The sequence below is a fragment of the Psychromonas sp. SP041 genome, assembly GCF_000470315.2.
Taxonomy (GTDB): domain Bacteria; phylum Pseudomonadota; class Gammaproteobacteria; order Enterobacterales; family Psychromonadaceae; genus Psychromonas.
The window spans coordinates 1-57671 of record NZ_CBRF02000002.1; the positions used below are offsets into that span (position 1 = coordinate 1).

Here is a 57671-nt window from a genome sequence, read left to right on the forward strand (position 1 = left end):
AGAGAATTACCTAAGTTGGTTTCGTTTTATGGCACAAAATAAAGAGCATTCTGAACAGGTATGGGTTGAATGCGCACTTTAAAATTAACAGAATAAATACAAACAACACTTAAGTACAACAGAGCCTTATTTATACAGTGTAGTGCGTTTGCCATCTTTCCGCCGTAAATATTACATTTTGTTGTCTTTTTACATGACTTATATTTCATTTTTATTTTAAATTGTTGATTAAAATGATAATTGCATTAGTCTAAGTCTATTATTAATCATTAGATATTTGCCATCTTTCCGTTGGAAAGGTGACATTTTGTTATCTAATAAGATGTTATGTTTTAATATTATATCCCCCTTATTTTTATAAAAAATTATTACTATCCAACGTAGTTTATCTAATAAATAGGAATCTAAATTTAGCTAAAAACATTTGTCATATTTGTCAAATTATCTATTTTAGAGGTGGTTCTGAAATGATAATGCTGTACTATATAAGCTATTAAAGTATTTGAGCAATACGTTTTTTATGAAGCAAGGAATTTCGATGATTAAAAAATTTGGATTTAAAAATTTTTCTTCTTTTAAAGAAGGAGCTGAAATAAGCTTTGAGTATGATGGTAATACCCCTGTATCAGTTTCTAACGGTGAACTTTTGGGTACTGTCCTTGGCATCAAGGGCAGTAATGGTTCGGGTAAAACAAACGTACTTAAAGCGCTATCATTTCTATTTTATTTTGTAAATAAACGAATGACAACTAAGCAGGAGAATAAAAAAGGTGATGCTGATGAAGTTAGTTTACCAATAGACTCATTTTTCTTCTCAAAAGCTCCATCTGAATTTTACCTTGAATTCATTAGTAATGGTGTTCTTTACTATTATGAGCTTGATGTAAATAAGCATGGAATTATTAGAGAATTATTCATTCGAAATAAAAACGAAGATAACAGTAAAGACGTCATCTTTCTGGAAAGAAAATACAATCAGATAACTCATTCGCTGTCTGAATATAATGAACTGAAAAATATTAAACTAAAAGAAGATCAATCACTTATTAGTTTAACATCTGATTATAACTTCCATAGCGCGATTCAAGACTTAAAGAATATTTCTAATATGTTCAATCTATTTATATCAAATGTCGGATCGAATGGCATGAGAGTAAATAGTGATAGTGATCTAACTAATAGTAAGGCTACTTTTTATAAGTCTAATTCTGATGCTTTAGATTTTATAAAATCAGTAATTGTGTCTGGAGATGATGGAATTAAAAGGATTGAAATACTAACTTCTAAAGATAGCACTGGTAAAGATATTGATTACCCTGTTTTTATTCATGAGTTTAATGGTCAAGAGCATCCTTTATTATATGCTGATGAATCAATGGGAACGAAAGTATTATTTAATAATTTATCTAAGTATTGGTTTGCTTTAAAACTTGGTGGTATTTTAATTTTTGATGAATTTGATATCCATTTACATTCAATGATACTTCCTGAAATCATTGAATTATTCGTGAACCCTAAAACTAACCCGAAAAGGACTCAATTAATTATTACTGCACATAATACGGAGGTTATTGACTCTCTAGGACGTTATAGAACAATTTTAGTTAATAAGGATCAAAATGAAAGCTATTGTTACCGCTTAGATTCCATATCTATGTTGAGGAATGATCGACCTATTTCACCTTTATATCAAAAAGGGAAAATAGGTGGAGTTCCAAAATCTGTTAGTGGTCTTGTATCTCGTGTAACAAAAGAATTAAGTGAGGATACAGATGTCGAAGAAAAACTTTAGCAACAATAAGCTCTCCAATAGTTTTGTTGATTCTTTGCCTGAGACAATAATTGAAGTTTCAAAAATTGAAACAAAATGTAAGTTTAACCTTTCATATTTTGATAGTAATCAGCTCGTGGCTCAAGATTTTTCTGATTGGAGTTATAATACAGGTTGCTCATCTTTAACTAATCTTTTACATAAATTCAAAGAGTATACTGAGCAATCTTTAAATTATTGGAAGAACCAAAGAACAGGAGGGGGAGGGCTAAAAGTTCTGGAATATTATGGGGACTTCCCTAATAATTCAGACTTCAAACATCCTAAACATGTTCCTGCTGATGCACATTGGGCTAGATTCAGGTTAGGTAACAAAGTCCGTTTAGTAGGTTTTGTGATTTCTAAATCATCAATAAAAAACCTTTCTGATGATGCACAAAAAAAATATGATCATAATACGTTTTATGTTGTTTTCCTAGACCGAGATCATAAGTTTTATAAAACAGAAGCTCCATAGTATTTTTTTAGTAACGGTCGCTGTATAGATAAATTTCCATTCAAAATTCTTTCATAGTTTGATTGTCCTAACAAGAAGATCTGGACACCCATCTATTTGAATAATTGCCATCGTTAAACTATCTTTTATAAATGCGTATTTTTGCATTTAGGAGGTAGTTTATTATGACTCAATCTCGCCAATCACAAGTATCATTATCTGATACACCTTATTACCACTGTGTTTCGCGTTGTGTTCGCCGCGCTTATTTATGTGGTGAAGATAAGTACACCGAGAAATCCTTTGAACATCGCCGTCAGTGGGTTGTTGAGCGAATGCATTACCTCGCTTCTCTTTTTAATATTGATATCTGCGCTTACGCTATCATGTCCAACCATTATCATCTCGTATTGCACATAGATGAGCAACATAATGAAAACCTAACGCATGAAGAAGTTTGTGAGCGTTGGTGTCAGCTCTATTCAACACCTGTATTAGTTGAGCGTTGGCAATCCGAGCAAACCACCTCAGAAGCAGAAAATAAAGCCGCATTAACTATTATTAATGGGTGGAGAGGGCGATTAGCTGATATCTCATGGTTTATGCGCTGTTTAAATGAATTCATTGCGCGGAAAGCGAATAAAGAAGATGAATGTTCAGGTCGTTTCTGGGAGGGAAGATTCAAGTCACAAGCATTACTAGACGAAGATGCGTTATTAACCTGTATGGCCTATGTCGACCTAAATCCAATTCGCGCCAAAATGGCAACTAGCGTTGAAACATCAGAATATACATCAGCTTATGAGCGCCTATTACCTTGCAAAAAAGCTGGTGTTGCTCAGCAACAAGAAAAGCCACTAGAATACGCTTTTACTAAAAAACTTTTATTTGGTTTCGTAGGTGACGAAAATGAACAATCAACTCAAGGTATTCCATTTTCATTATTAGATTATATTGAGTTAGTGGATTGGAGTGGTCGTATCATTAGAGAAGATAAACGGGGGGCTATTTCAAGCCAACGACCTAGGTTATTATCAACATTAGGCTTAGAAAATGATGTTTGGTTATCACTGGCGAGTAGTTTTGGAAAAGATTATCACGGTGCAGTGGGCTCTTTAGAAGCATTAGCAGCTTATGCCGGTAATACAGGCAAGCGTTGGATAGCTAGTAAAAATGAATTACGGCTGCATTAACTAGTCTATTTTTCTATTGAATACATAATAAAGACACCAATTAGCGGCCGCTAAAATCAGTCATATCTGAAAAAGCTATTATTTACTTCAATTTCAATTAATTGTAATTTTTTATTATTAACCAGCAACGTTATTTGTAAACTTTAAATTAATGGATGTCCAAGTTTACAATCTGGCTTACAAAAGTACGGGACACCCAAATATTATAAACATTAATTAGACAGGACGAGCGAAGACGAGTTAATACCTAAACTATTATTGGGCTGACAATAGTTGAAGTTATTAATATCAAGCCGTATTGATTAATGTTCTATTGATATTTTTTAAAATATTGGATGTCCCATACTTTCCACCACTGAAAAATTCGATGTCGACATGAGTAGCTTTGAGTTTTGTCGTTCTTTCAATAGTGAAGCAGTAGACTCTATTTCAATATTAAAATCAATTTTTGGGTTAGGTAATAAGCGAGCGCTTGAAGCTATTACGGTTGATATGTTAGAAAAAAGTGCTTTATTATATAAATGTAATTATTGAATTCGGGTAGTCAGTTAAGCTCCAGTCTAATAACTTTCTCAACTGGATGCATAACGGCTGTCATCGTTTTTTCTAAAATAAAAAGCAGTAAAAAAAACGCCTGAATCTAAGGTTTATTGTGAAAACTATTATTTGTAGGTGATAAATATTTATAAAGGTAATCAGCTATTTTACTATGGGCTTCGGTCATATAATGCCAATGATCAAACCAGAACCATTGACCTATTTTAGGATATTTACCTGTTTCTATCCACGGTGTTGTGATATTTTCAAACTTTTTAGAAATTTCATTTATAGCTAAGTTTGCATCAAATAAATCAATCGTTATTGTTTGATACTTTTGATTGAGTTCATGAATTGCTAAATTAATTAGTTGGTTATATTCTTTAAATGTACTTTGTGCGGTTTCATTTTTGTTCTGATAATAATTAAAACTCTGATAATTTTTATCCGTATAACCTGGGAATACTAAGGTCGTATTTAGATTCCAAAGAAGTATGTGTTTTACGCCTTTAGAGAATAGTTGTTTTAATCCCTCTATTACGTTTTCCATCACTTGTATTGCAGATATGTTGATATCTGGATCATGTAAGTCGTTGTAGCCAATCTCAACTACGACTAATGTATTGTCCATATTTGTTGCTGGTGTATATTGTTCGGTTTGCCATAACAACCCAGACCAATCTCTCGCATTACTTCGATAGTTCCCTTTACCTGATGTAGCTCCGCCCCAAGCTCTAACATCAAGAGTTGTTAAATCCATTTTTTTGGCTAAATATTCAGCCCACACTTTGCCATTGGAGTAGCGTTGAAAGCCATGTCCATTTTCAAAGCCGTTGTCAGACATGCTATCCCCAAATACTACAAGGTGATGAATATCTAAGTCTAATTGTGTACGAATAGAGTCATTATTTAACAATGTTATCGTTTCTTTTTTAATTTTCAGGGGTCGCACCAAGAGTCAGCAACATACATAAAAAGCATAATGAGCTGACTCGCGGATTGTTTTATTATTATTTTTTAGTTCTGTCATGTTCATATTAAATTTAAATAAATGATTAAAGTGCCTTGGCAACTTTATCAGCTATTTCTGGTGTTAACCATGTACGCCAAATATCTGGTCTTGCAGTTAAAAAATATTCCATCGCAGTTTTACCATCAGCCTGATTTTCTTCTACCCAAGCTAATAATTTGTTCATTTGGGCATTAGTAAAACTACGCTTATTCATGTATTTCACAATTTGAGGTTCGCGAACTGCAAAAGGTTCAGTAATCACTGTATAAACTATTGTTGGTGGATGCATGGTTACTTTAGGTGATTCACAATCGATATTGGTTGTGCAGTTGGCATATTCATCTTCATCTACACCTGTGCCAAAATCGACTTTGACCATATCATATTTACCTAGGACTGCTGTCGGTGCCCAGTAGTAGCCAAACCAAGGTTTATGTTGGAAGTTTGCTTTAGCAAGCGAGGCTGAAAGTGCAACGCCTGAACCTGGATCAATTAAATCAAAATCTGCTTTATCTAGTTCGAGTGCAGTGAATAAATTAGCTGAGGCAGTTTGACAGCTCCAGCTAGAAGGGCAGCTATAAAAAGCAGATTTATCAGGATCTTCTGGATGTGTGAAGAGTTTTGCATGTTTAATAACTCCTTGAATAGTCGATAGTTCAGGGTATTCATCTACCATATATTTAGGCACCCAAAAACCTTCTTCTCCACCATCACTTAGTGATTTACCGCCATAACGTATCCGCTTATCATTGATACCTTTTTCGAGTATTTCTTTAAATGCATTAGTCCATATTTCTGGCGCGATATCGGGGTCGCCTCTTTCGTACATTGAGGTCAATGTTATTGTGTTATCTCCTGGGATTAGTTCTGTTTCACAACCAAACCCTTTTTCTAAAATAAAACTATCAATATTGGCTATCAAGGTTGCAGATGCCCAACTCATTTCTGCAATGGTGACTTTTCCACATGTTTGTTCTGCGAATACAGAAGGGCTAATAAAAAACAATAGTGCTAATAATCTAATTTTCATTTTGTTTTTATTCCAGTTGTTTAATTTATGTTCAATTAATATAACACATAGAAATACTTATAATTCATATTCTTAGCGAATACATGGATTCTAGGTGATTATGAAAATGGATTTATAAACAATAATCATTTTTATTCGCTGAGAATTAAACAATTTATGATTTAGTAAAAATAATTGCGGGGGGAGACCTTCCTTTTACCTTTTTTAATTCTTTAGCTATGTTTGCTATGAATGAACAATATTAGATAAGGCTGGGCATCCAAACCTTTAATCAATATTTAAAAAGTAGTCTGCTTTTAAAGGAAAATAGGGTCAAGTTTTGTTTTTTGCCTTTTAAAAATACGACATCAAAATCCCAATAAAAACGATGCTCGATGTGGCTACAACTTTCCCACCGTAAAGCTTTCCCAAGCGATAAATGACTTTCAGCAACAGCAAACAGGACGTTTGCTGTAAGTTCATTCAGCACATGGATGTGCTGAATGAGCTGGTGCGTTAAGAAAGGCAATTAGCGTTTGGATAAGAAAGTGATCCGGTGGCCAGTTTCTTTGCATCCTTTCTTTTCTGGTAAAAGAAAGGATGTCGCCGACAGGGTGAAATCTCAGTTGATAAGAGCCTAATTGCCCAAATGAGCGCAGACGAACTAAAAAAATAAAAGAAAAAGTACAGGATATCCAAACCTTTTAGCTAATATTTAAATACGCTCTAAAAGGCAATTATGTAGGATTATTTATAGATATCATATAGTCGCAATTGCAACTAACTGTATCAGTTCAGACTATATTTTATCTGGGTTACCAACTTTACTTTGTTTCTTCTTTTTTAACTTCAGTTTCAGCTTCTTCAGTTTTAGTTGTTTCAGGATCTTCTGATTTCACTTCAGTGTCAGTTGCTTCAGCTTCTGCCGATTTAACTTCAGTGTCAGTTGCTTCAGCTTCTTCAGATTTCACTTCAGTGTCAGTTGTTTCAACGTCTTCAGAGTTAACTTCAGTGTCAGTTGCTTCAGCTTCTTCCGGGTTAACTTCAGTGTCAGTTGCTTCAACTTCCTCCGGTTTAATTTCAGTTTCAGCTATTTCAATTTCTTCATCTGTATCATCTGATTGTTTTAATAATGGAAATTGAGTGGTTGCTGTCTCGCCTAATAGTGACTGTGATTGATCTGCCATGTGATTGTAAAGAGCTTGGTAGCTATTCGCCACTTGTCCCATTAGTTCTGCGCTACTATTAAAGTGCTCATTGACTTGTGTTTTGTATGTTTCCAATTCTATTTTGTTTTTATCAAGCTCTTCTTGTTGTTTAGAAGCTTTGCTTTTACCAAGTGTTAAATGATAAATAAGAAAGCCAATAAGGCCACCGGCAATAAGCGCTAAGAGTAAAGGTATCAATTCATTTGATTCGTTCATATTTATTTCCCTATATTAATATTGTTGTGAATGATAAGTATCAAGACTATTTAATGATCAAAGTTATTCTGTAATGGGTTAATAGTTGTTTAATTATACTATAAATAGTTTTCAAATCAGGTGTTCAAAAGAGAAAGTGTGCAGCACCTAATAACTTAATTGTGATATTTTTAGTTCTATCTTTTTATCATGTCGTTATTGCATGCCAATAAATATTTGCTATCCACACTTAAAAAGTACCATTCATCCATGAACATTGCTCTATTTAGTCATTACCTATAGCTAACTCAGCTTCGATTTGCTCAACGTAATTTTTTGTTGAAAACAGTGGAAGCGGTCGACTTAAACCGAAGAATGCATTGATATGTTTAATAGCGGGTAACTTTCCACTTTCTTTCAATACTGCCGTGGTTGTTGTCTTAAGTTCAGCTAAATCGATACGATGCTCCATGGCAAATGTTTCAACTGGTTTATATGTGGTTTTTTCTGAGAAAATATTTGCGAAGTCACTGTATCCCATTGTTTTGTATCCTTAAACTTTAATGTTGTTGTTGTGGCGTTTATTATCGTCAATAAGCATTACTTACAGAAGTAAGAAGACTAAATCGCCTGAAAGAGGAAGTATGTGACATCCATAATTTTTTGACTACTTATATTTTTAGTTTTACCTTTTACGATGTATTTTCTAAGAAAAAATATGAGGCTGTTATAAGAGGCAGATTCAACCTTGAAGTACATAACTGCTAAGCAGCTAACGCTACCATATACTCAGCCATATAATTGACGTGTAGTACTTTCAGGTTTCCCTTTTAATCAGCCATTTCTGAGACTGCTAATTACTGCTGTATTTCACGTTGTGTTTGAAGGTGTTATATATGCAGTGTAATACCAAAAGAATTAATAAGGTGATCATTCTTGCTGGTTAAAGTCACCCCTAACTGCGTTGTGAGTTTTGAAGTGAGAACAACTATCTCCTACAACTCACGCCTTATTAGTGTTAATTTTTCCTGCGCAATCTCTAATCACTTATTTAATTCCATTGGTATAAATAAATATAAGTTTACCCAAAGTAAAGAGGCAGTTTTACTGCCTCTTTTTTGTGCCCACTTTATCCTATTGATAAAAAAGCTTTTAAGCGACTTTGTCTTTATTTTTACTGTTATCGTTAATCACTTTTTCTTGTTTTTGGTGAGTTAAAGATTTATCAACTTGATTGATTGAAATCTTTTTAGGTTTCATGGTTTCTGGGATCTCTTTAACCAAGTTAATATTTAACAAACCATTAGAGAGAGCTGCGCCTGTTACTTCAACATAATCTGCCAAATTGAATTTACGTTCGAAGGATTGGTGAGGGATCCCTTGGTGTAAATATTTGTGCTCTTCTTGCGTATTCTGTTTATTGCCTGAAATAGTTAATACGCCTTTTTCAACTTGAATATTTAACTCGTCTTGTGAAAAACCTGCTACAGCAAGTGATATCGTATACTCATTTTCACCCAGTATTTCGATATTATAAGGTGGGTAACCTGATGCTTTTGTGTCTGTGCTTAACGCGTGATCAATCAATGAGGCTAATCGATCAAAGCCAACACTATTACGGTAAAGGGGAGTTAAATCAATTGTATTCATCATAAGTCTCCTTGGAGTAAATAAAATAAAACAATAAGCGATGAGTCATTATCAGTGTGTCATCGCATCACACTATTATATTTAGGGGGGCTAAAAATAGTTTTCAAGAGTTAGTGTAAAATTTTTTTGTTTTTTTATGAAGTCTATAGAGAGATTATTCATCTCATTAGTTTGTTTAAAAGTATTCTTTTTTATCTGCATAAGCTTGTTTAAGGTGTTCAATTAAACGCTTCAACTTTTCAGGTAAATGTTTAGTGAAAGGGTAGATGGCATACACGCCGAGTTGTCTCGGTGTATAATCAGTTAACATACTGATTAACTTCCCTTTTTGTAGATCTTCATAAACACAACAACGAGGTACATAGACAATACCAAAACCTGCTAAGGCTGCTTTACGTAATGCCTGTGCATTATTGGTGGCTAAACTGCCGCTGATGCGAACCGTTTCCTCTATTCCACCTTTAGTGAATCGCCAGTCAAAAGATCCCTGCGCCTGATAAGTATAAGCAAGACAATTATGTGTTTTGAGCGCTTCAATGGTAGTGACATCACCATATTTATCTCTATAGCTTGGTGAGCAACATACCACCCAGTTAGATTGAATTAATGGTTTTGCTATTAAACTAGAGTCTTCCAATATTCCTGTTCGTACAGCTAAATCGAGACCTTCTTCAACGAGGTTAACGAAGTTGTTTTCAAGGCGCATATCGACACTGATATTTGGGTATTGTTGACAAAAATCAGCAATGGCCTCGGCGAGTAATAGTTCGCCAGAGATAGTCGGCACGGATAATTTGATGTGTCCGCTTAAACCTTGGCTAAAGGCTGAGACAGACGCAATCGCATCGCTGACTTGGCCTTCTATATTTTTAGCATGAACATAAAGGCTTTCACCTGCTTCGGTCAAGCTGAGACGACGCGTAGTACGATGGATAAGTTGTACGCCAAGAGACTGCTCTAGTTTAGTAATTCTTTTACTGAGTGCTGGCGTTGATAAATCAGCTTGCAGTGCGGCTTTACTGAAAGAACCAGTATCCGCAACATAAGCAAATAAAGTGAGATCTGCAGAATTCAATTTTATTACGCCGTTTTAGGAAAGAGTCTATTATTTTATGTCGTATTTATTAGAAATCAATCAAAGACTATAGTAAGTCATAAGATCGCACTCACAGATAATTAAAAGATAAGGAATATTACAGTGAAGCTAATGAGATTAAAGGATTGTCATAACTTTCAAGATTTTCGTACCTTGGCTAAAAAGCGTTTACCTGGTCCTATTTTTAATTATATTGATGGTGGAGCTGATGACGAAACCACTTACAGACGTAACACCACGGCTTTTGAAACCTGTGATTTAATACCGAGTGTATTAACAGGTGTGAAAGATGTAGATTTATCGGTCACCGTGATGGGTCAAAAACTAGCTATGCCAGTTTATTGTTCACCAACTGCATTACAACGTTTATTTCATCATCAAGGTGAAAGGGCGGTTGCCGCTGCTGCTGAAAAGTATGGCACCATGTTTGGCGTATCATCTTTGGGTACGGTAAGCATGGAAGAGATTGCGAAACAAACCAATACTCCTCAGGTTTATCAATTTTACTTTCATAAAGACCGTGAATTAAACAAAGTGATGATGGAGCGCGCAAAAGCGGCTGGCGTGCAAGTGATGATGTTAACGGTTGACTCAATTACGGGGGGGAATCGTGAGCGTGACCTACGTACGGGCTTTTCAATTCCATTTCGTTTAAACCTAAGTGGTCTGTTGCAATTTGTGCTTAAACCGATGTGGGGCATTAATTATGTTACCCACGAACCTTTTAGTTTACCGCAGCTCGAAGAGCATGTGGACATGGGGAAAGGCGCGACATCAATCGGCGATTACTTTACGAATATGTTGGATCCCTCAATGAACTGGGATGATGTGGCGGAGATGGTTAAATTTTGGGATGGCCAATTTTGTTTAAAAGGCATTATGAGCCGAGAAGACGCGAGAAAAGCCGTTGAAATTGGTTGTACGGGTATCATTATCTCTAATCATGGTGGACGTCAATTAGACGGTTCACGCAGTTCTTTTGATCAATTAGCTGAAATAGTGGCAGAAGTCGGTGACGAAATAGATGTTATTTTTGATAGTGGCATACAGCGTGGTACGCATGTATTAAAAGCATTATCGTTAGGTGCAAAAGCGGTAGGTATTGGCCGGATGTATTTGTATCCGCTTGCTGCAGCAGGTCAACCGGGTGTAGAAAGGGCATTGGGTTTAATGCGTGCCGAGTTGGAGCGTGATATGAAGTTGATGGGTAAAACGTCTATCGATCAGTTATCGAGTGATAATTTACGTTTTCGACCTTAATGAAATTAGCATTAAGACTTCATCTAGGCTGAAAAGCTTAAAAGTATTTAAAACTAAAAAAGCCAGTGTATTGAGGTGTCCCAATACATTGGATTTTTATGTGGTAACGTTGTTCACTCATTTAAAAAGCGTTTCGATTTGATAGGTAATTTTCTGCAAAGGCTGTAATTGAATTATGGTCATATGGCTTTAGACCTCCAACTACTACCGATTTAATGCCACGTCCAATAACATTATTGCCGTCATAAATATCAAAGTGCAAAAACTCATTAGCACGTTTTGCTTCTACTTCAAGTTTACTTTCTGCTAGCTCAACATGTAATGGATTAGTTAGTGTTAAGTTATCAAATTCAAAGTTCATGCTGTTGTACATTACTAATGGGCGAGCTGGATTGAACATCACTTGATGTTTCTTCATTAATGGCATTAACAATGTAGGAAAATTTTGACCAGAAAAAACGACATAGTTTTTAATCAACGATTCAATCAATTGAGGATCGTGACTGGTATTGCCTGATTGTGTTATTTCTAAAACACTTTTACCTTGTTCGTTAGTAATAACAATATTACCGCCTGTTGCTACAGGAAAGTTTAATGGCACATTATCACCAACCATATTAGTAAAGGTGAAGCTCATTGATTCACTAACACCATATTCTTTTAATGCTAGCGCAAATAACAGATCGCCAGGAACACAAAATCGTTTTGAATTAGGATCGTGAATAGGGTTAAAATCTTGGCATTCTTTTTTAGCAAAAGTACTTGCTTGTTGTGCACTAATTGTAATGTTGCTGCCTTGCTGGGTGTAGTATGAATCTAATAACATTTCAGCTCTCTAATATAAAAACGTATAGGGGGGGAATAAATTGTGCCAGATATAAGGTTAACCTCTCATTTTATAAAAAAATATTGCATTTTGGAATAGCAAAAGTGCAAATAATATGCAAATTAAAGCTGAAACCCCTATTTTAGAGCGTTGCGGACTGTATTAATTTAGTGGTAGATGACCCGTTTTAACTAATATGGCCGTTTATTCTTCTACAAAAGGGGCATGTTGACTCATGTGAGGGCTGCGTATCCAAGTATGTTTGGGGGTGGGCTCCAAATTCATCTTTAAAAGTACCTGAAATCACTAATATCTATTCCCCTGCAAAATGTCTGTGAGGCTGAAAATGCTCACCTGCTGGCCATTTCACTAAGGCGGTATGTTGTGTTTCAACGCTATGTAAAGGCATTACTTGTAAGCTACCAATACCCGGTAACCATTCTGTTGTCGTTGTATTAATTCGAATACTTTTTAAATCAGTAGGCATAAACTGATTTAGTTTAACGAAGATAAGACAACCTAGCTCACTAAAAGGTTTATGCTGGCTATTAGGTGGATTACGTAAATAACTGCCTGCAGGGTAGTCTCCATCTTGATCTGAAAATATCCCTTCTAATACAAAAATCTCTTCGCCTTGTGGGTGAGGATGCTTCCTAAAATAGGAGTTCGCTGCATATTCAACAATACTGGTAATATGTACTTGATCTTCTGATCTCGCTAATGGTTTACGTCGAACACCTGCCATTGGGCTATTGACCCAAGGTTGCTGTTGCGTATCAATGACCACTTTTTTATTAAAATAGAGGTTAATATTTTTCATTAGCGTTTACCTTTTATCAATGATTACTCGGCCTTTAGCTCATTAGTATTCAGCTCGTTAGTCTCCAAGACTTACCATTGAACATTTGCTCTTTAGCTCAGCATACTCAAGTACATTTTATTTAAGCTTCGTAAGCAATTGGATCTGTCATGCCATTTTTTTCGAAGGCTTGCAAACGTTCTACACAACTTCCACATTGGCCACAGGCTTGCTCACGACCGTTATAACAGGTCCATGTTTTAGCATAATCTAAACCCATTCTAATGCCGTCTTTTAAAATACCTATTTTATCTGTTTGTAGATAAGGGGCATGGATTTCAGTTTTTTCATAGTTAGCAACAGCTGCAACATCATTCATTTTTTCAAGAAAAACCGGGCGACAATCAGGGTAAATATCATGGTCGCCAGAATGTGCACCGTAATAAACTTGTTCTGCTTTTAATGAAACGGCATAACCAATCGCTAATGATAATAAAATCATATTACGATTTGGTACCACAGTATTAAGCATATTAGTTTCTTCGTAATCACCTTGTGCCACTTCTATTGAGCTATCTGTTAATGATGAGCCGCCAATGATTTGATTGATTGAGGTAATATCAATCACTTTATGATGAACGCCTAGTTCTTTACATACCTGTTCTGCAACTTGGACTTCTTTAACATGGCGTTGCCCATAATCAAAAGTTAACGCATAAGGTGTTAAGCCTTCTTCAATGGCTTTGTGTAAAACAGTGTATGAGTCCATCCCACCAGAATATATAACCACTACTTTTTTGCTCATGACACTGTATTTCCTATTGTATTGCTTGATAGCGAAGTGATCTCTCGATGTTTATAAAGCCCAGTCTAATAGCTATTTAATAGTACTATTTACGTTGCTGACTTTACATCTTGCGATATCACGGGTATAAAAACAGCCCACTAAAAGAGTGAGCAAGATCAAATAAGGCATTTTACGTCAATGACACAAAACTATAAAGTAAATGAACTGTTTCAAACCATTCAAGGCGAAGGTTTTTATACCGGTGTGCCTGCAATTTTTGTTCGTTTACAAGGGTGTGACGTTGGTTGTGCTTGGTGTGACACTAAGCATACGTGGGAAATTGATCCTGCTAAAAAGTCTGATTTAATTTTATTAACAGATAAAAGCAATGAATCTGATCGTTGGGCTGATAGTTCAGCGAAAGACATTGTTGATGAAATAAAACGCTTAGGTTACAGCGCAAAGTTGATTGTGATCACTGGCGGTGAACCATGCATGTACGACCTACGAGAGTTAACTCAGGTCTTACATGAATTTGGGTTTGATATTCAATTAGAAACGAGTGGCACTTATCCTGTTCTAGTCGATGCACAAACTTGGGTTACTTTGTCACCTAAAGTGAACATGCGTGGTAAGAAGGAAGTGTTAAAAGAAGCATTGGAACGTGCTAATGAAATCAAGCATCCAGTGGGCACCGAAAAAGATATAGAGCAATTAGATGTTTTATTATCGAAAATAACATCTATTAAAGATAAAACGATTTGCTTACAACCCATTTCTCAAAAAGCAAAAGCCACCGCGTTATGTATGAAAACATGTATTGAGCGTAATTGGCGTTTGTCAGTACAAATGCATAAGTATTTACAGATTGATTAAGCTTTTTACTGACTCTTTCCCGTTTCAGGTTTGAAGTGAGTGATACCGTCGGTACGAGGTTTATCATGCTAATCTTTATACAATAAACGCTTTTAATAGGCACGCCATTATTTAATGGCGTGCCTATTTTTTTGAGTTAAGCCTTTAAGCTAAATTGGTATTAATTAAGTTTATTAAGTTTATTTAGTTTCTAACGCTTTATATTCAAGTTTATTGAAATGCGCTTCACTCATACCATTAGTGAATTGATTGTATACGCCAGCTTTAAAGTAGCTTAACAGGTGGCGCCAGTAATCAATATCATGTTCAACAAGACGTTTACCATCTACATCAATCACTAATTGTTTATTGCCGACAGTGATGTCAAAAGCCGTCGCTTTATTTAAAGGTGCTTTACCTAAATCATATTTCTTGTAAGCAACATCAGCTTTACACATCTCTTTATCTTTATTCTTTTTGCCAAACGACCCTTTACAAATGACCGCATTATTTTTAACCAGTGCCCAGAAATGGCTTTTTACTGAATTAGCATCTTCTTTCCAAACAACGCGAAGTAGGGGATGTGGCACATTGTGCGTACCTTGGTTATCTAACCCTTTGTTGTGTACTTGTAGGAAAGTTATTTCATTTTGTTTTGAGTCTGAGTTTTTCATTGAACCAGTGGGATCAATCATTTCAACTTCAGCGCTTAATGTATAAAGTTTATTAGGTAAATCAGTACGGAAGTTTTTATGAACGCGTACTTCGTTACGAAGGTGATCATTTTTCATTTTGAAAACAAGTGCTTCACTCTTTTTATCAACATAAAAGTATTGGTTAACAATGCCATCAAAATTACCATCTAATGCAAAATATTCTTTGTTGCCTTTTTTACCTTCCGCATCGGAAATTTGTAACTCTGACTCTGTTAATACATGTTGGAATTGCGTGTATTTAGCCGGTTCGCCTAATGTTCCATCTTGATCAGAAAACTGAACATTTGCAGTTGCAAAAGAAGAGATTGCCATGAGTGTTGAGATAGCAAGTAGTTGTTTTTTCATTAAAATAACCTTATGTGGTATTGTAGTATTTATTAAAAAATAACATGAAGATCAATTTAATAGCGTCGATTTGGTCTGGTTTTATGGATTAGCAATTAGCTTTTTAATTGCATTGTGAGCTAGCGCACAGCCATCGTGTATAAGCTTAGAATATAGAATTAGAGCACGACTGTCATAAGGTACTACACAGTTAGATAGTCGGTCATTTACATTATAATAGTTTCCAATGTTTAGCTTAATATCTTTTATTTAATATTCTTGATTTAATATGTTTTATTTAATGTTCACTTCATTCCGGCGCCCAAGGTAGAGCGAACTGGAATATCTTTTAAAGCGATACCTTTTACATCAAGGTTTTTTAAGCAAAATACATTCACGCCAAAATAATCTGGTGTAACGCGCTTACGGTGAAAAGGGTAGATCCCGCAGATTCAGCCACCGTCGTTCAGTTAAATTGTCAGCCATTGATTAACTCTGCTTTGCTGTTTGTTTAGGATCGTTTATGCTCAGGGTAATTCGTAAAATACTAATTAAGGAAAAGCTATGCGTATCACTGCTAATTTCGATGCAGGTAATATTGAAGTTATTAATTTAGAAGATAAAAAAGATATCCAATTGGCTATTCGTCCAGACTTTGGCGGAGAGTTTTTTCAATGGTTTAACTTTCGTATCGACGGTGAAGTAGGCGAACAATACATTCTTAATATTCTTAATGCAGGTGAAGCGTCTTATGTTGAAGGTTGGGACAACTATCAAGCAGTGGCTTCTTATGATCGTCAGCATTGGTTTCGTCTACCAACATTCTATAAAGAGGGAAAGTTAACCATTGTTGCAGATATGGATTGTGAAACTATCCAAATTGCTTACTTTGCGCCTTACAGTTATGAACGTCATCAAGACCTGCTTGCTGCCGTACAAATGCATCCGCTAGTGAGCCTTGAGCACTTAGGTGAAACATTAGATAAACGTGACTTAACCTTAGTCAAAATTGGCGATGGTGATGCTAATAAACGTAATATCTGGATCACTGCACGCCAGCACCCTGGTGAGACAATGGCCGAATGGTTAGTTGACGGTTTAATGCATAGCTTGTTAGACAGTGATAATGCGACAGGTAAGTTACTTTTAGATAAAGCAAATTTCTATATCGTTCCTAACATGAACCCTGATGGCAGTGTACGTGGGCACTTACGTACTAACGCTGCAGGTGTTAACTTAAATCGTGAGTGGTTAAACCCAAGCATCGAAAAAAGCCCTGAAGTATTTCATGTGATTAATAAAATGAAAGAAACCGGTGTTGACCTCTTTTATGATGTGCATGGTGATGAAGCGTTACCTTTTGTATTCTTAGCCGGATCACAAGGCACACCGAGTTATAACGATCGTTTGGCTACATTACGTGAACGATTCTCTGAAGTATTCAAACTCGCTAGTGCAGATTTCCAGTCTGAGTTCGGTTATGACGTTGATGCACCGGGTGAAGCGAATATGACAGTCGCGACAAACTGGGTTGCTGAGCACTTTGATTGCCTTGCTAATACATTAGAAATGCCTTTTAAAGATAATGACAATGTACCAGATCCAACAATGGGGTGGTCACCAGAGCGCTCTGTTAAATTAGGGGAAGCGTCACTAGTGGCGATGTTAGCGGTAGTTGACGACTTACGTTAGTCAACATATATAAGTACTTTGCTATGGTCTATAAATAAAAAAAGCCTAACAAATTAAATTTGTTAGGCTTTTTTTAGCTTAAGTCGTTAGTTTTATATTTAAAGAACTTTTGTGTATCAACAAACTTATGCTTGAACTAACGCTTTTAACATTTGGTAGTCTGGCGACTTTTTATCATTAACATCACAAATTCTCAGCAAGTCATCAATAAAGTGCATCAGTGCTCGCTGTTCTATTTCTTTAATACTTTCTTTAACAACGGGTAGCAGCATGTGGTACATACTGGCGGCGCCAAAGTCACCAAAAATAATATTTGATTGCTGATCAAACAAGGTATTGTGTGCATAAAGGTCACCATGACAAACCTGGTTATCATGCAAATGCTCAAACACTTGTTGCATCTGATCGACCATTTTTTTAATGCTAGCAATCGATAAGCTAAATCCTGATTCAAAAGTATCACGCGTACAGGTTTGAAAGTCAGGCGGTAAACCCAGGTTTTTAAAGTGAGTCGGGATCAGTTCCATCACTAATGCTAAATAATGACTTTCATTCACTTGCGCGACGGACTTCACCAAGTTTTTATGATGACCTAATTTTAAACAAGCTTGTAATTCGTCTTGAGGATACCCATCGCTCGTCACTTCCCCTTTAAAGACTTTAACTGCAATATCTTCTGGAAAAGCGTTCTCTTGATTCGCTGTATCAGTCCAATTAGCCTGATAAATAATACCTGATGCGCCTTGACCTAATACCTCTAATAAACGGTAATCCGTTGAAGCAACTTCGGGAACCGATTTGATTTCTAAATCAGTTTCACAAAATGGATTACCAGAAAAAGCTAACCAAGCCAATTTAGGCAAGATTAATAATTGTATTGGAAAAGCCAATAACTGGTTGGCAGAAATACGTAATAGCTCTAGGTTAACTAGTTGGTCTGTACTTTTTGGTAATCGGCTAAGTTGGTTACCTGCTAGGGCGAGTTTCTGTAAACGCGTTCGCTCACCTAATGCCTCCGGCAAACTGGTTATTTTATTATCAGTTAAAATTAACCAACGTAGTTGTAGTGGCAATGATTCAGCCGGTACTTCCTGGATTTGGTTTGATTTAAAACCAACCATTTCTAATAATGGACAACCACCTAAAGCGGTTGGTAGTACTTTGAAGCAATTATTAGAAACAAAAATAATTTTAAGGTGAGTCAGTTGTTTTATTTCATCAGGCAAGGTGCTTAATTGATTATTTGATAAATCTAATATCTCTAAGCTATCAGCTAAGGTTAGAATTTCCATTGGAAATTCTGTTAAATTTTCGGATAGTTGTAAGCGCTTAATGCCTGTTAGTTTTCCTGCTTTAAGTTGTGCAAGACTATGCAAAATAGAATTCCTAATGATTAAATAAATAATTGTTTTGATGTTGAGATTGTAACGTGAAGTTATATTTTTACTATAACTAGGCGTTATTTTTATTTTAAACGGTCACGAAGCTTACCATTATTTTTATTACTATGTTTGCCACTATATTGATGACGCTATTTATTATTGTCTTTTTATAGCGACCACCTTACTTAATGGTTGTTACATAAATAGATTTTATAACTTACTAATCGCTAACATAGCGCCGTACATGATAGGTTGATGGATGAGGTAAATCGCTAATGAGTGTCTGCCAAGAAAGGCGAGTTTATTACTCATCATATTTTCTGCTATTTTGATATTAAATAACGACTTGTGCATGACATAAATGCCAATTAATACCGGCGAAATCCATGGGATAAAGCTCACTAAGTCAGTCGTTTTTCGAGGAATACCTAAGTGTTCTACTGACCATAGCCAGATAGGTCGCATACTTATCCAATCCAATTGGTAACTTATCAAGCAAGTAACACCAATCACCAAGGCGGTGGTGGGGAAGCGAGCGAATATTACTGATATGGGTAAAGCCACGGCAATAAAGTGAATGATGCCAAAATACACCCAAGCATTCGGGTACATAAATAAGCTGCCGACGGTCAGTAATAAAGCAACGACAACTAACTTCGTCACTGCTTTACTGAGTTTTATTAAGTTTACGTGCGTCGAATAAACTAAGTAGCTACTCATTCCTACCGCTAATAAAAAGCCAGATACAATAACGGCTCTAAATACACGCCATTCAATATCTTTATTGGTATTAATGTCTAACCAGTCGAAAGCAGCAAGGTTATAGCAAAAGTGAAATATCACCATCAATACAATCGCCATACCACGTAATATATCGACTTCATTGACTCTGACATTACGTGTGTTTGATAGATTGCTCACTGGTGACTTCCTTTTATCTTTTAACTATTCTCTAATCGCATTGTGATTACTTCCTACTTTTAAAGTAATCATTTAATTTGTAACAACATAATATAGTAAATAAGCTGCAATCACCCACATCATAATAGCAATAACAAAGTCGATAATTTGTTGGCTTTTAGGTTTAGATAAAATAGGAGCTAATTTTTGACCTAATAAAGAAAGGCCAAAGAACCAAATAAATGAAGCGCTTACACCGCCGAAGACAAACCAAGGACGTTGCTCTGCGGTTAGGTTTGCTGCAAACCCACCTAATATAACAATGGTATCAATGTACACATGTGGGTTTAAAATTGTAAATGCACAACAAGCTAATACGATAGCTTTGAAGCTTCTACTCTTGTCGTCAGTTTGTAAATTATTGCCGCCTGCAAACGCACTCTTAAAGCATAAAGAACCGTAATAGAACATAAAAATTGCACCGAGTATGCCAATACTAGTTAGTAACCATGGAAAAGTCGTAAATACTTTTGCACCTCCCCATACACCGACAGACATAAAGATGGCATCCGCAAGTGAACAAAATGTCGCAACAAATAAATGATGTTGACGACGTATCCCTTGATTTAATACAAACGCATTCTGCATGCCTATTGGCATAATTAAGGTGGCCATTAATGTTAAACCAGTAAAGTAGGTGCTGAACATAGATACTCATGATAGGTGATGAAAAAGAGGGGGCTACTATAATTTTATTTAAACTGTTAGTGTAGCTAATAAATTTAATGTTTAATTAAAATTTCTAATGTGGCGCGTAAATGTTGTTAATACGAGTAACTCAATATTGTTAACGTTGCTTTTGACGTTTACTAACGTATTTATTTTAAATCTCTAAGAAAGTGATTTTTAAATTAAGGTCGTGATGGAATGGATTTAAGTAATGTTGATTATAAGCTGTTAAAAGCGTTAGATGCAGTGGTGATGGAGCAAAGTTTCGACCGTGCTGCGCAACGTCTTTTTATTACCCAGTCAGCCGTGTCTCAGCGTATCAAGTTACTTGAAAAACACTTTGGTGAGCCGTTACTGATCCGTTCAACGCCACCTCAGGCTTCCCACTTAGGGCGTTTATTACTAGGGCATTATCAACGAGTATTACAATTAGAGATGGAGCTTAACCAACAGTTAGATCTCCAAAGCAATCAAGCCCAAACGTTGCCTTTAGCGGTTAATGCAGATAGCTTAGCGAGTTGGCTAATTACTGCATTAAGCCCGTTACTGCAGACTAAAAACATTCAATTAAATTTATTTGTTCAAGACGAATCGACTACCTGGGAAAGAATGCGCAGTGGAGAAGCATTAGCTTGTTTAAGCAGTAAAGCTAAAGCCATTAGCGGTAGTGATAGTCATTTTTTGGGTTATATGGAATATGTGTGCGTGGCGAGCCCTGACTTTATAGAACGTTTCTTTAAACAAGGCGTGAATAAGCAAACATTACAACATGCGCCTGCAATGTCTTTCGATCAGTATGACGATATGCATTTAGCTTTTTTACGTGAACACTTTGGGTTACAAATGGGCCAATATCCTTGCCATACGATACGTTCATCTGAAGCTTTTATTGATTTAACACTTGCCAGTGGTGCTTATAGTTTTAATAGTCACTTCAGTGTTGAAACGCATTTAAAAAGTGGTCGGCTGGTGGATATTTTACCAGAACATAAGGTACGTGTTCCTTTGTACTGGCATTGTTGGCAATTAGGCGGCGAATTAATGCAGCAGTTGAGTGAACAAGTGATCGATTACGCTCGACAAGTGCTGAAATAACATCTCAGTTTATTTAATTATATTCAACTCTATTTAATCATACTTAACTGCTTTTCACTTAGGTTCAGCACTTAAATTCAAGATGATATTAATACTAATTTTATATTAAAGCTGAAGTGGATCATGGAGCTCTAATGTCCAAACGTCATTACTTTTAGCAAGACAGATATCAGCTAAAGTGTGTTTATTTAATTCATCTAGAAACGCCTTCATAGCTCTATTTAAAATCGGTTTAACAAGGCAAACACTTTGTAATCGACAAGGTGGTTCTGAACAATTGATTGGATCAAGCGTGTTTTCCATGATCGAAACAACGTCACCTAAGTTAATTAAATCAGCGGGCTTAGCTAACTTAATACCGCCGCTTTTTCCTCTAACCGTTTGAATAAATCCTGCTTTCCCTAAATGGTGAACAACTTTGGTTAAATGATTAAATGAGATACCAAAAAGTGAAGCAATATCGGTCGCTTTAGATAATGACTCTTGATCAAGTTGTGTATTGAGATAAATTAAAACACGAATCGCATAATCCGTATGTTTAGTTAATTGCAATGTGTCGACCTTTTCATTGTATAAATCCTTTTATTCTCATCGATAAGCTAATTTTTATGGGCAGCGAATCGTCTTCGTTTCTGTTGTTTTTTATATTGATATTTTCTATTGTAACGTAGAAGCTATTTTTATATTTTTTAATTATGCATTTTATTTGCATCTTTTAAAATAAGTATTTAATATGCCAGTTATAAATTTAAACAAGTATTTTAAATGCAACTTAAAAGGGCGAGTTATGTTAACTGACAATGAAATAAAAATTATAAAATCAAGTGCACCTGCGTTAGCTGAATACGGAGAACAGATCACTGGGCGTTTTTACCAAATTTTATTAGAGAAAAACCCTGAATTAAAAAATATTTTTAATATGACAAACCAAAAAAGTGGTAATCAAAAGCAAGCGTTAGCAATGGCGGTTTATGCTTTTTCTAAATACGTTGATAATTTATCAGTTATTTTGGGGGACGTTGAACGTATCGCTCAAAAGCATGCAAGTTTAGGTATCAAACCAGAACACTATCCATTAGTTGGCGCGGCGTTGTTGGAGTCAATTAAAGAAATATTAAATCCAGGTGATGACGTTATTTCAGCTTGGGCAAGCGGTTATGGTGTATTAGCTAATGTATTCATTGAAAGAGAAAAACAGCTATACCAAGAGAGCGCAGAAAAAGAGGGCGGATGGTCAGAAACGCGTGAATTTACTGTAGTGAAAAAACACCAAGAAACGCCATTAATCACATCATTCTATTTACAGCCTAGCGACCAAGGTAAAGTCTCTGCCTATCAAGCAGGGCAATATATTGCATTACATTTACATCCTGAAGGCGCACCAAATCATCAAATTCGTCAATACAGTTTATCTAGTGCGTTTGATCAAAGCGGCTATCGTATTTCAGTTAAAAAAGAACAGAATGAACAGGGTGATGGTTTAATTTCTAACTATTTACATGAGAAGCTTGAACAAGGCGGTACGGTACAAGTTTCTAACCCTTATGGTGAGTTTGTATTGCAGGAAACACAGCGCCCAGTGGTATTAATTAGTGGTGGTGTAGGCATTACGCCAATGCAAGCCATGCTAGAAACATTAACCACTCAGACTCCATCTCGAGAAACACATTTTGTACACGGTACATTGGATGAATTACATCACGCATTTAAAAGTAAATTAGATGAATTAGCGGATGCTGGAAAAGTACAGGCTCATATTTTTTATCAAGATAAAGAGACATCATCTCAAAAAGATAAATTCCACCAAGGTATTATCAATATTGATGCTATTAAAGCCGATTTGCCATTAACAGAAGCTGAGTTTTATATTTGTGGTCCATTAGCGATGATGAAAGCGGTATATAAGCAATTAAAAGCGCTGCAGGTTAATGATGATCAAATATTTTATGAAGTATTCGGTCCTTCTAAAACATTAGCTTAAGTCTCTTTGAGGGATATTTTAATATCAAAGTCACTTATTAATTGATTCTGTATGCACGCTTCTGTGTTTAACATGGATTCTTTAACATAGATTCTTTAACAAAGTGACTCGTTGAAGGTATGCCTTAAAAGTAGTCTCAAGTGATTGAATTTTATTGGATATAAAGGTGGTACGAAAAGTTACGCGACCCCTTTAATCTTTTTGAGTTCATGACGTAACGCATTTAATCGTTCAGCATGCATTTCTGGTAAATGAGTGTTATTTAATAAGGCAATACTGCTTTGAAATTGTGTTATCAACTCATCTTTATTAGCAGGTTTTTCTTGTAGCATATGAATAAATACTTGAGATCGATTTAAGATAGCACCAGAATTCAGCGGTTCTAATATTAATGCTCTTTCAAAACTGTCTAATGCTGCTTGGTATTCGTTGGCTGTAAAAAATTCAATACCTGCTTTATTGTAACCTTTAAAGTTTTCAATACGTTTTGTTAATAAATCACCGGTATATTTCTTAACATTAATGGCAGTTGTCGGGTCAATAATATGTCGCTGTTTAAGCTCTTCTAAGAGCGGCTCTGCTTCATCAAACTCACCGATATTTAATAACGAGAATGAGCTTTCTATTAAAAAAGTCGTATCAAAATCGACAACCGCTTGATTGGTATTCTTTAAGGTATTAAATATACGGCGTTTCGCTTTAAGTGGTTCATTCAGCGCAAAATGAACATTAGCCTGATATATTTCATCGAAGCCATTAAAATTAAAATCTTTATTTTTGCCTTCTTCAAAGCGGCTTTGATACAGAGCAGAAGACACTTTTTTCAATATGAGTCTTCGTTCTCCCATGTCTTTTTCTTGTTTCGCTAAATCAATAATACTGCGTAGATAGTTAGCAAGATGGCAAGGGTCAGGGTAAAAAGAGCTACGGCTTAAATGTAAAATAGAGTAGTAGCTATTGAGCATGACAACATACTCTTCCATTTCATTCGCTAATAAGGCAACTTCTTGGTGACGCTCAATACTATGATGTGTGGTATTTGCCGCTTGAGTTAATATACTTAAGGCGTTATTTAATTGGCCGTCTCTTTTGTATGAACGGGCCAACCATCCATAAGCTTCCATTTGTAATGGAGCGTCTTCAATCAAGCGCGTTAATATCTCGATTGATTTTTTATATTCCTTTTGTAGAAAGTAGGATCTTCCTAAGCTTATACAAGGACGCACTAACGGTCTTAGCTCAATTAAAGGTTTTAAAATACGATCTGCATTCTCAAAATCTTCTGTTTGAATATAAATTTCTGCGAGTAAATTTTTACATAGGTTTCTATACTCGGGGGCTTGGTCAATTTTTTGCTGGCAAAGTGAGATAGCTAATTCGTACTTCTTATCTGCAATCGCTCTATAAATGGCTTGTAGCATTACCTTACGATGTGTTGCTGCAGTTAAGCGAGTACTTAGTTGAACAGGAGAAAAAGGCTTCATTAGATAATCGTCGGGCGACTTTTCAATCGCTGTTAATACCATTCTTTTATTACTATCACCTGTGATAATAAAGCACAGAGCATGGTCTGGTATTAGATCGTTTTTCTTTAAATAATCCAATAGCTGCACGCCATTTTTCCCCGAACCTAGGTTGTAATCCAGAAGATAAATATCAAATCTAACCACATTCGCTATTTTAACCGCTTGTTCGATGGTATCGACAAACGTAATGTCTTTGGCTCCTTGGTTGGTCAACATGGCTTTAAGCATCACATGAAATGCTTTTTGATCATCTACTATTAAGATTTTTTTATCATGGTAATGAAACATAATTGATACCGGTTAAATTAAACAAAAGACTAAAAAATTAAAAAAGACGAAACAAAACTCATGTTAATCATTTAAGACGCTGTCAACGTTAAAGAGAAAAAAGAGTATGTGATGCCAGTCAAATAAATAGTTTATCTATTTTGCTTGTTAAAACAGCCGACTCCCTAGTTGTAAATGTCTGTTATATTTACGAAATTTATAATCAAGAAATAGATTGTATTAACAGTTTAAATAGACGTTTTATTTAATATGATTGGTATGAGTAGGATTGTAGAGTATTTTTGTTTATAAAAAACTTTTTTAAAAGTCATAAAAATAGCAATAAAATCAATTTTTAAGAAGTGTATTTATAATGTAAATAAGGAAATTAGCAATATTTAAGCAGAGTATTGAAACTTGATGGCCTCAAGTTAATTGAACATGAAATGGTGGAGGGAGGTGGATTCGAACCACCGAAGCTTTCGCGACAGATTTACAATCTGTTCCCTTTGGCCACTCGGGAACCCCTCCGTTATTTCGAGATGCATAATATCAGAAAATGATCGCTTGTGAAGATTAAAATTGAAAAAACACTAAATAAAATCAGGTTGTTGCCGATAAAGAGAATACTTTATTAAACAATAAGCGTGAGGAAGTGTTTTTAGTATGAATATTGAGCATCTTAACCAACAGATCGTTATCAACGAATGGCAACTAGGACAACAGCTAAATACTGCTGTTCATAGTGGTACTCGTGATAAATTTAATCTGTTGTTAAGTTTTTTGTCAGATGATGCTCGCGACTTCGCTCAGTTTGAAATCAAATCAGAAGAAGACTTACTTAAAAAACCAACTGATTTACGCGCTTACTTTGAATTACCTAACGCACAGCCCTTAGTAAATGAAGGGCCATCAGAGAAGTTATTAGTTGAATTGAATAATGATTTGCAACAAAAGAAGTTAATTGATATTCGCTTTAAACAGTTAATAACCAATGAAGCATTATTATCAAAGCAACAAGGTGCTCAATTCCCAGAAGAGTTGTTAGATAATTTACCCTTGCTCAAGAAGCAACGTATGAATGCAGCTTATCAATCAAATTCACTGATTGAAGAGCGTGATAGTAAAAAACCGATAGGGGTAGATGTAAGTTTATTAGATGAATATAAAAACATGGATTTAGTGAATCGACCTCTACAAGTTCATTATAAGTGATGTCCATTTCATAATTTTTATTTCTGATCTCTTCTTTTTCATTTGTTAGAGTTCACCTTTTACTTTTTCACTTCTTATTTCTCACTTATCACTTTTTTATTTGTTATTTTTCTCCTATTTTCATTTCATATAACGTATTTTCTGAGGCTGCTAAAGTGGACTTTGAACTTCACTTGTAACAAGCTGTCAGAACATCAGATTTAAAAAGTTAGTTTTTATTAGTTAGTTTTTGTTTGTATATCAGGGTAGGAAAAATTTTATGATGAATAAAATATCTAAAGTAGCGGTTAAGAAAGTAGCGATGGTAGCGACAGTCGCTTCATTAACGAGTGCTTTGTCGGCTTGTGTTGGTAGTAACGCTGTGACAGACAAGGTGATGCAATTTAACTTAGAAGTTGTCGATAACCGATATGCACGCGGTGGCGTAAATATATTATTATTCCCTGTTTATGCATTGACGCTGGCTGTTGATGTTGTTGTTTTTAACTCTCTTGAGTTTTGGACTGGGTCAAACCCATTAAATGGTAGCCCACATATTTTTGATTCTGAAGTGAAAACGCAATATCAAATTAATGATAATTTAGACCCATCATTAAGAAAAGCGCCTTTAAAACCATTGTCGCAAAAGTCTGGCACTAAAGCATCGGATACTGAAAAATCTGTTTATTCTGTAGAAGTTAATCCTGTTAATGAAAACACGATTGATTACGATATTGTTTATACAACCGGTGAAAAAGCGGTATTACGTGGCGAGAAAGTAGGTGAGCTTGTTAATTTCTCATTAAATGGTGAGCATGTCACAACGGCTTCAATTGATGACTTACAAGCTTATATGGCGCCTGAGCAGAAAACTAAATCTTAGTCGGACAGCTGACAAGATGAATTATTACCTGCTTGTAAAAATAATCAGGTAATAAAAAGTAGATAAAAAAGCCTTAACTATCAAACAGGTAGTTAAGGCTTTTTTTGGTTTAAAAATCGTTCTAACAAGGACCTAAAAACGATTTAAAAACTATTTAAAAACAACAGTACGATTAGCGTAAACAAATACTTTGTCATCTAGTACTTGTTGCAAGGCACGACTTAATACTGATTTTTCAACATCTCTACCTGCTTTAGCTAATGCTTCTGCATTATAAGCATGGTCAATATGAGCGACATCTTGAGTAATGATTGGACCTTCATCTAAGTCATTATTCACAAAGTGGGCGGTTGCACCAATAATTTTAACTCCGCGATCAAATGCTTGCTGGTAAGGCTTAGCACCGATAAAAGCAGGTAAAAATGAATGATGGATATTGATCAGTTTATTTGAATAAGCTTCAACAAATTTTGGCGTTAAAATACGCATATACTTCGCTAAAATAACGTAGTCTGGCGTGTAAGGTGCAATCGCTTCTAATACTTTATCTTCATGCTCTTCACGTGTTAGCCCTTCATGGCTTACTGTGTGGTAAGGAATATTGAATTTAGTGACTAAATCTTCTAATGCATCGTAATTGCCAATAACTGCTGCAATTTCTACATCAATCCCGCCATACGTACTCTTCATTAAAATATCACCAAGACAGTGTGCTTCTTTAGTGACTAAAATGACAATACGTTTACGTGTTGTTGCATTAATAAGAGCGCGTGAAGAACCTTTTGGTAAATTTAAATCTAAATCGGCCAATAAAGTGTGGTCATTAAAAATACCTTCAATTTCTGTACGCATGAAAAAACGATTATATTGATGATCAACAAATTCATTATTTTTAACGATGTTCAATTGGTGCTTTTGACAGATATTAGTAATTTGTGCAATTAACCCTTTTGCATCAGGGCAATTTGTTAGTAGTGTTTTCTTTTCCATTATTTTCTCTATTGATTCGATTCTACTGTTAAGCACAGCATTTTTTATATTTCTTTCCACTGCCACAGGGGCAAGTATCATTGCGCTGTATCTTACCTGATTTTTCACCAGGATAAAAAGTCCCATCACAATAAAGCCATTGATCATGCTCTTTCACAAAGTGAGAAAGCTCATGATGACAATGCAGTTGATCTTCAAATAAATACCAAGCTTTGAATTCCACAGTGCCTTTATTTAATCCATCATTAGAATGAACAATCTCTAAGTTTTTCCAATCTAATGATTTTTCTGAGAGTTGCTCAATAGTTAAATCGTTACGAAAGTTGGGATGGTAAGTAGAAAATAAGTATTCACCTAATTGCAAACAAAAAGCACTGAATCGAGAACGCATTAATTGTTCACAAGTATCTGGTTTTTGCTGTAATTGATGAAAAGGCTGACAACATTGTTGGTATGCTTGACCACTTTTACATAAACAATTATTTGTATTCATTTTCTTACTTCCATAAAAATCTATAAAAAAAGGGTATAAAAAAAGCGCTCAGAGAGCGCTTTATAGTATCAGTTAATCATGAAACTTATTTTTGCGCGTAAGCATCGTTATGAATGCCAGCTGCACGACCCGATGGGTCAGCATTGTTTTGGAAACTTGCGTCCCATGCTAATGCTTCAACTGTTGAACAAGCAACAGATTTACCATGAGGAACACATTCTGCTGCACTATCAAGTGGGAAGTGGCCTTCAAAAATACTACGGTAGAAGTAAGCTTCTTTCGTATCTGGTGTATTAATTGGGAATTTGAATTCCGCACTCTCAAGTTGTAGATCAGTTACTTGTGTTTCAATATGCGCTTTTAGCGTATCAATCCAGTTGTAACCAACACCATCAGAGAATTGCTCTTTTTGACGCCATAAAACTTCTGGTAACAATTGACCATCAAATGCTTCACGTAAGATGTTTTTCTCAATTTTGCCATCTTTGATCATTTTAAGTTCAGGGTTAGTACGCATTGCTACGTCTAAGAACTCTTTGTCTAAGAATGGTACACGCGCTTCGATACCCCAAGCAGCCATTGATTTGTTAGCACGTAAACAGTCAAACATGTGTAGTTTGCTTAGTTTACGGTTTAGCTCTTCATGGAACTCTTTAGCATTGGGTGCTTTATGGAAGTATAAGTAACCACCGAATATTTCATCAGCGCCTTCACCTGACAGTACCATTTTGATACCCATCGCTTTAATCTTACGCGCCATTAAGTACATTGGCGTAGAAGCACGAATAGTCGTTACATCATAAGTTTCTAAATGATAGATAACTTCTTTAAGCGCATCGATACCGTTTTGTACAGTAAAGATAATAGGGTGGTGAACGGTACCTAATTCATTAGCCACTTTTTGTGCAGCAGCTAAATCTGGTGAACCTTCAAGACCAACAGAGAATGAATGTAGTTGTGGCCACCAAGCGCCAGTCTCATCATTATCTTCGATACGTTGCTTAGCAAACTTTTGAGTGATTGCTGAAATAACAGATGAATCTAAACCACCTGATAATAATACACCGTAAGGTACATCACACATTAGTTGGCGTTTTACCGCTGCTTCTAATGCTTCGCCAATTTCAGCTGCACTGCCGCCATTGTCTTTAACAGCATCAAATTCCATCCAATCACGCGTGTAGTATTTAGTTAACTCGCCGATTTCACTATCTAAGTAATGCCCTGGTGGGAACTCAGATACTTTTGAACAAATAGGTGTTAATGCTTTCATTTCAGACGCAACATAGTAGTTACCATGCTCATCCCAACCTTGATACAGTGGGATAATACCCATGTGATCACGGCCGATTAAGTATTTACCTTTTTCTTCGTCGTATAAGCAGAAAGCAAAGATGCCGTTTAGGTCGTCTAAAAAGGCATTACCTTTTTCTTCGTATAAACCAAGAATGATTTCGCAATCAGATTTAGTTTTAAACTGATAACCACACGTTAGCTCTTTCGCTAATTCTTTGTGATTGTAGATTTCACCATTTACAGCAAGTATGTGTGTATTATTTTGATTGTATAAAGGCTGTGCACCTGTATTCACGTCAACGATAGAAAGACGTTCATGAACAAGGATCGCTTTATCAGAAGAATAAACGCCAGACCAATCTGGGCCGCGATGACGAAGCAGTTTTGACATTTCAATTGCTTGTTGGCGCAATGCGATAGGATCGCTTTTAATGTCGAGCACACCAAAAATAGAACACATAGGGTTACCTTTTTTATTGTAAACGGATAGTAAAGTTACCCGTTACTTCTTGAATTACTTTTAAGCACAAGTTTATTAACTGACGTGCTTCGTGATCAAACTAGATCAACATATTGAGAGATATGATTTTTGCAGAATAAGCATCAAAAGTCACACGAAATCAGTACAATTTTTTAACAAAAATCACTGATGTATTGATATTTCTCTTTATAAGTCCATTTTCTGTGGACTTTTACCTAAAATCGCTTGGAAATCTGTCCATACATGGCGAGCAAAACCTGCACCGGCTTCTTCGTACATATTAAATACTAAGTTAACACCTAGAGCATTTAACTCTTGTTCATCGGTTTTGTAATGAGCAAGCGCTGCAACTTTGAAACTGCAGTTTTTAATATTGTTTAATTGTTCTGCCGCATAACGGTTACCATTATGGTCCGGCATTGCGAGTAGGATAAGCTTAATATTATTAGTGAGCTGTAATTTAGTCCAAAAGTCAGAGTCGAGTGCATCACCTGTGATCACTCGTCTTCCTACTTCTCTATGCTGTAATGTTGTTAGATGGTTATAATCAATGCCCATTACTTTTTCACCATAGGTCGTTTTTAACGCATCATAAGCCCCTACGCCAATTCGACCCATCCCCATTACTAATATTTGAGCATCACCCACACGAACAGGTCGGTCATCTAAGTGTAAGCGCGTTGCTTGATAACGCTTAAGTGCGATTCGATAGTGGTCGTAAATAGCATCTGCATATTTATTTAATAGAGCGGCAATGATAAAACTTAATGAAACAGCGATAGCGGTAATGATTAACCAGTCTCTTGTTAACCAACCTTTATGAGTGGCGAGTGAAGCAACAATTAATCCAAATTCGCTATAATTTGCTAAACTAAAAGCGGCAAATAAAGAAGTACGTGAGCGCAATTTAAATTTACTGAGGGTTAAAAAATAAAGAGCAATTTTACCAAAGAGCAATACTAATAAGACAGCTGCAATCATTAAATGGTCGACATTAGGTAAGCCACCAAAACCTATATTTAAAAAGAAGCAGACTAAAAATAGCTCCTTTAAATTAAATAATGAGCGTGCCATTTCTTTTGCGCTTGGGTGTCCTGCCAATAACATACCCGCTATTAACGCCCCTAAATCAGCTTTCATGCCAACACTTTCAAATAAACCTGCACCGACGACTAGCGCTAAAAAGAAACCATATAAAACGAGTAGCTCTCCATGTCCTGCTTTGTCTAATAATTTATATAACAGCGGCCTAATCAAGGGAAGGGCAATTAAACCGATGGCCCAAATAGACGGTATTTTACCAACTGAAATAGTTAAAAATAATACAGCGAAAATATCTTGCATGATCAGTATGCCGATCGCAATACGCCCATAAAGAGAGTTTGCTTCACTCTTGTCTTCTAATATTTTGACTGCAAATACGGTACTGGAAAAGCTTAAAGCAAAGGAGATAAGTACAATGCCGAAAATATCTAAACCTGCAAAAAGAGACACACCAAGCTGCTTGATAACAAATAAAATAGCGGTATAGAAAATGAGGCTCGCAATCAGGTGGATACTTGCACCGCCCCATACTTCAGACTTGAAGAGGGTCCGTATATCTAGTTTTAGGCCGATTGAAAATAATAGTAAAGTAACACCCAAATTAGCTAACGTGACAAGATTATCGGTTGATTCAAAGCCAATAAAGTTAAGGGTAAAGCCTGCCAATAAAAAACCAACCATAGGAGGGAGGCCAGTTAAATTGATCAGCATACCAAAGGTAAATGCAACGCCTATAAAAAGTAATATTATGCTATCCATGAATTCACTTATTTGAATGTTTAATGGTTTGTCGGTGGTTCATTATGTTGTAAGTTTTTGTATTCTATCATTTTCCAAGAATGAGGTTTTAATATTTAGTTTATTCATCAACTTAAGGTGTACTCGCTTAATGTTATTGAGGTACGGGGGTCACCATCAAGAAATAAATATATAACAATGAGGGGAATGCAAAAGTGGTGATTTTAGAGGGTCGATACAATGTGACAATCACTATCTTTAGTAAGCTAGGAATAAAGATGAACAAGTTAATAAGCCTCTGGTGCAATGTCGGCTTATTAACTTAATGGTGTTTTTTGTTAGTGCTTTATTCGTGTTTATTGGAAAAACTCTGCCTGGGAGTATTCCACAAACGTTGTAGTATCAGGCCAAAGACGGAAAACGCGCAAGATAATATTATCTGCTAATCGCCATTGAAAGCTAGCTTCGCCTTGCAACTGGTTACCTTGTGAATAACTCGGTTGGCCATAAGTCTCTACCAATTTATCTTTAACCGTTATTATCAAAGATGGATTATTTCGACCTACAAAAGTATACGTTGCTTGCGTAAATTCATTATCTTCAGTGTAACGAATTGCTAACTCACTAGAGCCTTTTGTCATTGCTGCGGTGAAGTATGTATCGGTTGTTGAATCATCGTCTTCAGAGATGACTTTGATTTTCTGTAATTTTATTTTTTCTCTTAATAATTCTCGGTTGGCACAACTTATTTTTTCATTGAATAAAAGAGTCGTTGCTGTTTTCAAGCATTTAGCATGTGTTACTAATTTAAATAAACGTTTTTTTGCCCATTTCTGCGGTGATTGTTGATATAGCAAAACGGCCGCTTTTTTATCTACTTTAGTAAAGATGCCGTTTTCATAAAAGTACGCCAATTTAGCATGGGCTAAAGGGTAGTTTAATGAAGAAGCATATTGATAGTTTTTAAAGGCTTTTTGTAAATTGGGAGATATATTATGCTTAAACTCAGTTGTACCATTTTCATAAATTTGAGCGAGTATATAATAAGCCTCTGCATGATCACGACGCGATGCTTGTGTGTACCAATCAATCGCGCGTTGAATGCTTTTGGTCGTACCTGTTCCCGTTTCTGATAAATGACCCAATTGGAATTGGGCATCAGTATTACCTTTCAAAGCGGCGAGACGATACCAAGAAATCGCTTTTTTATAATCGATGTCACCTGCATTTCCTGACTCATAAATCTGACCTAGTTTATAAGCGGCTTGCGAGAAATTATTATTAGCTGATTGGTTATAAAGTTGAATAGCTTTGTCGTAATTTTGCTCTTCACCTAAACCATTTTCATACATGTAGGCAAGCTGATATTGAGCTAGCGGGTTGTCTTGATTCGCGGCAGATTGATACCAATAAAATGCTTTTTTATAATCTATTTCAAGCGCTTCACCTAATTGATATATATTGCCTAAATCTATTTGTGCATTAACATGACCTTGTTCGGCCGCTTTTTGATACCATATAATGCTTTTTTTATTATCTTTTTTGGTGCCAATTCCATACTGGTAATAATTGCCAACTTGATATTGAGATGTTGCATCACCTTGTTTTGCGGCTAGGAGGTAATAGTCTAAGGCTTTATTACTATCTTGTTCAACACCTGTTCCTTTTTCATGCAAAGTTGCAAGAACATATTGTGCAGCTTTGTATTCTTGTTTTGCTGATTTCAAATACCAATAAATAGCTTTTTTTAAATCCTTTTTAACACCTTGACCACTTTCATACATCCATCCGACAGTATATTGCGCAGGTGCATCACCTTTTTCTGCCAGAGGAACCCATATTTTAACGGCTTTTTTAAAATCGCCAGAGTGAGCTGCTTCGTAGCCTTCCGAAAATTTCGCTTGTGCTAGTAAGCCCCCAGAAAAAAGGGTGGTGATTGTAAATGCAATAAATACGTTATAAATTTTTTGCTTCATGCAAACACTAAATTCCATGTGATAAAAAAATGATATTATTTATTATGCCATTAGATAGTAATTAAAGCAGGTTTAAATTGCTTATATTGATATATAAATCGCTTTATAGAGTCTTTTGGTCATAAAGTTATCAATTTTAAATGTGGATGTATTTGACTTAAATTTGGCGGGTAATGAATCGAGTATTTATAGACTTTTAATTATGATATTTTTTTCACTTTTACTACAGCAAAGTAAAATTTCACCTTCTTTTAAATAAGCCATTGGAAAGCTGCTGTAATTGACATCGCCAGAGACTAGAATTGAACGGCAAGCGCCACAATGTCCATCTCGGCAATGAAATTCGACAGACACTGCTTGAGATTCTAAGTTCTCAAGCAGTGTCTTATCTGCATCTAATGTATATTGTTGTTCGTTGTAAATGAGTTTAGATGACATTATTTTCTGTACGCTTATAGTTCAAATGTACTTAGGTCTTCACTGTCGACGGTACTGTTAATTTGACCGACTAAGTAAGAACTAATTTCAGCTTCTTGAGGTGCTACTTGTACATTGTCGCTCACTAACCAATGGTTAATCCATGGAATTGGGTTAGTTTTAACTTCAAAAGGGGCTTCGTAACCAATTGCTTGCATACGTTGATTCGCAATGTACTCAACATACTGACATAGAATTTCTTCATTTAAGCCGATCATTGAACCATCTTTAAATAGGTATTGAGCCCATTCTTTTTCTTGCTCAGCCGCTTTTAAGAAAATAGCTTTACCTTCAGCAAAACATTCTAATGCAATCTCTGCCATTTCAGGATCATCTTTACCATCAGCCCAGATATTTAACATTTGTTGCGTTGAGTTCAAATGTAAGGCTTCATCACGTGCAATTAACTTGATGATCTTAGCATTGCCTTCTAATAAATCGCGCTCTGCAAATGCAAATGAACAAGCAAATGATACATAAAAGCGTATTGCTTCTAGTGCATTAGTTGAACAAATACAAAGGTAGAGTTTCTTTTTAATATCACGCAATGTTAAGGCTTCAGTTTCACCTTGAATATTAACGTATTTAATATCAGTTTGTTCAAAGCCGTGTAGTTGCATGAATTGCACAGCATGAATTAGCTCGTCGTAATAATAAGAAATATCAACAGCACGTTTTTGGATTTCGTCATTATTTACGATATCTTCAAACACTTCATTCGGGTCTGTGAATAAGTTACGTAAAATATGCGTGTAACTACGACTATGGATAGTCTCAGAGAATGCCCATGTTTCAATCCATGTTTCTAATTCTGGTAGTGAAACAATAGGGAGTAGTGCAACATTTGGGCTACGTCCTTGAATCGAATCTAACAATGTTTGATATTTTAGATTAGAAATAAAAATGTGTTGCTCATGATCTGGCAAATTTAAGAAATCGATACGATCACGACTCACATCGATTTCTTCTGGGCGCCAGAAGAAACTTAACTGTTTTTCGATTAATTTTTCAAATACTTCGAATTTTTGTTGGTCGTAACGAGCCACGTTAACAGGATTGCCAAAGAACATTGGTTCTTTCATAGCGTCATTGGAAAGGGTAGAGAAAGTTGTGTAAGCCATGTGACTCTCCGTCAGAATTATAATGTTGCGTATACTAACAAGATAGTACGCTCGAATCACTTCTTTGTATCACTTTACCTTTTTTTTTATGGCAAAAAATACTGGCTTAGCTTATTTTTTACGTTTAAAGGGCATGAACAGTAAGCCTAACAAATTTGCATTATCTTTTGCTGCTGGAAATTCTGTAATACCAATATCAATTTCTAAATCTGGTTTCGTTGCTTCAGCTGAATAACTCCCAAATAATCTGTCCCACCAAATAACACTGAACCCATAATTCGAATTACTTTCTTTAAATAATTGGCTGTGGTGTATGCGATGTAATATTTGTGTCATTAAAATTAAACGAGTAACCGCTTCAACTTTTTTGGGTAAACGAATATTGGCATGGTTAAACAACGCAAATCCATTTAACAACACTTCAAATAAAATAACGGCAAAGGCAGGAACGCCTAATAATATGACCGCGATGGCTTTGATGAAAATACTTGCGACTATCTCTAATGGATGAAAGCGCAAACCGGTACTGGCATCTACGTGAGTATCGGCATGATGTACTTTATGTAATTGCCATAATAAGGGGACTTTATGAAATAAACGATGCTGCCAGTAAATGAGCATATCCAATAACAACAAACTTAATGTAATGGTTAACCAATAAGGTAAGTCGATGACATTAAATAACCCTAATTGAAGCTCTGTCACATAAAGAGCAAAACCTGTTAGGCCAAGTGGTAAGACTAATCTAGCGCTTAACCCAGAAAGAAAAACTAAGCCAAAGTTACCTATTAATCGTGTTTTTTGAGTAGGGGCTTGTGCATCTTTTCGTAATGGCCGCGCAGGAAAAAGTTGTTCTAATCCAAACATGACTATCAAGATAGTAAAAAAAATACTTAATCTTACCAATGCGTCATCCATGCTATTTTTCTTCTGGTTTACTATTGTGTGACTTTAGTGTTTGGTAGCCGCCATGAAGACGAGTAAAAACAGTGATCGCTGCTAAAAAAGCAAAGCTATAAGCTAACTCAGGGAAGTAGGCTGGCCATAAACAAAAGGCGACAAAAAAGGCGATAGTTTCTGTGCCTTCAGTTAATCCATTTAAAAAATAAAAGCTTTTATTCGCAAACTGTGGTCTTGCTAAGTTTAGTTTTTCTGCTGGAATAGCAAAGGCTAAGAAGGTTGACCCTGTGCCAATAAAAACCGATAACAAGACAACGGCAGGTAGAGCATTCGCTGCTGGGTTTGCTAAAGCAAAACCGACGGGGATTGCTGCATAAAATAGAAAGTCGACACAAATATCTAAATAACCGCCTGCACTACTACTGCTTTTTTGATGACGAGCTAATGCCCCATCTAAGCCATCTAAAACACGGTTCAGTATTATCATTATTAGTGCCGCACCCCAAAGTTGTGCTGCTAATAAAGGTACTGCTAATAAGCCAATAACAAATCCTACTAAAGTGACTTGGTCTGGATGTATACCACGTTTATCTAACTGCTCCACCACAGGTGTTAAAATCGGTTTGATATACGGTGTGACAAATCTATCTAGCATGTCTTTTCCCTATTGTTCAGTGTTATGAAGCCGCTTGATTTAAAGGTAGAGCATCTAATGTAATGACTTTTCCTTGTGCGGCAATAGCATCACTTTCATCATGTGTCACCATAACCGCTGGTAAACTATATCTTTGTATTTGTTCAAAAACCAACTGACGTGTTTCTTGGCGCAATTGACTGTCTAATTTACTAAAAGGTTCATCCAATAAAATAGCTTTCGGTTTACTTAATAATACACGTAATAAAGCGACTCGTGCTTGCTGACCGCCAGATAGGTTTTGCGGACAACGTTTCTCCATACCTGCAAGACCGACTTGGTTTAATGCTTCGCTAATTTCATCTTTACGTGTTTTCTTATCACCTTTAGGCATAGCAAAAGCAATATTGCCTTCAACCGTTAAATGAGGAAATAATAAAGGATCTTGATATAACAAACCGATATTACGAAGATGGCTTGCTGTGTTGGTAATAATTTGTTGGTTTAAGTAGAGTTCGCCATTTGCATAAAAATCGCTTGGCAACATACCAACCAACCAGTTCAATAGGGTCGATTTACCACTACCTGATGGGCCCATGATAGTTAAGACTTCGCCACCTTTCACTTCTTCGTTAAGGGAAAGTAAAAGCTTGCCTTGTTGGCTTAATTGTAAATTATCGATCTTTAATGATGACATTGATTGTGATTTCATTTGATTTCCTAACCTCGGTTCCGAAAGAACAACTTTGGTGCCGCCCAAGCTAATATAAAAAATAATGCGGGTAATAACATTTGCATTAACGCGTAGACAGCGCTTGTTCTTCTGCTTGCGCCATTGGCAAGTGTAACGGCTTCCGTCGTGATGGTATTAATTCGGCCTGCACCTGATAATAGCGTTGGTAAATACTGACTAAAGCTAATCGCTAAGCCTAACGCACTGGCAATTAAAATTGGCGATAATAGTAGTGGTAATTTCAACTGCCAAAATATTTTTGAGGGTTGAACACCAAGGCTTGCTGCAACAGTGCTAAAGCGAGGGTCTAAGCGGCGGTAACTATTTGCTAACGATAAAAACACATAAGGTAAAACAAATAACAAATGTGAAAAAACCACGTTAATGTAAGCGTGTTGACTATTGACCTGCTCAAATAACCAGACCAGACCAAATAAGAAGGCAATACTTGGTATCAATAGTGGTAAGTAAATAATGAAACCGCTAATAGCTGAAATAGTTTTAGTATTTTGCTGTTCAGCCTCTAATACAAATAAGGTTAATGCAATGGCAATTAACGTGGTGCTAATAGCAATCACAAGTGTATTAAATAGTGGGGTTTGCATTTGTAGTAAAGCAGATGACCAATGCAAAGTAACAAGTTGCTGAGGCAATAAATCAGGGAAAGACCAGAAGCCTGCAAAAGACCATAGCACCATAGCAACAAGCGCTAAGCCGATAACACTTAACATCACCGTAGTTATTAAATGTGTCACACGTTGAATCAACATGCCGCCGTATTCTCTTTCTCCATTCACTAAGAATGAAGTACTGCATTTTTTAACTAATAGCTCTAATAAACACCAACTGCCTAATAACGATAGAGTGATCAATATTTGTAAAATGGCACCCGATGAGGCTTTGATACGTAAACTTAAATCAACATCATTGAACCACTGCATAATAGCAACGGCTAAAGTAGGAGGAGTGTTCGACCCTAAAATCAAAGGAATTTCGACACTCGCACTTGAATAAGCAAGTACCGCTAAAATAGGTAAACGCATATAACCGTAAAGGCTTGGTAAAATGACTTTAAAAAAGCCAGTCATTGGGCAGTAACCTAAGCTCGATGCCACTTTATGTTGTGCTTTTAACGTTTTACCAATTTCAGGTTGAGCCAACACGCCCAATGCAATTAAAAGCAGAAAAGGGAGTTCTTTGAGCGTTAGCCCTAATATGATGCTCAATCCATAAGGGTCATGTGGAAATAACCAATCAGGTGGAATATCCCAACCAGTTAACCAAGGTGAGATAAGTCGTGATAAAAAACCAGAAGGGGTGATTAAGAAACCAATGGCAATCGCAGCTGCGGCATGGGGAATCACTAATATAGGGCCTAGTAAACGTTGAATACGTTTTAACCAAGGACTGTTAAAATAACTGGCTAGTATCAATACGGTAATAACAAAAGCGAGTAGAGTACTAATTAAACTCGTACCAAAACTGAGTAATACCATGCGTTCAATACCAGGAGTATTAAACAGTTGTACGAATCCAAATAATCCAAACTCATTGGCGCCCAGAGCTGGGAACCATCCAAAAGCAGGTAATAATACCCCTAATAAACCGCCTAAAACGGGGACCACTAACAAAGCGATTAAAAGGTACGGACTATTACGAACTAAGCGCGTAAACAGGGTATTAGCAACAATCATTGTTTATTGAACTCCATAACGAGTAAGCCATTGTTCAGTTATGACTTTAACCCAGCTAGGGTGTAACTCACTTAACAAACGGGTGTTATCTATATTGATGATATTCGCACTTAAATGTTGTTTTCCATCAACATCAAAAAGTGCTTTTTGTGTTGGTGTTAATTGCGATAAATCGAGCACGCTACTGTCGCCCCATATCACTGTTTTTTGTTTTCTCGCTTGTGCTTCTGGACTTAATAAAAAGTTAGCAACTAGCTTTGCACCTTCAATATGTGGTGAATTATAAGGAATCGCAACAAAGTGAATGTTACTTAAGCTTCCGTCTTTCATTCTATAGCTTCGAGTGCTATCTGGTAAATCATAACGAGAAATTGCTGAAGGAATTTCAGCGGCAGAGAAGGTGAAAGATACTTGTAATTCAGTGTCACTCATTAAACGTCGTAATGCTAAGCCATTGGATACAAAATGTTTACCTTGTCGCCATAAAGTCGGGTGTAATTGATCTAGAAATTGCCATAAAGCAGGCAATAATTCAGCTTCACTTTCTGCTGACACTGGCTGATAAAGTTTATCTTGGATGATTTGGGGCTGTGATTCACTTAACACCAGTAATGCATATTTTAAAAAGCTCATGCCTAAAAAGTCAGGTGGTTTCGGGTAAGTAAAATGACCTGGATGCTTTTCACTCCAAATTAATAAATCAGAGAGAGTCTCTGGTACATCATTTACTTTTAAACTATCGAAATAAAAGGTGAGCGCAGCTTGTCCCCATGGCGCTTCCATTCCTTGTGTTGGAACGCCGAAGTCACGAGTCATAGCGGGGTTGTTGGTTGGATTTGTTAATTGAAAGTTAGGTAGTTCACCAGCCCAGTCTGCGGCTAATAATTGGTATTTTGCCATTGAAGCAAAGTTTGCTCCATTGATCCAAACAAGATCAACTTGCCCGTTACGGTGATTGTCAGCGGCTTTTTCTGCTAACACTCTGCTGACGGCTTCACTTGTATCGGTGAGTTTTACATGGTGTAAATTAATTTTATATTTTTCTTTAACCTGCTTAGCAGCCCATTGAATATAATTATTAATTTGTTGATCGCCTCCCCAGGCATGAAAATATACATCTTGTTTAGTGCCACGCATTTCAACGTTTTTCCAAACTCGGGAAGTTGATTCAGCCGTACTATTTGCCTCATCGGCAAATGAGTTGCTGCTAAGCGAAAAAACGCTTAGCAGACAAAGGCTAACAAGAATCTTACGGTAATAATTACTTACTCGCATTAAGCTTCCAATCGTAATCTAAAAATTTAACATTAAAATCTTGTTTTTTTAATGTTGCCGATTGCTGAGCATCTAGTTTTAATGCGTCAACGTATAACCCGATAAAGCTTTGTATTGATTTAGTGCCACGGAACCCAGCTTCAAAGTCTTCATCATACCATTTAAAAATAGATGATAAGTAAATCGCGTTACCTTTGATGTAGTTACGGCTTGAATCCGTTAAAAATCGTTCGGTTTGTTGTGTTAACTGTTGCTCAAGTTTATCTGCAGTATACGCTTCTTCACGAAGTGCAGGACAGCCGATACTTGCACAGTTAACCGCAAAATGAATACGCGGATCATTGTAGCGTTTGCTACCACGAATAAGACCGTGTTCAATATCATTTAAACTCATTGTTTTGCCCAATAGTGGAACAAATTCTTTATCCCATGGAGAGCTAAATAAACTGCCTAAATCTTTAATCGATTTTAGGTCAGGGTATTTAGTTAAAATAAGTTCAACAGTCCAAGCATTATAAGCGTTGATTAAAAAAGCTAATTGCTTCTCTTTTGGCCAAGCATCAAAGTCTGCACGTGAGACTTCACTTAATTTATCAAGATAAGCTTGTAGTTCGCTTTCTTGATTTTTAAAGCCTGCGTAGTCAACTGCTGTACTGTGACCCATGTTAACAGGGGTAATATGTTGCTCTAATAATTCAGTCCAACCTACATGTAGATTTTTTTGATTAGTTTCTGCATACACATTACTCATTAATGAGCTACTTAATAGAGCAGCGCCTAAAGTGAAGCGCACCAATGCACTCACTTTGTTGGTTGTGTTTAATATCATTGAGTTCATTAACCGCGTCTCCATGTGTGGTATTTTTCTAACCAGTTTAATACTGTTTGTGGTGCATGATTACGTTTCCATTCACCAGCTGCGTATTTGTTACCTTCAGCCCAAGTAGGGTAGCTGTGGATAGTGCCAAGAATCTTATTAAGTCCTAAACCATGTTTCATTGCTAATACAAACTCTGCAATCAAATCACCAGCATGTTCAGATACAATCGTAACCCCTAATATTTTGTCTTTGCCCTTAGGCGTAATCACTTTAATGAAACCTTTTGTTGCACTGTCTGTGATTGCACGGTCTAGCTCTTCAAAGTCAAAGCGTGTGATTTCATAATCAATCCCTTTTTCTTTTGCTTCAGCTTCGTTAATACCAACACGAGCCACTTCTGGGTCAATAAAGGTCGTCCATGGAATAACACGGTAATCTACTTTGAATTTTTTCAAGTTTCCGAATAAACCATTTACTGCTGCGTACCACCCTTGATGTGCTGCAACATGCGTAAATTGGTATGGGCCAACAATATCACCTGCGGCAAAAATGTTCGGGTAAAGTGTTTCTAAGTATTCATTGGTTACAATGGTACGGTTAGTTTCAATACCTAGCTCTTCTAAGCCGTAACCTGTTAAGCGAGCACTACGTCCTACTGCACATAGTAGTTGATCGTATTCAATCGCAATTTCTTCTTCGTTATGTTTAACGATGATGAATTTTTTACCCTCTTTAATTTCGCAACGTAATGCTTGGTGTGACGTTAAGATGTTAACACCACTTTCTTTTAGCGACTCGGTAGCAAATTCAGATACTTCAAGATCTTCTTTGATCATGATGCGTTCAGCCATTTCAATCTGCGTTACGTTTGAACCTAAACGTGCAAAGCTTTGTGCTAATTCTGAACCGATTGGACCACCACCTAGCACCACTAACTTTTTCGGTGCTTCTTCAAGCTTAGCGAATTCATTCCATAATGTATCACTAGTAACGTAACCTGTTTCTTCGATTCCTGGTAGTGGTGGAACAAATGGACGAGCACCGGTTGCGATAACAATACTACGTGTTGTTAGTTTCTTAGTCGTTCCATCTTCATAACTAATTTGTACTGTCCAAGGGTCAAGGATTTTTGCATAACCTTTTTCAACTTCAACACCTAAATCTGTGTAACGTTCAACACTATCGTGTGGCGCTACATCTGCAACCACTTGATGAACACGTTCCATTACTTTCTTGAAAGAAAATTGTGGTGTTGTATCTTCTAAACCATAGTGGTGTGCATGACGAATTTGATCTGCAATCTTAGCGCTTTTGATAATCGCTTTACTTGGTACACAACCATAGTTAAGACAATCTCCACCCATCTCACCAGCTTCAATTAATGTTACTTTCGCTTTTACTGCTGCTGCGATATAACTTGTTACCAAACCACCTGCACCTGCGCCAATCACAACCATATTACGGTCAAACTTAGCGGGTTTAGTCCATTTACTGTAAACGCGACGTTTTTTAATCATATTAACAATACCTTTAGCAATGAGTGGGAATACACCTAATAGAACAAAAGAAAGAATTAAATTAAAAGATAGGATGTTAGAGATACTATCGATTTGAGCTAATTGTGTACCTGCATTTACGAAGATAAACGTACCTGCTAGCATACCTAATTGGCTTACCCAATAGAAAGTCCATGCCTTAATCGCAGTGACACCCATTAATAAGTTAATTAAAAAGAATGGGAAGATAGGCACTAGACGTAACGTAAATAGGTAAAAAGCACCTTCTTTTTTAATACCTTCATCAATTGATGCTAAACGCTCCGGGAAACGCTTTTTAAGTGAGTCACGTAATAAGTAACGAGACACTAAGAATGATGATAAAGCCCCTAAGCTAGAAGCAAATGAAGCAATAACAAAACCTTCAAATAAACCAAATAGTGCACCAGCTGCTAATGTTAAAATAGCGGCACCAGGTAATGCGAGTGCAGTTACCAATACATACAAAACGAAGAAGCCACCAATAACAAGAACAGGAGAATGTACTCTCAATTCAGTGAATTGGTCCATTGATCCTTTCAATCCTTCTAGAGTTAGAAGTTGATGTAAATTGAAGTGGAAAAACAATCCTATTAATACGATTGCTAGTAACAGCAGTACGATCTTTTTTAACATAATTTATTAGCCTTTAAATGATGGCGGTGAGGCGATTTGTAGGTTGTATTACAACTACTAAAGCACCAAGGTCGAGTTTTATTGTTTATCTTTTTTTGTCAATATCTAGCTTTTGATTATGGGTGTTTTTCTGCATAATTGATAGCTCCCACATAAAGACCTGATTATGTTTAATTTAATTGCTTAATTATTCAAATAATTACAATTTAATTTTTAGAAGTACTAAGCCAGTAGTTATCAATATGTATTTAATAAGTGGTATTTTTATTTTAGTTCAATAATCTAAAAGAACAAATAAATTATATGTTTAAGAGGAATTATTAGAGTGTCATCTTTAAAATACTTAGTTTGAAAGAGTAAGTTTGACGGTTTGAAAAGCATAAAAAAGGGATGTGCTAAACACATCCCTTTTATTAACTTACTATGTTGTTAACGGCTGAAATTTATATCTTACAAGCACCGCCAGCACAACTGTCATCTTCAAACACTTTTTCATCATCAGCACCGTCACGAGTGTTATGGTAATAAAGTGTTTTTAAGCCCATTTTATAAGCCATTAACAGATCTTTAAGTAAGATTGTCATTGGTACTTTACCGTCATCAAAACGTTTAGGGTCGTAGTTCGTATTTGCTGAGATAGCTTGGTCGACAAACTTTTGCATAATACCAACAAGTTCCAAGTAACCTTTATTATTTGGAATACTCCATAATAACTCATAGTTATTTTTGTATTTATTAAATTCAGGTACTACCTGTTTTAAAATACCGTCTTTACTTGCTTTAATACTGATGAAACCACGTGGTGGTTCAATACCGTTAGTCGCATTTGAAATCTGACTTGATGTTTCAGAAGGCATCAATGCTGATAACGTTGAGTTACGTAAACCATCTTTAACGATATCTGCACGTAACGTTTCCCAGTCTAAATGATACTCTTCATCACAAATTGCATCTAAAGATTTTTTGTACGTATCTAACGGTAGAATACCTTTTGCATAATTAGTTTCATTAAACTTAGGACATGCACCACGCTCTTTGGCTAACTTGTTTGATGCTTTCAATAAGTAGAATTGAATCGCTTCAAAGGTTTTATGCGTTAAATTGTTAGCACTACCGTCTGAGTATTTTACGCCATTTTTAGCTAAGTAATAAGCGTAGTTGATAACACCTATACCTAACGTACGGCGATTCATGCTGCTTTTTTCTGCTGCGATGATTGGGTAATCTTGGTAATCCAACAAGTTATCTAATGCACGTACAGCAAGTTCAGACAACACTTCAATTTCATCTAATGACTCAATCGCACCTAAGTTGATTGCAGATAAAGTACATAAAGCGATTTCGCCTTCTTCATCTTTAATATGTGTAAGTGGTTTCGTCGGTAACGCTATTTCTAAACACAAGTTACTTTGGCGAACCGGTGCAACTTTGCTGTCAAATGGACTGTGCGTATTACAGTGATCAACATTTTGAATGTAAATACGTCCAGTACTTGCACGTTCTTGCATTAACAGTGAGAACAATCTTACTGCTGGAATCGAGCTTTGACGGATTGACTCATCACCTTCGTAAAGGTGGTATAAACGTTCGAATTCATCTTGATCTTCAAAGAACGCATCATACATTCCCGGCGTATCAGAAGGGCTGAATAAGGTAATGTCTTTTTTGTCGATTAAACGTTGGTAGAATAAACGACCTAATTGCACACCATAATCAAGGTGACGAACACGGTTAGAGTCAATACCACGGTTATTTTTCAATACTAATAGCGATTCAACTTCTAAATGCCAGATAGGGTAGAAGACCGTTGCTGCGCCACCACGAACACCACCTTGTGAACAAGATTTAACCGCTGTTTGGAAATGTTTATAAAATGGAATACACCCCGTATGATAAGCTTCGCCACCACGAATGTTACTACCCATTGCGCGAATACGACCTGCATTAATACCGATACCAGCACGTTGCGATACATATTTAACAATTGCACTTGATGTTGCATTGATTGAATCTAAGCTATCGTCTGCTTCAATTAATACACATGAACTGAATTGACGTGTTGGAGTACGAACACCAGACATAATAGGTGTTGGTAATGAGATTTTAAATTGAGAAGTCGCATCGTAAAAACGTTTTACATAATCTAAACGTACGTCTTTATCGTAATCAGCAAATAAACAAGCTGATACTAAAAGGTATAAGAATTGCGCACTTTCATAAATCTCACCCGTGACACGGTTTTGGATAAGGTACTTACCCTCTAACTGTTTTACGGCAGCGTATGAAAAGTTTAAATCACGTTTGTGATCGATAAACTTATTCATCTCTTCAAATTCTTGCTTGGTATAATCTTCTAGTAAATGTGCATCATATTTACCTTTAGTGACCATTTTGCTTACGTGCTCAAACACACTTGGTGGTGTAAAACGTTGATATGCACGTTTGCGTAAGTGGAATACGGCTAAATGCGCTGCTAAATATTGATAATCAGGCGATTCTTCTGAGATTAAATCGGCTGCTGCTTTGATAATAGTTTCATGAATATCATCAGTACGAATGCCATCATAAAACTGAATGTGTGAGTTCAACTCTACCTGTGAAACTGAAACGTTGTTTAGACCTTCCGCTGCCCACGTGATGACGCGATGGATTTTGTCAAGATCTATAGGTTCTTTTTTACCATTTCGTTTAGTAACAGATAGGTTTTTGTTCATTATTTTGCCTTTATCAAAAAACGCCAATAACTATTTTATTAAAAACAAATAGTTATTCGCGCTAGTGTGAATTGTTTAATTAAAACACAAGATGTAGTGTTGATTTTAAAAAAGAGACACAAGATAACGTTTTTTAGAATAATTTCAAGGGATAACTTTTACTAAATTAGTGGATAAAATTGTGGACAAATTGGCATGCTTTCCTACGGTTAGTAGTTACTAACAAAATGCTGTAAGTGAGGTCTGTTTTATACAAATTGCAATAACTATTTTAGTTTTTTTTTTACCTCTAAATTGCTTTCTATATAAACAAAAGTTTTTTAAAATTTATTTTTTAATGTCTCAATTTGAGAGAGTCATGTGGTTTAGTGTTATTGATATAACCTATCAATTTTTCTTTTAAATAATGAACTTCCGATGTGAGCGTATTAGTAACTGTACTTGATTACTCTTACTTTATATTTTTGATCTGATTTTACTCTATCAATTCTATTTTTTAAGTATGAATGAATCATCTTATTATTTTGTCATTTAAGTTATTTATCGATCACTACTTACTTTTTTATATATGCCCGTTACCGTTTAAGGTGCTTTGTGCAGTCGTTAGCTTGGACTTTAAATCAAGGCGCAACATGATAACAATGGTGAGTCCTGATCGAAGGTTGAAACGCAGAGTTAGTTTTTAAGCTAGGTAGATTAATTCAATAAGTAGACTCTACAAATTTCCCTTTAGATTTTAAAAAATCTATGAGTTGATCAACCGTTAAATCACTCCCCATACAAGTATGAAAGCGAGCACTATCCCCAAAGGTCTTTAAAATCATTGCCTTCAATGTTTGTTTTGTATAAGCCTTGCCAGACTTTTCAAGTATTTCTATTACTTGATGTCCGTGAATTGATTGATTCATCTTTTGTTCTCTCCAAGCGAGTTTAATTGGAAAACACTATAACCAACTATTTTATTTTCTAGTTGATACAAAACAATATTCACTTGTAAATTTAACTTTGTTACAACTTGATAAATATAAATATAAATATAAATATAAATATAAATATAAATATAAATAGTAGTTGTAGTGGTTTGAATTATTGCAGAGCAAAAAAAGAAGGGGTGCCGTGATGCTTTTCGATGGAAGGTCTTAATAATACCAAAAGAATTAATAAGGTGATCATTTTTGCTGGTTAAAATTACCCCTAACTGCGTTGTGAGTTTTGAAGTGAGAACAACTATCTTCTACAACTCACGCTTTATTAGTGTTAATTTTTCCTGCGCAATCTCTGATCACTTATTTAATTCCATTGGTATAAGTAAATGTTTTGTAATAAAAACGCCACTGGTTAAAGTGGCGTCTATTCTTTATTAAAAGCGAACGTTTTACAGGTTAGCTTTTTACAGATACGTGTTCTAAAGGTAACTGTTTAAATATAAAGGTTATGCTGTTTCTTCAAGTGTTTTCTTACCGTCGAAGATGTCTTTATCAAGCTCACCTTCACTTTTAGCAACTAATAATGAAACCATCATGTCACCACAAATATTAACTGTTGTACGTGCCATATCAAGAATACGGTCAATACCAGCAACAATTGCTAAGCCTTCAAGTGGAAGACCAACTGTTGTTAATACTAATGAAAGCATTATTAAGCCAGCACCAGGGACACCAGCAGTACCGACAGAAGCTAACGTTGCGGTTAAAATGATAGTAACGTAATCAGAAGCTGCAAGGTCGACACCAAATGCTTGTGCAATAAATAGCGCACAAACACCTTGATATAAAGCTGTTCCATCCATGTTGATCGTTGCACCTAAAGGCAATACAAAACTTGAAACACCTTTAGAAACGCCTAACTCTTCACGAGAAGCTTTAATCGTCGCTGGGAGCGTACCTGAGCTACTTGTTGTCGTAAACGCAACAGCCGCTGGGTTCATTAAACTTTTTAAGTAACGTATCGGGTTTAAACGACCTAAAATACTGATCATGCCACTGTAAAATACAACAACGTGAATTATCGCACCTAAGTAAACAACAGCGATTACTTTTACTAGTGGTAGTAGTACATCCGCTCCGTATTTACCTGAAACCCAAGCCATTAGGCCAAATACACCATAAGGTGCAAGTTTCATTACTAGCTCAGTTAATTTATACATTGCTTCAGCAAGGCTTTCAAAAAGCTTAATGGCTGGATTACCTTTTTCACCCACTAATACCAGTGAAACACCTAAACCAATAGCAAATACGATAATTTGTAATATATTACCTGCAGCAAGCGCGCCGACTGGATTCTTAGGGATCATGTTAAGTAATGTTTGTACTAAAGTAGGCGCATTTGGTATTTCTGCATCAGCAGTCATTGCAACCATGTCTAAGCCTGCACCTGGTGTAAAAATGGTAGCAAGACCAAGACCAATAGTAATCGCGACAGCGGTTGTTCCTAAATAAAGTACAATCGCTTTAAGACCAATCCGTCCCATTTTGCTGGTATCTTGCATTGAAGTAATACCAACAATAAGGGAGAAAAAAACCAGCGGGACAATTAGCATTTTAATTGCGTTAATGAAAAGCGTACCTAACGGTTTAAAAATCTCTGCATCGGGGCCCATCCAAGTACCCGCGATAACACCCAGAATCATCCCAATAAGAATTTTCTTCCATAGTTCTAAGCGAGTCCATGCTCCAGCAGATTGAGTTGAGTTTTTTTTGTTGTTGTTCATTACAAGTCTCTAAAAGTTGTTAAAAGTGATGAAAAATGACGTTTTAAATCATCCAAATTGTAAAGGGATGACATCATAGTCACTTGGCTTGTGAATTGATATAGATTGGTTTTTATTTGATTTATGAAAATAAAATCTGATGTTGCAATTATTCAAAAGAATAGAGGTTGGTAAAATTGTTATGTGAAGGGTGATGAATAACCGGTGTTATGTAAAAAGGCTGATTGCAGAAAGGAAATGAAGGAGATGATAACGTTATAGCTTAGATGTTAATAAGAAAGTAATGATCATTACTTTATCCATTACTTTTTCTTACTCCTGCTCCTGTCAATAAAGCCCTGTCAATAAAACTGTTTACCTAGTTTTGTTCATTGAGCTTCTTATTACATTTATAGTCCCCCCCAAAAAAAGGGAGGGAGTTTATTCGTTACAATCAGCGGGGGGCTGTTTTAACTATAATGGTACTTATACCAAAAGAATTAATAAGGAGATCATTCTTGCTGGTTAAAATCACCCCTAACTGCGTTGTGATTTTTGAAGTGAGAACAACTATCTCCTACAACTCACGCCTTATTAGTGTTAATTTTTCCAGCGCAATCTCTGATCACTTATTTAATTCCATTGGTATTATTTCAAATTAAGCGTAAGCCGTTTGCTCTGCTTCATATTCATTGTTCTGTTTTTTCTCATCCCACGCTTTTTCGTGGAAGAAGTAAGCAAAAGAGTTAATAGTAGGTTCAATTGCGGCCATTAAACCACCTAAGAAAGCATCACCAGTTAAAGCATAGGTTACAATGAAGGCAACATTAAAGTGAATAACTGCAAAGCTCATTGTTTTTACCTTTGTCATTGATGCGCGTTGCTTAAGGAAAGGCACATGTTGCCAAACTTTCTCGTGGAAATAAAAAGCAACGGTATTAACTGCGGGTTCAATGATAGCGATCAAGCTGCCTAATAAAAAATCTCCTGTTAAAGCAAAAGCAAGTAACGTTGCGATACTGAAGTGGATAACTGCAAAAGTGATTGTTTTTATCATAATATTGGTCTCGTATTAAGGTCTCTGTGTTTGTGTGAGTATTATTGATAATTGTTATCATTAAGTAAAATGGGAAGTTTCTATTCTATTGATAGGTATTTTTGATTGTTATTGGCTTTTTTGATAGCTTTTGTGTTTTTTTTAAGGGGAGGTGATTTTGTTGTTTTTTAAATGATGATGAGCTAATCCTTTAAAATGAATGCTTTTTATTGACTGGTGATAAGATAGTAAGTGCATTATTAGCCTATATTTGGCTATTGAATGAGATATAAAATAGTTGCAGCACTATATAAATAGTATGTTATACCAAAAGAATTAATAAGGTGATCATTCTTGCTGGTTAAAATTACCCCTAACTGCGTTGTGAGTTTTGAAGTGAGAACAACTATCTCCTACAACTCACGCCTTATTAGTGTTAATTTTTCCTGCGCAATCTCTGATCACTTATTTAATTCCATTGGTATTAGTTATTCTAAAGAGTGGGTTAAACGGTTTAAATTACCTTTAGCTTGTACTTAAATATCATTTTTTAGCTATGGTATTAGTATTGTTATTTAATAAAATTGTCATTTTAAAGCCATAATAAATAAGAGATCTATCAACAGACTGGTACGTACTCTTATTCATTATGGGTTTACAAGGATATTCTATTTTAACTTTTTAAGGTTAATTAGTCATTAACATGAAATGTTAGAGACTTGTATCTCACGACTGCTTTACCTGCATCTTGTATATAAGCACCGGTTTTAAAGTAGAAACCATAATCAGGCCAGTCGCTATCAATAACATGATCACCGCTACTATTAGTATGTTCTTTTTCAGAACTACTACAATTTGAAGCTGTATATTCTCCACTATTAGCGCACATTAATGTTCCACGTTCACCATCTAATAGCATTTTAACGACACCTTCTTTTACTCGAACATAGAAAGATCTATTCTTTTTTGGGTTAACTGTTGCTTCTCCATCTTCATCTAACCAACGATATGTATCATATTCGGCATCACATGAATCTTTATCACAAGCAGATAATCTTAATTTAGCTTCATAGAACTTAGTACCGTTTTCAACAATTTGAGCGATTCGCATTAAAGGCGCACCGATATTTTTGCTATCTTCATGATGGACTTGAAGTACTGTTACTTCATCTAAGCCAGATGACGTTGAAGAAACTCTAATAGTACCTTGCATACGATTCGCATCTGAACTGGAAAATTCTGTTAAATGGCGAAACTCAGTACGTGATGATGCATTACCTTCATGGGTAATTTGCATGTAGTTTTTGCCACTTGGCACTTTAAAGTCACTAGTAACGTAACCATCAAATGAAAGATCTGGATCGCTAGAGCTCGCATCTGCAAGTTTAGTTGAACCATCAGGAGAAGTAAGTTTGACTTGATCTAAAGCTGATTGGAATGGTGTGTTACCCCAACTATTTTCATAATTATATGGTGCTGTGTCAGCAGCAAATGCACTGTAACTTAGTACAGACATCGCAACAATGATTGATTTTCTCAATGATGTTTTTTTCATACAACAACTTCCTTAATTTTAAAATGCTATTCATTAGTTGTAATAAAACAATAAAAGCTTTTATTAATTTCAGCTTAAAATCTTATTTAAATGCAACTATCCATGTTTAAAAAGCGATTATCTAAATCGTTAAATAATGACCAAATAAAAATAATTTATAATTAAATTTTTAAGCCCTTTACGTTCGATTCAAATAGAAAGTAACACGTTAAATTTTATTAAATTTATACTTAAAACAATTATGATAAGTGAGTCTCAATAAATTAAAGTCAAAAAATAGCCAACTAATAATAGCTCGTATATTGTAGTCTTGTAGGTTTAAATATATTTGATGAAGATAATTGCATAATTATGGAGGTATTATAAAAATTGTTTTTTATAAGCTTTTTTGTGGTTTTTAATGCTTTTATGCCTGTTTTTTAAGGTTTTTTGTTGATTTCTATATTATTGAACAATAAAATAAATGTAATAATAGTATTACAATTTAATTTCAAGGTTGTGTTTTTTGTGATGTTTTTGTGTTGTGGTAAGTTTGTGTCCTTGTTCTAAATTAATATAATAAATATAAATTTAGGTATTATATTAGATCGAATGAAAATTAAAAATAACATTCATTTTTAACATTGTATTTTTAAATAAAAGCATCGAACTTTTCTTTTTGTTTTACTTTTTTGTATTTGGACCAAGTAAAGTTGTTTAATTTTAATATCATTTTTAACGTAGTGATTCAGCTTCCCTAATTCCTTGGTTATCTAATTAATTATTCCTTTTTTATGTGCTCACATTTATCTTTTTATTCTCAATAAACAGTGTTTTTCTTTAAATTAGTTTTTATTAATCAATCAATGTCTCTGTAAAAAGTGTGCAGTTAGACTCTTGTGAACGATAAGTTATGCGGATTACATTAAATATGTTATCTAAATTTTGCACTGTAAAAATAATTCAATTCAGGCGTAAATTGAGCCGATAGACGATTAACTTCGTTAATCGTCTATCGGAGAATTAATCAAAAGATGTTAATTCCTTAATAGCAGTTTCCTTTGTGAAATTTACAACAAGGAAGTGGACTGTTTTAACAAGTAAAATAGATAAGCTATTAATTTTAACTCGTGGTTATTTTTGATATAGAATCGTTCTTAGTAGATCAAAATAATTAATACACAATATTTTTAATTTCCAATGTCTAGAGTATAACTTTTTGTCAATTATGATGGCTCGACGACAAACACTTTGCCATTAAGGTTTAGTGAGAATTTTTTCGTCCTTAAACTTATAAAAAAGCTGCATTAATCAATTACAACGGATGGTATTAGATGACTCAATTTATTAAATTTTTAAGCCTATTTCTATTGGCTTTTAGTATGAATGCTTTTGCACAAGATAAACAATGTATGGAGGTTAGCCTTACTGGCACGCACGGTGGCCCAGATGTTTATAAAGGGCTTGCTGGTGCTGGTACTTTAGTGAAAGTAGGAACAATCAATAATGGTTGTAGTGATATCTTTTTACAATTTGATGCTGGTAGAGGGACTGCATTAAGGCTTGCAGAGCTTGATGTGCACCCCAATATGCTTAATGCTGTTTTTCTGACGCATTTACATTCTGATCATACCGTTGGGTTAATTGATATTGCACAAACTCGCTGGCACAGTTTCTCTAAAAAACTTGATTTAGTTTGTAGTGAAGATGTAGAAGCTAGTGGTGTATTTTCTCGTGTAATGAGTTGTGAACAATTCGCTACTCATATTGCTGATGCAGCATTATATGCAGGTGAAATTACGCAAAGAATTTCTGAAAGTAAAAAACGTAATAAGAATGGACCTAATGATTTGATTAATTTCATGCCTGTCGCATTATCGAATGACCCTAAAGTCGTATGGCAGTCTGGTGAGGTTATTGTGAGTGCGATTGCTTCTTCGCATATTCCTGGTAATTTATCCTACCGAGTTGATTCTCCTGCTGGTTCTGTCGTTATTGGGGGAGATGCAGGCAATGAGAAGTTAACACCTCCAAGGGGTAGCTCTACTTCAAAAAATGTCGAATTACTGTCTAAAAATGCTGATATTTTAGTACATTCTACCATCCATCCATATATTGGTCCTACCTATGGTAGTACTTTTCCTGCGCCAATCTTTTATCGACAAAGCACCTCAACGGATCTCGGTGCATTAGCTAAACGAGCGAATGTTAGTCAGCTAATGTTAACGCATTTAGTTCCAGCTATCGGAGCTGAAAAGTTAGGACCGCATACTGTGCCGGGTGGCGCGCTAAGTGAAAAAGATTATTTAAAATCTACTCGGGAGAGTGGTTATAAAGGGAAGATCTATGTTGGTAAAGATTTAATGACAGTAAGGTTGCTGCAATAAGTCAATTTAATTGATTCTGCTTTATGATTATTGTGGCATGAGAAAACGATTGGTTAATATATTTTATAATGCTGATGAAATCATAAGAAATAAGAAAAAGTATAAGTGTTCTTGTAAGTGGTCAAATCAAGTTTATTTAATAAAGAGAGTTACATGAACAAAACTATGGCTTACAAAATAATACCATTCGCTATGTTATGTTTATCTATTAACGTATCTGCAGCAAATGTAGAAGTAGGTACTCGTGAATATAAAATCTTATTAAATCCGAGCTTATTTACTGGTCATGAATCAGTCAGAATGAGTAAAATAAATGATTACTGGAAAGTACTGAAAAACCTGATTGAAAAGGGCGCTTTAAAATCCAAGGCATCAGGTCGTTTAAACCTAGAAAAAAGCAGGACTGTTTCATTTTATGATGTGAAAGGCAGTTGTGACTTACTTAATGCTGGCTATAGTTTTCGAGAAAGAATTGAAGATAGTAAACGTAAGGTCACATTGAAATTTCGTAGCTCAGATCAATTACTTGCTAGTATACAAGATCTTAGCGGAACAAAGCCTAAGGCTAAAAGTAAATTTGAAGAGGATGTTGCAGTGCCTTTTATCAGTACCTATTCATCTTCGACTACACAAAAAATTGGAAAGGGTAAAAAATTGAATAAAATGGATGATCCTGTCCGTTTATACCCAGGCTTAAAAAATAAACTCTTTGATGAAAATTTAGCGATTGAGAAAGTAAGTGGTTTAACGGTAAGCGAATATGTCTATAAAAATACCGCTGTCAAAATAGGCAGTATAGACGAAATAGCCGCTTTGAATGCAGAGTTCACATTAACCTTATGGTACAACGAGTTAGTTAGTAAAACCCAAGCTATCGTTGCTGAGATATCTTTTAAATATAAAACTGATAATGAGCACTTTAATAGCAAAGTCGATACACGTGCAAAAGTGTTATTCACAATGATGCAAGAACACCCGCAGTTAGCCAATTGGAGCTCAATAAACTCACAGAGTAAGACCGCGGTGATTTATCAATATGATCGTCATTTTTGCCACTAAACTTATGATTTTTAATAACTTAAATGATTTAGTTTAGCAGGAAATTAAAGCCACTAAATAAGTCAATTAAACAGTTTTTATTACAGTCTCAAAGTAATACCAAAAGAATTAATAAGGTGATCATTCTTGCTGGTTAAAATCACCCCTAACTGCATTGTTATTTTTGAAGTGAGAACAACTATCTCCTACAACTCACGCCTTATTAGTGTTAATTTTTCCTGCGCAATCTCTGATCACTTATTTAATTCCATTGGTATAAACTCAAAGCTAAAACCACAGATGGCGATTTTCCTTACCTTTTGACATTTATAACGTTAGGTCTCTGAGATTTTTTTGGTAGAACTCTCTGATTGAATTCTTTAGTTTAGTTTTTGGTTTAACTTTTGGTTTAACTTTTGGTTTAACTTTTGGTTTAATTATTTGATTTAGTGATTGAGCTTAATTTTTTGGCTTAGTTATCTAATTTTGTTAGCTGATTTTTGACACTAGCTCACGTACTTCATCAGGTTGCAATGGCCTGACTAAACGAGCCACTTCATTGCCGTTTTGTAAAAGAATTAATGTTGGCCAAAGCTTCACCTTAAACATTCTACCCAATCGTTTACCTTTCCCGTCATAGATTTTTATATGAGATAGCTCTAAAGGTCCTGAAGGTAACGTCAACACTTCTTTTACAGCGGACTGCGCTGCCTGACAGTGACCACACCAAGGTGCACCGAACTCAAGTATCGTATTACCGGGTAGCTCACTAACTTGATCAAAAGTAATTGTTTCTTCTTCATAATCAGCTTTAAAGCGCATATTATTTGTTTCCATTCTATTTACTCCACGCTACAAATTATAAGTGTGCATAATGATGAGTTGCAGCACTTTCTTTACTTACAAAATATCTCATTAGGTTAAAAGAAGACAGCCGTTAATGTTTAAAAATTGAATATTACACAAGAGTAACATAGCGAATAAAAGCTGTAGTAAAGGTTCACGATGACAAAGTACCTTCAACGGCAATGTGTATATCAATCAATTTATGCAAACACTTATTCGTGTTTGATGTTAAATTGATAAAGTTTGTGTTTTAATTTGTGTTTTAATTTGTGTTTGATTAGTGAATTTAAAAACACAAAAAATTATTATAATTAAGGACACATTATGAAATTATTACCTGCATTAGTGCTTGGATTAAGCCTATACCCTGTCATTGGAGCAGCTGCTGAAGAAAATTTGAATTGTACAGATGTAGAAATGAATCAAGTGAGTTATTACTCTGTTGCTAGCATTACTAAAGAGCAAAGTGTTAGCGAAATTTACAAGCAGAAAATAGAACAATTAAAAGCATTCGGTAAAAAACATCAATTGAAACGTTTTAAAATATTGTCACATGATGTATCAACCAATCAAAATAGTTATATTCAGGGGGCATTTGAGCTGTCTATTTCAATGACATTTGAGAGTGCGTTTGATTATACTCTAGTAGATAAAATCCGTAGTGAGCTTCAATCAAACAGTATTTCAAGCAGTCGTATTTTAAGTTCTGTCTGTCAATAAAAAAAGATGATAAAGAACCTCATTTCTGGATAATCAAAGCGATACAATACCGCTATTTTCGTGGATTTCTGCGTTAAATCACCTCTCAATAAATCGTTATTGAGAGGTGATTCGCCTTGAACTACGTAATACTAATGTTATTGTATAATAAGAGATGTAACCTTATGATTTTAATGCAATTTATATTTAATTAACGAGAATAAAAGTTAAATAGTAAAGTGACTAAATTTATAATTCTTAATTAACAATCAACAGCTAATAAGGCCATGTTCATGACAATATTAATTATCCTAGGCGCGTTATTTTTGGCTCTAGTATTGATGGTGACGCTAGGTGAGCGCTTTGCCAAACCAGTAGATGAAAAGCAGCAAGCTAAATACAGTAAAATTTTACCTATATTAGTGTTCATCATGTTGCTCGTTGCATTTATTAAAGCAGGGTTTGAAAGCTCGTACTTTTAGCGAGGTCATTTAACTAAACT

At 35.6% G+C, this 57671-nt stretch carries 48 protein-coding genes, 1 tRNA gene and 2 pseudogenes; 14 read left to right on the forward strand and 37 right to left on the reverse strand.

Annotated elements, in window-relative coordinates; translation table 11 throughout:
* Positions 1-538: 538 nt before the first annotated feature.
* From SP041_RS01410 to SP041_RS01420, 3 genes are all read left to right on the forward strand, one after another.
* A complete protein-coding gene (locus SP041_RS01410; RefSeq protein WP_025564783.1) occupies positions 539-1792 on the forward strand; it encodes an ATP-binding protein in 1254 nt (417 codons plus the stop codon).
* Positions 1773-2288, forward strand: a complete 516-nt coding sequence (locus tag SP041_RS01415; protein WP_025564784.1) for a hypothetical protein — start codon at positions 1773-1775, stop codon at positions 2286-2288. Before SP041_RS01410 ends, SP041_RS01415 begins: the two co-directional genes overlap by 20 nt.
* Before the next feature lie 164 nt (positions 2289-2452).
* Positions 2453-3460: a transposase gene (locus tag SP041_RS01420; RefSeq protein ID WP_137297272.1), complete on the forward strand. Its 1008-nt coding sequence runs from the start codon at positions 2453-2455 to the stop codon at positions 3458-3460.
* 640 nt (positions 3461-4100) lie between these two features.
* On the opposite strand, the gene SP041_RS01425 is transcribed toward SP041_RS01420, so the two are convergent.
* The 6 genes from SP041_RS01425 to SP041_RS01450 form a co-directional block, all read right to left on the reverse strand.
* Positions 4101-4949, reverse strand: a complete 849-nt coding sequence (locus tag SP041_RS01425) for an SGNH/GDSL hydrolase family protein (RefSeq protein WP_276607142.1) — start codon at positions 4947-4949, stop codon at positions 4101-4103.
* Positions 4950-5052: 103 nt separating this feature from the next.
* Positions 5053-6039 carry an ABC transporter substrate-binding protein gene (locus tag SP041_RS01430; RefSeq protein ID WP_025565796.1) on the reverse strand — a complete coding sequence of 329 codons (987 nt, stop codon included), beginning with the start codon at positions 6037-6039 and terminating at the stop codon, positions 5053-5055.
* An 803-nt stretch (positions 6040-6842) separates the two neighbouring features.
* Positions 6843-7442, reverse strand: coding sequence for a DUF1043 family protein (locus SP041_RS01435; protein WP_025565797.1), 600 nt, complete (start codon positions 7440-7442; stop codon positions 6843-6845).
* Between the two features lie 265 nt (positions 7443-7707).
* Entirely contained in the window at positions 7708-7962 is a 255-nt protein-coding gene (locus SP041_RS01440; RefSeq protein WP_025565798.1) for a hypothetical protein, read from the reverse strand.
* Between the two features lie 611 nt (positions 7963-8573).
* Positions 8574-9071 (reverse strand): Hsp20 family protein, encoded by a 498-nt coding sequence (locus SP041_RS01445; RefSeq protein ID WP_137297347.1) that lies wholly within the window; start codon positions 9069-9071, stop codon positions 8574-8576.
* Positions 9072-9246: 175 nt separating this feature from the next.
* Positions 9247-10146, reverse strand: a complete 900-nt coding sequence (locus tag SP041_RS01450) for a LysR family transcriptional regulator (protein WP_137297273.1) — start codon at positions 10144-10146, stop codon at positions 9247-9249.
* A gap of 132 nt (positions 10147-10278) precedes the next feature.
* On the opposite strand from SP041_RS01450, the gene SP041_RS01455 reads away from it, so the two are divergent.
* Positions 10279-11427: an alpha-hydroxy acid oxidase gene (locus SP041_RS01455; RefSeq protein ID WP_137297348.1), complete on the forward strand. Its 1149-nt coding sequence runs from the start codon at positions 10279-10281 to the stop codon at positions 11425-11427.
* Positions 11428-11548: 121 nt separating this feature from the next.
* Here SP041_RS01455 and SP041_RS01460 read toward each other — a convergent pair whose 3' ends face one another.
* The 3 genes and pseudogenes from SP041_RS01460 to queC all read right to left on the reverse strand — a co-directional run bounded on the left by SP041_RS01460 (position 11549) and on the right by queC (position 13887).
* Positions 11549-12253, reverse strand: a complete 705-nt coding sequence (locus SP041_RS01460) for a DUF3581 domain-containing protein (protein WP_137297274.1) — start codon at positions 12251-12253, stop codon at positions 11549-11551.
* 204 nt (positions 12254-12457) lie between these two features.
* Positions 12458-13073: pseudogene (locus tag SP041_RS01465) on the reverse strand (cupin domain-containing protein).
* Between the two features lie 121 nt (positions 13074-13194).
* Positions 13195-13887 carry a 7-cyano-7-deazaguanine synthase QueC gene (gene queC / locus SP041_RS01470; protein ID WP_276607143.1) on the reverse strand — a complete coding sequence of 231 codons (693 nt, stop codon included), beginning with the start codon at positions 13885-13887 and terminating at the stop codon, positions 13195-13197.
* Between the two features lie 150 nt (positions 13888-14037).
* Here queC and queE point away from each other — a divergent pair, with 150 nt between their 5' ends.
* Positions 14038-14715 carry a 7-carboxy-7-deazaguanine synthase QueE gene (gene queE / locus SP041_RS01475; RefSeq protein ID WP_137297276.1) on the forward strand — a complete coding sequence of 226 codons (678 nt, stop codon included), beginning with the start codon at positions 14038-14040 and terminating at the stop codon, positions 14713-14715.
* A 179-nt stretch (positions 14716-14894) separates the two neighbouring features.
* Here queE and SP041_RS01480 read toward each other — a convergent pair whose 3' ends face one another.
* A complete protein-coding gene (locus SP041_RS01480) occupies positions 14895-15755 on the reverse strand; it encodes a polysaccharide lyase family 7 protein (RefSeq protein ID WP_137297277.1) in 861 nt (286 codons plus the stop codon).
* 543 nt (positions 15756-16298) lie between these two features.
* Here SP041_RS01480 and SP041_RS01485 point away from each other — a divergent pair.
* Entirely contained in the window at positions 16299-17426 is a 1128-nt protein-coding gene (locus tag SP041_RS01485; RefSeq protein WP_025564927.1) for a M14-type cytosolic carboxypeptidase, read from the forward strand.
* Between the two features lie 125 nt (positions 17427-17551).
* Here the strand turns inward: SP041_RS01485 and SP041_RS01490 are convergent, their stop codons facing one another.
* The 3 genes from SP041_RS01490 to SP041_RS01500 form a co-directional block, all read right to left on the reverse strand.
* Complete coding sequence (locus SP041_RS01490; RefSeq protein ID WP_025564926.1) at positions 17552-18802, reverse strand: leucine-rich repeat-containing protein kinase family protein; 1251 nt, start codon at positions 18800-18802, stop codon at positions 17552-17554.
* A gap of 216 nt (positions 18803-19018) precedes the next feature.
* On the reverse strand, positions 19019-19729 hold the full coding sequence (locus tag SP041_RS01495) for a heparan-alpha-glucosaminide N-acetyltransferase (protein ID WP_025564925.1): 711 nt from the start codon (positions 19727-19729) through the stop codon (positions 19019-19021).
* 72 nt (positions 19730-19801) lie between these two features.
* Positions 19802-20416 carry a LysE/ArgO family amino acid transporter gene (locus SP041_RS01500; protein WP_025564924.1) on the reverse strand — a complete coding sequence of 205 codons (615 nt, stop codon included), beginning with the start codon at positions 20414-20416 and terminating at the stop codon, positions 19802-19804.
* Between the two features lie 219 nt (positions 20417-20635).
* Here SP041_RS01500 and SP041_RS01505 point away from each other — a divergent pair, with 219 nt between their 5' ends.
* Positions 20636-21532 (forward strand): LysR family transcriptional regulator ArgP, encoded by an 897-nt coding sequence (locus SP041_RS01505; RefSeq protein WP_025564923.1) that lies wholly within the window; start codon positions 20636-20638, stop codon positions 21530-21532.
* 105 nt (positions 21533-21637) lie between these two features.
* Here SP041_RS01505 and SP041_RS01510 read toward each other — a convergent pair whose 3' ends face one another.
* Entirely contained in the window at positions 21638-22084 is a 447-nt protein-coding gene (locus tag SP041_RS01510; RefSeq protein WP_025564922.1) for an Rrf2 family transcriptional regulator, read from the reverse strand.
* Between the two features lie 235 nt (positions 22085-22319).
* On the opposite strand from SP041_RS01510, the gene hmpA reads away from it, so the two are divergent.
* Complete coding sequence (hmpA, locus tag SP041_RS01515) at positions 22320-23513, forward strand: NO-inducible flavohemoprotein (protein WP_025564921.1); 1194 nt, start codon at positions 22320-22322, stop codon at positions 23511-23513.
* Positions 23514-23692: 179 nt separating this feature from the next.
* Here hmpA and SP041_RS01520 read toward each other — a convergent pair whose 3' ends face one another.
* Both SP041_RS01520 and SP041_RS01525 read right to left on the reverse strand, forming a co-directional pair.
* Positions 23693-25327 (reverse strand): response regulator, encoded by a 1635-nt coding sequence (locus SP041_RS01520; protein ID WP_025564920.1) that lies wholly within the window; start codon positions 25325-25327, stop codon positions 23693-23695.
* Between the two features lie 426 nt (positions 25328-25753).
* Positions 25754-25837, reverse strand: a tRNA-Tyr gene (locus SP041_RS01525).
* A gap of 135 nt (positions 25838-25972) precedes the next feature.
* Between SP041_RS01525 and SP041_RS01530 the strand changes: the two genes are divergently transcribed.
* Together SP041_RS01530 and SP041_RS01535 are read left to right on the forward strand one after the other, a co-directional pair.
* The gene (locus SP041_RS01530) at positions 25973-26521 is read left to right on the forward strand and encodes a VC2046/SO_2500 family protein (protein ID WP_025564919.1); all 549 of its coding nucleotides are present in this window, start codon (positions 25973-25975) and stop codon (positions 26519-26521) included.
* A gap of 259 nt (positions 26522-26780) precedes the next feature.
* Positions 26781-27383 carry a DUF3332 family protein gene (locus SP041_RS01535; protein WP_025564918.1) on the forward strand — a complete coding sequence of 201 codons (603 nt, stop codon included), beginning with the start codon at positions 26781-26783 and terminating at the stop codon, positions 27381-27383.
* A 150-nt stretch (positions 27384-27533) separates the two neighbouring features.
* On the opposite strand, the gene purU is transcribed toward SP041_RS01535, so the two are convergent.
* The 20 genes and pseudogenes from purU to SP041_RS01630 form a co-directional block, all read right to left on the reverse strand.
* Positions 27534-28373, reverse strand: coding sequence for a formyltetrahydrofolate deformylase (purU, locus tag SP041_RS01540; protein WP_025564917.1), 840 nt, complete (start codon positions 28371-28373; stop codon positions 27534-27536).
* Between the two features lie 28 nt (positions 28374-28401).
* Positions 28402-28866 carry a YchJ family protein gene (locus tag SP041_RS01545; protein ID WP_025564916.1) on the reverse strand — a complete coding sequence of 155 codons (465 nt, stop codon included), beginning with the start codon at positions 28864-28866 and terminating at the stop codon, positions 28402-28404.
* Between the two features lie 85 nt (positions 28867-28951).
* Positions 28952-30622, reverse strand: a complete 1671-nt coding sequence (gene asnB, locus SP041_RS01550) for an asparagine synthase B (RefSeq protein ID WP_025564915.1) — start codon at positions 30620-30622, stop codon at positions 28952-28954.
* Between the two features lie 207 nt (positions 30623-30829).
* Entirely contained in the window at positions 30830-32446 is a 1617-nt protein-coding gene (locus SP041_RS01555; protein ID WP_037049421.1) for a cation:proton antiporter, read from the reverse strand.
* A 335-nt stretch (positions 32447-32781) separates the two neighbouring features.
* On the reverse strand, positions 32782-34401 hold the full coding sequence (locus tag SP041_RS01560; RefSeq protein WP_051368571.1) for an SEL1-like repeat protein: 1620 nt from the start codon (positions 34399-34401) through the stop codon (positions 32782-32784).
* Between the two features lie 186 nt (positions 34402-34587).
* Entirely contained in the window at positions 34588-34839 is a 252-nt protein-coding gene (gene yfaE, locus SP041_RS01565) for a class I ribonucleotide reductase maintenance protein YfaE (RefSeq protein WP_025564912.1), read from the reverse strand.
* A 14-nt stretch (positions 34840-34853) separates the two neighbouring features.
* Complete coding sequence (gene nrdB, locus SP041_RS01570) at positions 34854-35999, reverse strand: class Ia ribonucleoside-diphosphate reductase subunit beta (RefSeq protein ID WP_025564911.1); 1146 nt, start codon at positions 35997-35999, stop codon at positions 34854-34856.
* A gap of 111 nt (positions 36000-36110) precedes the next feature.
* Positions 36111-36917, reverse strand: coding sequence for a sterol desaturase family protein (locus SP041_RS01575; RefSeq protein WP_025564910.1), 807 nt, complete (start codon positions 36915-36917; stop codon positions 36111-36113).
* A gap of 1 nt (position 36918) precedes the next feature.
* Positions 36919-37554, reverse strand: coding sequence for a CDP-alcohol phosphatidyltransferase family protein (locus SP041_RS01580; protein ID WP_025564909.1), 636 nt, complete (start codon positions 37552-37554; stop codon positions 36919-36921).
* Between the two features lie 22 nt (positions 37555-37576).
* Complete coding sequence (locus tag SP041_RS01585) at positions 37577-38245, reverse strand: ATP-binding cassette domain-containing protein (RefSeq protein WP_025564908.1); 669 nt, start codon at positions 38243-38245, stop codon at positions 37577-37579.
* Between the two features lie 8 nt (positions 38246-38253).
* A complete protein-coding gene (locus tag SP041_RS01590; RefSeq protein WP_025564907.1) occupies positions 38254-39960 on the reverse strand; it encodes an ABC transporter permease subunit in 1707 nt (568 codons plus the stop codon).
* A gap of 3 nt (positions 39961-39963) precedes the next feature.
* Complete coding sequence (locus SP041_RS01595; protein WP_025564906.1) at positions 39964-41235, reverse strand: ABC transporter substrate-binding protein; 1272 nt, start codon at positions 41233-41235, stop codon at positions 39964-39966.
* The gene (locus SP041_RS01600) at positions 41222-42073 is read right to left on the reverse strand and encodes a DUF547 domain-containing protein (protein WP_240791397.1); all 852 of its coding nucleotides are present in this window, start codon (positions 42071-42073) and stop codon (positions 41222-41224) included. The genes SP041_RS01595 and SP041_RS01600 overlap by 14 nt, the downstream gene beginning before the upstream one ends.
* Positions 42073-44226, reverse strand: a complete 2154-nt coding sequence (locus SP041_RS01605) for a bifunctional TVP38/TMEM64 family protein/FAD-dependent oxidoreductase (protein ID WP_025564904.1) — start codon at positions 44224-44226, stop codon at positions 42073-42075. Before SP041_RS01605 ends, SP041_RS01600 begins: the two co-directional genes overlap by 1 nt.
* A gap of 443 nt (positions 44227-44669) precedes the next feature.
* Positions 44670-46940, reverse strand: coding sequence for a class 1a ribonucleoside-diphosphate reductase subunit alpha (gene nrdA, locus SP041_RS01610; protein WP_025564903.1), 2271 nt, complete (start codon positions 46938-46940; stop codon positions 44670-44672).
* 701 nt (positions 46941-47641) lie between these two features.
* The gene (locus tag SP041_RS01615) at positions 47642-47848 is read right to left on the reverse strand and encodes a YecH family metal-binding protein (RefSeq protein ID WP_037049419.1); all 207 of its coding nucleotides are present in this window, start codon (positions 47846-47848) and stop codon (positions 47642-47644) included.
* A gap of 524 nt (positions 47849-48372) precedes the next feature.
* Positions 48373-49650 (reverse strand): dicarboxylate/amino acid:cation symporter, encoded by a 1278-nt coding sequence (locus SP041_RS01620; protein WP_025565892.1) that lies wholly within the window; start codon positions 49648-49650, stop codon positions 48373-48375.
* Between the two features lie 637 nt (positions 49651-50287).
* The gene (locus SP041_RS20965) at positions 50288-50500 is read right to left on the reverse strand and encodes a DUF2061 domain-containing protein (RefSeq protein ID WP_205961153.1); all 213 of its coding nucleotides are present in this window, start codon (positions 50498-50500) and stop codon (positions 50288-50290) included.
* A gap of 24 nt (positions 50501-50524) precedes the next feature.
* A pseudogene (locus SP041_RS20970) lies at positions 50525-50686 on the reverse strand (DUF2061 domain-containing protein); the annotation flags it as partial.
* A 670-nt stretch (positions 50687-51356) separates the two neighbouring features.
* Positions 51357-52220 (reverse strand): polysaccharide lyase family 7 protein, encoded by an 864-nt coding sequence (locus SP041_RS01630; protein ID WP_025565742.1) that lies wholly within the window; start codon positions 52218-52220, stop codon positions 51357-51359.
* Positions 52221-53533: 1313 nt separating this feature from the next.
* Between SP041_RS01630 and SP041_RS01635 the strand changes: the two genes are divergently transcribed.
* Both SP041_RS01635 and SP041_RS01640 read left to right on the forward strand, forming a co-directional pair.
* The gene (locus tag SP041_RS01635) at positions 53534-54586 is read left to right on the forward strand and encodes an MBL fold metallo-hydrolase (protein WP_025565743.1); all 1053 of its coding nucleotides are present in this window, start codon (positions 53534-53536) and stop codon (positions 54584-54586) included.
* Positions 54587-54739: 153 nt separating this feature from the next.
* Positions 54740-55645, forward strand: coding sequence for a hypothetical protein (locus SP041_RS01640; protein ID WP_025565744.1), 906 nt, complete (start codon positions 54740-54742; stop codon positions 55643-55645).
* A gap of 468 nt (positions 55646-56113) precedes the next feature.
* Here SP041_RS01640 and SP041_RS01645 read toward each other — a convergent pair whose 3' ends face one another.
* Complete coding sequence (locus SP041_RS01645) at positions 56114-56461, reverse strand: thioredoxin family protein (protein WP_025564753.1); 348 nt, start codon at positions 56459-56461, stop codon at positions 56114-56116.
* Positions 56462-56794: 333 nt separating this feature from the next.
* On the opposite strand from SP041_RS01645, the gene SP041_RS01650 reads away from it, so the two are divergent.
* Both SP041_RS01650 and SP041_RS01655 read left to right on the forward strand, forming a co-directional pair.
* Positions 56795-57190 carry a hypothetical protein gene (locus SP041_RS01650; protein ID WP_025564752.1) on the forward strand — a complete coding sequence of 132 codons (396 nt, stop codon included), beginning with the start codon at positions 56795-56797 and terminating at the stop codon, positions 57188-57190.
* 272 nt (positions 57191-57462) lie between these two features.
* Positions 57463-57651, forward strand: a complete 189-nt coding sequence (locus SP041_RS01655) for a hypothetical protein (protein WP_025564751.1) — start codon at positions 57463-57465, stop codon at positions 57649-57651.
* Positions 57652-57671 lie beyond the last annotated feature (20 nt).

What these genes read in the sequence shown, in the direction of transcription:
- SP041_RS01605 (WP_025564904.1), bottom strand. Translation starts at nt 44,226, where the DNA reads ATGTTAAAAAAGATCGTACTGCTGTTACTAGCAATCGTATTAATAGGA.
- SP041_RS01430 (WP_025565796.1), bottom strand. Translation starts at nt 6,039, where the DNA reads ATGAAAATTAGATTATTAGCACTATTGTTTTTTATTAGCCCTTCTGTA.
- SP041_RS01535 (WP_025564918.1), top strand. Translation starts at nt 26,781, where the DNA reads ATGATGAATAAAATATCTAAAGTAGCGGTTAAGAAAGTAGCGATGGTA.
- SP041_RS01440 (WP_025565798.1), bottom strand. Translation starts at nt 7,962, where the DNA reads ATGGGATACAGTGACTTCGCAAATATTTTCTCAGAAAAAACCACATAT.
- SP041_RS01585 (WP_025564908.1), bottom strand. Translation starts at nt 38,245, where the DNA reads ATGAAATCACAATCAATGTCATCATTAAAGATCGATAATTTACAATTA.
- SP041_RS01545 (WP_025564916.1), bottom strand. Translation starts at nt 28,866, where the DNA reads ATGAATACAAATAATTGTTTATGTAAAAGTGGTCAAGCATACCAACAA.
- SP041_RS01435 (WP_025565797.1), bottom strand. Translation starts at nt 7,442, where the DNA reads ATGAACGAATCAAATGAATTGATACCTTTACTCTTAGCGCTTATTGCC.
- SP041_RS01615 (WP_037049419.1), bottom strand. Translation starts at nt 47,848, where the DNA reads ATGAATCAATCAATTCACGGACATCAAGTAATAGAAATACTTGAAAAG.
- SP041_RS01460 (WP_137297274.1), bottom strand. Translation starts at nt 12,253, where the DNA reads ATGTTATTAGATTCATACTACACCCAGCAAGGCAGCAACATTACAATT.
- SP041_RS01415 (WP_025564784.1), top strand. Translation starts at nt 1,773, where the DNA reads ATGTCGAAGAAAAACTTTAGCAACAATAAGCTCTCCAATAGTTTTGTT.
- nrdB (WP_025564911.1), bottom strand. Translation starts at nt 35,999, where the DNA reads ATGGCTTACACAACTTTCTCTACCCTTTCCAATGACGCTATGAAAGAA.
- SP041_RS01590 (WP_025564907.1), bottom strand. Translation starts at nt 39,960, where the DNA reads ATGATTGTTGCTAATACCCTGTTTACGCGCTTAGTTCGTAATAGTCCG.
- yfaE (WP_025564912.1), bottom strand. Translation starts at nt 34,839, where the DNA reads ATGTCATCTAAACTCATTTACAACGAACAACAATATACATTAGATGCA.
- nrdA (WP_025564903.1), bottom strand. Translation starts at nt 46,940, where the DNA reads ATGAACAAAAACCTATCTGTTACTAAACGAAATGGTAAAAAAGAACCT.
- SP041_RS01575 (WP_025564910.1), bottom strand. Translation starts at nt 36,917, where the DNA reads ATGGATGACGCATTGGTAAGATTAAGTATTTTTTTTACTATCTTGATA.
- SP041_RS01620 (WP_025565892.1), bottom strand. Translation starts at nt 49,650, where the DNA reads ATGAACAACAACAAAAAAAACTCAACTCAATCTGCTGGAGCATGGACT.
- asnB (WP_025564915.1), bottom strand. Translation starts at nt 30,622, where the DNA reads ATGTGTTCTATTTTTGGTGTGCTCGACATTAAAAGCGATCCTATCGCA.
- SP041_RS01445 (WP_137297347.1), bottom strand. Translation starts at nt 9,071, where the DNA reads ATGAATACAATTGATTTAACTCCCCTTTACCGTAATAGTGTTGGCTTT.
- SP041_RS20965 (WP_205961153.1), bottom strand. Translation starts at nt 50,500, where the DNA reads ATGACAAAGGTAAAAACAATGAGCTTTGCAGTTATTCACTTTAATGTT.
- SP041_RS01580 (WP_025564909.1), bottom strand. Translation starts at nt 37,554, where the DNA reads ATGCTAGATAGATTTGTCACACCGTATATCAAACCGATTTTAACACCT.
- SP041_RS01505 (WP_025564923.1), top strand. Translation starts at nt 20,636, where the DNA reads ATGGATTTAAGTAATGTTGATTATAAGCTGTTAAAAGCGTTAGATGCA.
- SP041_RS01480 (WP_137297277.1), bottom strand. Translation starts at nt 15,755, where the DNA reads ATGAAAAAACAACTACTTGCTATCTCAACACTCATGGCAATCTCTTCT.
- SP041_RS01655 (WP_025564751.1), top strand. Translation starts at nt 57,463, where the DNA reads ATGACAATATTAATTATCCTAGGCGCGTTATTTTTGGCTCTAGTATTG.
- SP041_RS01500 (WP_025564924.1), bottom strand. Translation starts at nt 20,416, where the DNA reads ATGTTCAGCACCTACTTTACTGGTTTAACATTAATGGCCACCTTAATT.
- SP041_RS01595 (WP_025564906.1), bottom strand. Translation starts at nt 41,235, where the DNA reads ATGCGAGTAAGTAATTATTACCGTAAGATTCTTGTTAGCCTTTGTCTG.
- SP041_RS01650 (WP_025564752.1), top strand. Translation starts at nt 56,795, where the DNA reads ATGAAATTATTACCTGCATTAGTGCTTGGATTAAGCCTATACCCTGTC.
- SP041_RS01635 (WP_025565743.1), top strand. Translation starts at nt 53,534, where the DNA reads ATGACTCAATTTATTAAATTTTTAAGCCTATTTCTATTGGCTTTTAGT.
- SP041_RS01520 (WP_025564920.1), bottom strand. Translation starts at nt 25,327, where the DNA reads ATGTTTCATTACCATGATAAAAAAATCTTAATAGTAGATGATCAAAAA.
- SP041_RS01560 (WP_051368571.1), bottom strand. Translation starts at nt 34,401, where the DNA reads ATGAAGCAAAAAATTTATAACGTATTTATTGCATTTACAATCACCACC.
- SP041_RS01410 (WP_025564783.1), top strand. Translation starts at nt 539, where the DNA reads ATGATTAAAAAATTTGGATTTAAAAATTTTTCTTCTTTTAAAGAAGGA.
- SP041_RS01630 (WP_025565742.1), bottom strand. Translation starts at nt 52,220, where the DNA reads ATGAAAAAAACATCATTGAGAAAATCAATCATTGTTGCGATGTCTGTA.
- purU (WP_025564917.1), bottom strand. Translation starts at nt 28,373, where the DNA reads ATGGAAAAGAAAACACTACTAACAAATTGCCCTGATGCAAAAGGGTTA.
- SP041_RS01420 (WP_137297272.1), top strand. Translation starts at nt 2,453, where the DNA reads ATGACTCAATCTCGCCAATCACAAGTATCATTATCTGATACACCTTAT.
- SP041_RS01530 (WP_025564919.1), top strand. Translation starts at nt 25,973, where the DNA reads ATGAATATTGAGCATCTTAACCAACAGATCGTTATCAACGAATGGCAA.
- SP041_RS01645 (WP_025564753.1), bottom strand. Translation starts at nt 56,461, where the DNA reads ATGGAAACAAATAATATGCGCTTTAAAGCTGATTATGAAGAAGAAACA.
- SP041_RS01485 (WP_025564927.1), top strand. Translation starts at nt 16,299, where the DNA reads ATGCGTATCACTGCTAATTTCGATGCAGGTAATATTGAAGTTATTAAT.
- SP041_RS01640 (WP_025565744.1), top strand. Translation starts at nt 54,740, where the DNA reads ATGAACAAAACTATGGCTTACAAAATAATACCATTCGCTATGTTATGT.
- hmpA (WP_025564921.1), top strand. Translation starts at nt 22,320, where the DNA reads ATGTTAACTGACAATGAAATAAAAATTATAAAATCAAGTGCACCTGCG.
- queE (WP_137297276.1), top strand. Translation starts at nt 14,038, where the DNA reads ATGACACAAAACTATAAAGTAAATGAACTGTTTCAAACCATTCAAGGC.
- SP041_RS01555 (WP_037049421.1), bottom strand. Translation starts at nt 32,446, where the DNA reads ATGGATAGCATAATATTACTTTTTATAGGCGTTGCATTTACCTTTGGT.
- SP041_RS01455 (WP_137297348.1), top strand. Translation starts at nt 10,279, where the DNA reads ATGAGATTAAAGGATTGTCATAACTTTCAAGATTTTCGTACCTTGGCT.
- SP041_RS01600 (WP_240791397.1), bottom strand. Translation starts at nt 42,073, where the DNA reads ATGAACTCAATGATATTAAACACAACCAACAAAGTGAGTGCATTGGTG.